Below are 56,427 nucleotides of genomic sequence, written 5' to 3'. Positions count from 1 at the left end.
CAGCAGGGTCAGGACGAGGACGACCACGCCCGCGAGCGCGCTGCCCGCGAATGCCCGGGTCCAGCCGATGCCGTGCAGCAGCCTGGCGAGTACGAGGGTGGAGAATAGGTTGCCCGCCATGCCGACCAGCCCCGCGAGCTGCGCGACCAGCGGCCCGCGCCGGGCCGGGAACCAGCGGGTGCCGAGCCGCAGCACGCTGATGAAGGTCATCGCGTCACCGCAGCCCAGCAGGGCCCGGGAGGCGAGCGCGGTGCCGTACGAGGGGGAGAAGGCGAAGCCCAGCTGCCCCGCGGTGAACAGCACCGCCCCGATGCTCAGCACCTTTCTGGTGCCGAGCCGGTCGACCAGCAGGCCGACGGGTATCTGCATACCCGCGTAGACCAGCAGCTGGAGGATGGAGAACGTCGACAGGGCGGAGGCGTTCACATGGAAGCGGGCGGCCGCGTCGAGTCCGGCCACGCCCAGCGACGTACGGAAGATGACGGCGACGAAGTAGACGGCCACGCCGACGGACCACACGGCGACGGCGCCCCGGCCGCCGGGCGGATCACCCGGAAGGGTGGCGCTGCGCACCGGACTGCTCATCGGACCTCCCCTCGCGCGAGGTGCGAGAACCAGCTCACGTGCCGGTGTACGACCCCGACGGCCGCCTCCGCGTCCCCGGCACGCAGCGCGTCGAGGATCTCCTCGTGCTCGGCGAGCGTCTTGGCGATCCGGTCGGGGTGCGAGTGCATGACGGCGACGCCCATCCGCAGCTGGCGGTCGCGCAGCTGGTCGTAGAGCCGGGAGAGGATCTCGTTGCCGCCGCTGCGCACGATCTCGGCGTGGAAGCAGCGGTCGGTGACGGCGGCGGCGGCCAGGTCACCGGCGGCGGCCTGCGCCTTCTGCCGCGCCAGCAGCTCCGTCAGCCGCTCCAGCAGGCCCGGCGGGGCGGGTACGGCCTTACGGGCCGCGTGCTCCTCGACCAGCAGCCGGGTCTCGACCACGTCGGCGATCTCCTGCGCGGAGACGGGCAGGACGAGCGCGCCCTTCTTGGGGTAGAGGCGGATCAGGCCCTCGGCCTCCAGCCGCAGCAGCGCCTCCCGGACGGGCGTGCGCGAGACCCCGACGGCCTCGGCCAGCTCGCCCTCGGTGAGCAGGGTGCCGCCCTCGTAGTGGCGGTCGAGCACACCCCGCTTCACATGGGCGTACACCCGGTCGGCAGCGGGCGGCGGCTTCAGGGACTGGGGGGCGGACTGCTCGACGGCCGTGTTCATGCCGACAGCATAGATACAACACGTACGCAAGCCGGGCGCCGTCCATCATGCGGACGTGACGAACGCCCCTCGCGGCGACCGCACAACCTTCTGTGCTACTTACGTGTCAGACACGTGCGGACCGTCCGTTGCCACCTCAACTCGGCCGTACACCAAGGGCATTCAAGACATTCGGGGTATATCACTTTGATTACCGGCATTCAGGGCACCCGCCTTCGCAGAGCCGCCGTCGTCGCCGTCAGCTCCGGCGCGTTGCTCGCCACCGGTGCCCTCACCGCAGCGCCCGCGCAGGCCGTCACGACGCCCTCCATCGTGGCGAAGGGCGGTTACGTGATGAACAACGTCACCGGCTCGACGCTGTACACCAAGGCGGCCGACGACAAGCGGTCCACCGGCTCCACCACCAAGATCATGACCGCCAAGGTCGTGCTCGCGCAGTCGAACCTCAACCTCGACTCCAAGATCACGATCAAGAAGATCTACAGCGATTACGTCGTCAAGAACAACGCCTCCCAGGCGCACCTGATCGTCGGCGACAAGGTCACCGTCCGCCAGCTGCTGTACGGCCTGATGCTGCCGTCCGGCTGCGACGCCGCCTACGCGCTCGCCGACAAGTACGGCTCGGGCTCCTCCACCGACGCGCGGGTGAAGTCGTTCATCGGCAAGATGAACACCGCTGCCAAGAACCTGGGCCTGAAGAACACCCACTTCGACTCCTTCGACGGCATCGGCAACGGCTCCAACTACTCGACGCCGCGCGACCTGACGAAGATCGCCAGCAGCGCGATGAAGAGCTCCACGTTCCGCACGATCGTCAAGACCAAGTCGTACACCGCGAAGACGATCACCAAGACGGGCAGCACGCGCACGATGAACGCGTGGAAGAACACCAACGGGCTGCTCAGCAGCTACAGCGGCACCATCGGTGTGAAGACCGGCTCCGGCCCGGAGGCCAAGTACTGCCTGGTCTTCGCCGCCACCCGGAACGGCAGGACGGTCATCGGCACCGTCCTCGCCTCCACGTCCATCACCCAGCGCGAGACGGACGCGAAGAAGCTCCTCTCCTACGGCTTCGCCAAGCTCGGCTGACGCCTGCCGGACCCAGCCACAGGCCCGTCGCGGAAAAGCGGCGGGCCCGTAGCGCTGTCCGGGACCTGCCGGCTGTTCCTAGGGAAGCCGGTCGTAGGTCTTGAAGGTGTACGAGGCGTCGTACGACATCAGGTTCCCGTCGGTCGCCGGCAGGCCGAGCCGTCGGTCGAGGGCCCTGGTGAGCGGTCCGCAGTGTTCGGCGGCCGGGGCGGTGAAGGTGTCGTCGTACGCCGAGAACTCGATCACCGGCGGGTCCTGCGAGACCCACCTGGAGGGACCCGAGCGCTTCAGCCGGAAGTCGAGGGGGGCGCTTGCGCCGATGGCGCAGCCGTGCGGCAGCAGCGGACCGACCAGCCGGAAGCGCAGGCTGAACTGCCCGGTGTAGAAGTCGGACCGGCCACCGTACTCCGGCTCCATCCCCAGCCCCAGAACCGGCGAGCGCTCGCCCATGGGCGTGCCGGTCAGCCCGCCCGGTACAGCGGTCGGCGCACTGTGCATCGCACCCCACTCCTGGCCGTCGCTGCCGTCCGGCAGGGGACCTTCGGCATGCGTCATGGTGATCGGCGCGAGTGTCACCGTCACCTTGCCGATCGTCAACCGAGGTGTCGCTGTATGGACCTCACATCTCCAGCGGGCCGGTTCGACGCCGTCGGGAAGCGACGGACAGTCACTGAAGTCGGTCGCTTCGGGGGTGGCGGCGACAGGAGCGGAGTACGCCGTGCCCTGTGCGCCCACTGTGGCGGCTGCGAGGACAGCGGCACCGGCAGCGGTGACCGCGGCACGTCGGAGGAGTGGGAAACCGGGGCGGTGAGCAGTGGCTTTCGGCATGCACCAAGAATGCCGCGAGCACCAGCAGCGTCACTATCGGTGATCGCCCTGGCCCTACCCCTACGTTGCCCTGATGTCTCGTCAGGGTCAGGCCGGCGATGCCGCCGCTGCGGCCGGCCTGCATCATCGTGTCCGCCGGCCGCCTCACCACACAACGCGGTTGCTGCGCAGCCGATTTGGACTCTTTACCACGCAATCGTGAATTACCAGCTTTTCCGCTGGCATATGTCATTTCCTTCGCCCTAGGTTCCGTCAGCGGAGGTGGTTCACATGAACGAACCCAAGAAGCAGTCCGAGTCCGATTCCGCGGCACGGCGTGAGGCGATCGACGTCAGCGACTTCGTGTACGCCGCGACCGGCGCCCGCGTCCGACGGCTGACCATGCCGGACGGAAGTCACTGGTTCCCGGCGGTCGACGTCTGCAAGGAGCTCGGGCACACCAACTCGAGGCAGGCGCTCTCCGACCATGTACCGGAGAGCCATCGAGAGACTCTCGAGACCGTAACTGGAGCTTACGGTCTCAGCATTCCCGCAGGTAGGGAGTGGCGCCGAGACCTGAACATCATCTCTCTGCAAGGTCTCATCCTCCTCGTCAGTGCCTGCACCAAGCCCGCCTGCGCCCCCTTCAAGCAGTGGGTCGCCGAGGTCGTCGAGACCGTGCAGCGGGAGGGTTCCTACACTCTCGAAGAGGCCGAGGTGCAGCCGGCCGAGCCGGGGGCGCCCATCGCGTACGCCATGCCCGACCAGGTCGCGGAGGCCATCGTCCGGCTCGAGGCGCACAACCTCCAGCTGGACGAGGAGCTCGCGAACGGGCAGCGCGAATCGATCGCGGTACAGAAGGAAATGCTGGCCGTCCAACGCGAGACCCGGGACGTTCAACGAGAGACGCTGGCCGTCCAACGAGAGACCCTGGCCGTCCAACGGGAGGCACTGGACATCCAGCGGGAGACGCTGGCGACGCAGAAGGCCACAGTCGCCGTGCATCAGGCCATGGTCCGGGCGATGGAGCGCATCGCGGACCGGCTCGACACCCTCGTCCTCACGCGGCCGACCCCGAGGGGCCGCCTCACGGCGCCGCCCACCACGGAGTCCGTACTGGCCGACTGGCGTCAGCGGCTGTCCGTGACGGAGGACGTGTGGACGGTCGCCGTGGTGATCGCCCCGATCCTGGTCGAGACGGGGGAGCTGCGCGAGCCGCTGGAATCGCTCGCGGCCCGTACGGGGCTGACGGTGCGCCACGTCAACGCGTGCCTGCGCCTGCTGCGCACGCACGCCTGCATCCGCTCACAGGGCGGTGCCGAGGACGGCGCACCGGTGTACGTGCTCAACCAGCCCTGAGAAGACGGGGGGCGGTCGCAAACCGAAGTTGCGGCCGCCCCCCGCAGGCGTGGAGGTTACCTGGAAAAGGCCCTCACGCCCAAGTGATCAGACGCTTCGGCTGCTCCAGGACGGCCGCGACGTCCGCCAGCACCTTCGAGCCCAGCTCCCCGTCCACCAGGCGGTGGTCGAAGCTCAGGGCCAGGGTGGTGACCTGGCGGGGCTTGACCTTGCCCTTGTGGACCCACGGCTGGAGCTTGATCGCGCCGACCGCGAGGATCGCCGACTCGCCCGGGTTGAGGATCGGTGTGCCGGTGTCGACGCCGAACACGCCGACGTTGGTGATGGTCACCGTGCCGCCCTGCATGGCGGCGGGCGAGGTCTTGCCCTCCCGGGCCGTCGTCACCAGCTCGCCCAGTGCCTCCGCGAGCTGCGGGAGCGTCTTTTCGTGCGCGTCCTTGATGTTCGGGACGATCAGGCCGCGGGGGGTGGCCGCCGCGATGCCCAGGTTGACGTAGTGCTTGCGCACGATCTCCTGGCCGGCCTCGTCCCAGGAGGCGTTGACGTCAGGGTTGCGCTTGATCGCGACCAGCAGGGCCTTGGCGATCAGCAGCAGCGGGTTGACCCGCAGGCCCTGCATCTCCTTGTCGTGCTTCAGCTCCTCGACCAGCTTCATCGTGCGCGTCACGTCCACCGTCACGAACTCGGTGACGTGCGGCGCCGTGAACGCCGAGCCCACCATCGCCTGCGCGGTCGCCTTGCGGACGCCCTTGACCGGGACGCGGGTCTCGCGCGCGGTGTCGTACGACGCCACGGGCGCCGGAGCCACCGCGGGAGCCGCCGCGACCGGTGCCGCCGGTTCGGCGGCGCGCGGGGTGGCCGCCGCGTGGACGTCCTCCCGCGTGATGACGCCGTCCGGGCCCGAGGGGGTGACGGTGGCGAGGTCGACACCGAGGTCCTTGGCGAGCTTGCGCACCGGGGGCTTGGCCAGCGGACGGGTCCTGTCCGCCCCCGCGCCATGACCGTTCAGCTCCGGCTGGACCGCCTGCGCCGCCGCCGGAACGGTGACCTCGGGGCCCTTGCGCGGGCGGCGCTTGGTGGAGGAGGTGGCCACGCCGTAACCGACCAGGACCGGCTGGCGGCCCTCCGGCTTCGGCTCCTGCTTCGGCTGCGCGGGCACCGCCTGGGCCGGTTCGGCCGGGGCCTCGGGGGCGGCACCGCCCGCCACGGCCACCGCGATGATGGACGTGCCCACGTCCACCGTGGTGCCCTCGGGGAAGTGCAGTGCGCGGACCACGCCGTCGTAGGGGATGGGGAGTTCCACCGCCGCCTTGGCGGTCTCGACCTCGCAGACCACCTGGCCGTCGGTGACCGTGTCGCCCGGCTGGACGTACCACTTGAGGATCTCGGCCTCGGTGAGTCCCTCACCCACGTCGGGCATCTTGAACTCGCGTACGGACGCTTCCGTCATCGTCGTCACGACCCTCTCCTCAGTACGCCAGCGAGCGGTCGACGGCGTCGAGCACGCGGTCCAGGTCGGGCAGGTACTCCTCCTCCAGGCGGGCCGGCGGGTACGGGGCGTGGTAGCCGCCGACCCGCAGGACGGGTGCCTCCAGGTGGTAGAAGCAGCGCTCGGTGATCCTCGCGGCGATCTCCGCGCCGGAACCGAAGAACACCGGTGCCTCGTGGACGACGACGAGGCGGCGGGTCTTCTCCACCGAGGCCTGGACGGCGTCGAAGTCGAGGGGGCTGACCGAGCGCAGGTCCAGGATCTCCAGGGACTTGCCCTCCTCGGCCGCCGCGTCCGCGGCCTCCTGGCACAGCTTCACCATCGGACCGTAGGCGGCCAGGGTGAGGTCCGTGCCCTCGCGGACCACGCGTGCCTTGTGCAGCGGGGCCGGGATCGCCTCGGGGTCGACCTCGGACTTGTCCCAGTAGCGCCGCTTGGGCTCGAAGTAGATGATCGGGTCGTCGCTCTGGATGGCCTGCTGCATCATCCAGTACGCGTCGGAGGAGTTGGACGGGCTGACGACCTTCAGGCCCGCCACGTGCGCGAACAGGGCCTCCGGCGACTCGGAGTGGTGCTCGACCGCGCCGATGCCGCCGCCGTAGGGGATGCGGACGACGACCGGCAGCTTGACCTTGCCCAGCGAGCGGGCGTGCATCTTGGCGAGCTGGGTGACGATCTGGTCGTAGGCCGGGAAGACGAAGCCGTCGAACTGGATCTCCACCACCGGGCGGTAGCCGCGCAGGGCGAGGCCGATCGCGGTGCCGACGATGCCGGACTCGGCGAGCGGGGTGTCGATGACCCGGCTCTCGCCGAAGTCCTTCTGCAGGCCGTCCGTCACGCGGAAGACACCGCCGAGCTTGCCGACGTCCTCACCCATGACGAGGACCTTGGGGTCGGCGTCCAGGGCGCGGCGCAGCGACTCGTTGATGGCCTTGGCCATCGCCATCTTCTCGGCCATCTCAGTGACCCCCTTCTTCCGCGAACGACGCCTGGTAGGCGGCGAACTGAGCGCGCTCCTCGTCGACGAGCGCGTGCCCGTCCGCATACGCGTTCTCGAAGATGGCGAAGTGGTCCGGGTCGGGCATGGCGCGGACCGCTTCGCGCACTCGTCTGCCCAACGCTTCGGACTCGGTCTCGAGTTCCGCGAAGAATCCCTCGTCCGTGTGGTTCGAGGCCTCCAGGTAGCGGCGCAGGCGCAGGATCGGGTCCTTGGCCTCCCAGGCCAGCCGCTCCTCGTCGCCCCGGTACCGGGTGGGGTCGTCGGAGGTGGTGTGGGCGCCCATGCGGTACGTGTACGCCTCGACCAGGGTCGGGCCCTCGCCGTTGCGGGCCCGCTCCAGCGCCCACTTGGTGACCGCGAGGCAGGCCAGCACGTCGTTGCCGTCGACGCGGACGCCGGGGAAGCCGTAGCCCTGGGCGCGCTGGTAGAGCGGGACGCGGGTCTGGCGCTCGGTCGGCTCGGAGATCGCCCACTGGTTGTTCTGGCAGAAGAACACCACGGGCGCGTTGTAGACCGCGGAGAAGGTGAACGACTCGGCCACGTCGCCCTGGCTGGAGGCACCGTCGCCGAAGTAGGCGATGACCGCCGAGTCCGCGCCGTCCTTGGCGATGCCCATCGCGTAGCCGGTGGCGTGCAGCGCCTGGGAACCGATGACGATCGTGTACAGGTGGAAGTTGTTGCTGTTCGGGTCCCAGCCGCCGTTGTTCACGCCGCGGAACATGCCGAGCAGGTTGGTCGGGTCGACACCGCGGCACCAGGCGACGCCGTGCTCGCGGTAGGTCGGGAAGACGTAGTCGTCCTCTCGGGTGGCCCGGCCGGAGCCGATCTGGGCGGCCTCCTGGCCCAGCAGGGAGGCCCACAGGCCCAGCTCGCCCTGGCGCTGCAAGGCCGTGGCCTCGGCGTCGAAGCGGCGGGTGAGCACCATGTCGCGGTACAGGCCGCGCAACTCGTCGGGGGTGATGCCGGCGACGTAGGCGTCGTACTCGGCGTTCTTGACCCGCTTGCCCTCGGGGGTCAGGAGCTGCACAAGTTCCGGGTCGGTGCCCTTCCCGGTGCTGCGGGTGGTGCGCTTGGTGCCGGTGGCTCCGGTCGTGTCGCCGGACGTGCCGGCCTTGCCTGCGGCGGTGCGTCGCGGCTTGCGCGCGGCACTGCTCTCCACGGTCACGTGTGCTCCTCCGTCGTTCCGGCCCCCGGGGTTGCCGGTAGGCCAGTGCGGCTCACCTGTTCCGACCACCGGGCACGGGGTGGGTGCCACTCGGCCGGGAACAGGCGTGACAGGTGCCCCGGCGAGCGCCCTGCGACCAACACGTTACCCAGTGCTCCACATTTCTGTGAAACCCCCTTTGACCTGCGATTTTGCTTGGATTTCCAAGTAAATCGAGGGGAGGTGAAAGCCTGCTGGTCACAGCCTTGCGGCAGTCCGGAGCACCCGCACGTTATCCCGCGCACCCAGGTCACGGGAAGAGCCGTTTGTGAGACTGACCTCGCACACGAAGAGGTAAAATTCGGCATATCTCCCGCGACCTCCCCGCCCTTGTCCGCCGCTGCGCACGACGGGCGGCCACCGGGCGCGGTCCCGGCCGCCCGTCGGCCGACGGAAAAGTCCCGCACGTGACCGAACGCGATCGTCGATGACTGCGTGTGACAACGCGCAGCTCACAGGGGATGCGCTTGCCCTACGATCTGCCGCGTGCCGCGCCCATGTGTACCACCCCTCATGCCCCACGCGCCCCCTCTGGGCGCCCTGCTGCGCCTGTACGGCGCGGGAACCGCCGTCACCTGTGAGCCGGTCGATCAGGGGCTGCTCAACCGCGGCTACCGGCTGTGCACCACGCGCGGCCGCTACTTCCTCAAGCACCACTTCGACCCGGACACCGCCGACCCGGCCGCCATCGAACGCCGGCACCGGGCCACCCAGCGCCTGGCCGACCTCGGCGTCCCGGTCGCCCCGCCGCTCGCCCACCGCGAGGGCCGCACGGTCGCCGTCGTCGGCGGCCACGCCTACGCGCTGCACCCCTGGATCGACGGCAGGCACCGTCACGGCGGCCAGCTCACGCGCGGGCAGAGCGCACGCCTGGGGGCGCTTCTGGGGGCCGTGCACGCCTGTCTGGAGCGCGTGATGCCACCCAAGGTGCACACCCGCCCGGCGACCGGCCCCCACCCCGTGCGGAGCGCCGACCCGGCCGACACCTTCGCCCTCATCGACGCCCTGCTCGGCCATGTACGCCGGCACCGCCCCGCCGACGCCTTCGACGAGCTGGCCCGGCACCGGCTGCTGGAACGCCGCGCCCTCCTGGAGCAGCACGCCGCCCGGCGCCCGCCGCGCGGCGGCTCGGTGGGCTGGGTGCACGGCGACTTCCACCCGTTCAACCTGCTCTACAAGGACGACACTCCGGCGGCCATCGTGGACTGGGACCGGCTCGGCGTGCAGCCGCGCGCGGAGGAGGCCGTGCGCGCCGCGGTGATCTTCTTCGTCCGTCCCGGCGGAACGCTGGACCTGCCGAAAGTGCGTGCCTACGCGCGCGCGTACCGGCGGGCGGCCGGTGCCCCCTCCGCGGAGCTGGCGGCGGCCGCGCACCGGGTGTGGTGGGAGCGGCTGAACGACTTCTGGATGCTGCGCTGGCACTACGAACGCGGCGACACGCGCGCGGACTGCCAGTTCCCGGCCGCGTCGGCGCTCGCGGTGTGGTGGACCCGCGAGTACGACGCCGTGTGCGACGCGTTCGTGCGGTGAGCCGGGCGGCGGGCCGGGGGCGGGGTCAGCCCTGGGGGATCGCCGTCCCGGTCGCCGTGGGTGTCCTTCAACCGGTGGTGTCGCCCGTGCCGCCGTCCGTCGTGGTGCCCTCGGTGGCTCCGCTGTCACCGGTGCCCGCGTCCGTGCCCCCCTCGGTGGTGCCGGCGTCCGTGCCCCCGACGGTGGTGCCGGCGTCCGTGCCGCCGTTCGTCGGGTCCGTGGGCGGGGACGGCGACGTCTGCGGGTCCGACGGCTCGTCACTCGGGGTGGAGCCGGTCGGCTGCGACGGGGTGTACGTCGGCGTGGAGGCCGGCGGCCAGCCGTTGCCGGTGCCGGTGCCGGTTCCCGTGTCCGAGCCGGTGTGCGTGGAGGGTTCCGAGGGCTGGGTGGTGTCCTCGTCGGACGGGCTCGCGGAGGGCTTCTCGTGCTGGGTGCTCTTGGAGTGCGTGCTCGACGGCTTGGTGTCGGTGCCCTTGCCGCCGTCGCCGCCGCCGGCGCCCTTCAGCGCCAGCGCCACACCCGCCGCGATCGCGACGACCGCGAGGACGGCGACGATCCACATCTTGCCGCGTCCGCTGCCCTTGTTGCCGTGCCCCTCGAAGCCGCCGTCGTCGCCGCTGCCGTAGCCCGTCGGCAGAATCGGCTGCGGGATCTGCGCGGTGCCCGAGGCGTCCGTCGGGTGCGGCATCACGGTCGTGCCGGCGAAGCCGCCCACCGGGGTGTGCCGGCCGTCGTGCGCCGCCACCGCGCCGGTGTTCCAGGTGCCGGTGTGGCCGCCCTGCTCGTACAGCATCTGCAGGCCGTACTGGATCAGGCCGCGCATCTCCTCGGCCGTCTGGAACCGGTCGTCGGGATCCTTGGCCAGGGAGCGCATGACCAGGCCGTCCAGCTCCGGCGGGCAGGTCCCGTCCGCGACCTGCGACGGCGGCACCGGGATGTCCTGGACGTGCTGGTAGACCACCGACAGCGGGGTCTCGCCGGTGAACGGGGGCCTGAGCGAGAGCAGTTCGTACAGCAGGCAGCCGGTGGCGTACAGGTCGGAGCGGTGGTCGACGGCCTTGCCGAGCGCCTGCTCCGGGGAGAGGTACTGCGGGGTGCCCATGACCATGCCGGTCTGCGTCATCGTCGTCGACGCGCCGTGCAGGGCACGGGCGATGCCGAAGTCCATCACCTTGACGGCACCGCTGTGGGTGATGATGACATTCGCCGGCTTGATGTCACGGTGCACGATGCCATGCTGGTGCGAGTAGGCGAGCGCCTCCAGCACCCCGGAGACGATGATCAGGGCCTGCTCGGGGCCCGGCGCCTCGGCGTTCAGCAGCAGGTCGCGGATGGTTCGGCCCTCGACCAGCTCCATGACGATGTACGGCACGGACTGGCCGCCCACGTTGTCCTCGCCGGAGTCGTACACGGCGACGATCGCATGGTGGTTGAGGCCGGCGACCGACTGGGCCTCACGGGTGAAGCGGGCCTTGGAGACCGGGTCCTCGGCCAGGTCCGCGCGGAGCAGCTTGACCGCGACGGTACGGCCCAGCCGGACGTCCTCCGCCGCGAACACCTCGGCCATGCCGCCCCGGCCCAGCCGGTGCGTGAGCCGGTACCGGCCGTCGCCGACGAGCCCTCCGTTGCCCCACATCTCCGGCGCGTCCGACATGCCGCCGCCAGTCGCCTCGGGGTCGGACGGGCCCTGAGAGCGCTGCTGCTGTGCCATCAGTCCTCGCCGTCGTTTCTGCCCGCGGTGCGCGCGGTGTTGTCACGGTCTCCGTCGGCCACGCTACAGCCTCCGCGGGGGCCACCGGCCCGGAACCGCAACCGGGACCGGTCCGCGACGGACCGGTCATGAAACCTCTAGCACGCGCTGTCGTGCAAATCCCGTGTGCCTGCCGTACGACACCGGTAACGCTTGCGCGACGCTTCTTGCGCGTACGGTCACGGAACGGGCACCGAGCTTGACGTGTCCGTGCCCTGGGGCAGACTTGGCCGGGAATGACACATTCGATCAAGGCCTGTTCGCCGTCGACGGCGCCGGGGGCCGGTGGGGGACGCGGAGAGATGAGCCAGGACGGCGCACACGGCCGGTACGCGGGGCAGGCGCTGGCCGGGGGCCGCTACCAGCTGCGCGACCTGCTGGGTGAGGGCGGCATGGCCTCGGTGCACCTCGCGTACGACGCCGTGCTGGACCGCCAGGTGGCCATCAAGACGCTGCACACCGAACTCGGCCGGGAACAGGCCTTCCGCGAGCGGTTCCGCCGCGAGGCCCAGGCCGTGGCCAAGCTCACCCACACCAACATCGTCTCCGTCTTCGACACGGGCGAGGACGAGCTGAACGGCATGGCGACGCCGTACATCGTCATGGAGTACGTCGAGGGCCGTCCGCTGGGCTCGGTCCTGGCCGAGGACATCCGGCAGTACGGCGCCATGCCCGCCGACAAGGCACTGAAGCTCACCTCCGACGTGCTCGCCGCACTGGAGATCAGCCACGAGAAGGGGCTGGTCCACCGCGACATCAAGCCGGGCAACGTGATGATGACCGGGCGCGGCGTCGTCAAGGTCATGGACTTCGGCATCGCCCGCGCCATGCAGTCCGGCGTCACCTCGATGACCCAGACCGGCATGGTCGTCGGCACCCCGCAGTACCTCTCCCCCGAACAGGCCCTCGGCCGCGGTGTGGACGCCCGCTCCGACCTGTACTCGGTCGGCATCATGCTGTTCCAGCTGGTGACCGGGCGGCTGCCGTTCGACGCGGACTCGCCGCTGGCGATCGCGTACGCGCATGTGCAGGAGGAGCCGGTGCCGCCCTCCTCGGTCAACCGCGCGCTGCCGCCGGCCGTGGACGCGCTGGTCGCCCGCGCGCTGAAGAAGAACCCGAACGAGCGTTTCCCGACCGCCGAGTCCATGCGCGACGAGTGCCTGCGCGTCGCCGCGTCCCTCCAGGCGGCCCCGCCGAGCATCGTGCCGGGCGCCGCGCCGGCACAGAGCGGCGCGGGCGTGGCCTCCGCGGTGTTCCCGCCGGTCGACAATGCGGCCCCGGCGCCGCACGGGCCGGTGCAGACGCCGTACCCGCACAATCCCGTCCCGGCCCAGAACCCGTACGGCCGGCCGACGCCCGCCGCCTACGGCTACCCGCAGCAGGGCGGCTACCAGACACCCCCGATGGGCTACGGCCCGCAGACCGCCCCTACCCCGCCGCCGTACACGGTCACGCCGCAGACCGCCCCGCACCCCTCCGGTGCCGGGCGCAGGCGCCGCAGGACGCTGGTGATCGGCTCGGTGACGGTGGCGGCCGTCGCGGTCGCCGGGCTGATCGTCGCCCTCACGCTGAAGAACGCCGGCGACGACATCAAGGGCGTGACCGGCGGCTCGAGCGCCTCGGCGTCCGCCTCGCACCGGGCCGGTTACCGCGGGGCGGACCCCACGCGGCAGATCGACAAGTCGGAGTGCACCGAGCCGCAGGAGTCGTACACCGACCCGAACAAAGCCCAGATGCCCGACTTCCGCTACAAGGACATCGGCTCCGTGAAGAAGTGCCTCCAGGCCGCGGGCTGGAAGTGGAGCATCGACCAGGAGGACGACGCCACCTGGGGCGACGGGACCGTGCTGAAGCAGTTCCCCGACCATGGCACCGATGTCGACCCCGACAACGTGGGCACGATCGACCTGAGCGTGTCGACGGGCAACCCGCCGCAGTGACGCCGAACCGGGCGCGGTGAGTCCGTACCCGGCACAGTGAGGGCCCGGCGGGTGTCCGCCGGGCCCTTCGGATGTCGTGACCCCGTGACCTCGTGGCCGGGTCGGTTCACTGCCTACAGGTACGGTCCGCCCGTGTGGGCGCCACCGCGGTGGTCGTCACCCAGCCCGTCGGGGCCGGACACGCCCGGCGGGAGGGCGCGGCGCATCTGCTCCAGCTGGGCCCGCGCGGCCATCTGCTGGGCGAACAGCGTCGTCTGGATCCCGTGGAAGAGGCCCTCCAGCCAGCCCACCAGCTGCGCCTGCGCGATCCGCAGTTCCGCGTCGCTCGGCGTCCCCTCGTCGGTGAACGGCAGGGAGAGCCGTTCCAGCTCCTCGACCAGCTCGGGGGCCAGGCCGTCCTCCAGCTCCTTCACCGAGCTGGCGTGGATCTCCTTCAGGCGCACCCGGCTGGCCTCGTCGAGGGGAGCCGCGCGCACCTCCTCCAGGAGCTGCTTGATCATGCTGCCGATCCGCATGACCTTGGCCGGCTGTTCCACCATCTCCGTCACCGGGGTCTCGCGGGAGTCCTCGTCCCCGGCGCCACCGAGCGCCATCCCGTCCTGCCCCACCACGAGGATCTGGGGATTCTCCGGCGACCGTTCGTTCCTCGGCATCTCCATGCCGTCATTCTCTCGCACACCACCACCTCATCACCGTGGTGCCCCCCCGTGTGGCTGATCCACCGTTTAGACCTGTCGGCGCAATACGAAATGCCGCATCGATTGCCTGATGTGAGGCTTGTCCGCGTCGGGTTTCCATCGGTCACGGCACCTGGGCTCCGAAAGGTCACCGACGTGACTCCATGCCTGCGACTCGCGTTCCGCTGCGTCCGGCTGCTGCTCCTCCTCACGGCGGCGGCTCTGCCGGCGTACGGCGTCTCCGTCGCCGTCGCGTACGGCGCCACGCCCGCCCACACCACCGAGCGGGACCCCGTCCGCCCGTCCGCTCCGGGACACCCGGGGCACAGGGGGCCGGCGACGCCGAACGGCGCGGCACCGGGCCTCGGGCGGCCGGGCCGGGACGAGCCCGGCAGCGCCGGCCCGGAACACGACCGGCCGGGTCACGGCCTACCCGGCTCCGCCGCCGCCTCCGCCCTCGGTCCCGCACGCGGCGTGCGCGACCCGGACCGGCCCACCGACGATCCACCGGCCGCCACCGTCCCCGTGCCGTCCGACTCGGCGTCGGCGTCGGTCCGCCCCTCGGTCTCCGCCCGCCTCGCCGCCGAGCCGTCCCGGGCGGGCAGCCGGGCCGGTGAGGGGCGGATACGTCCGGGACGGCCGGACGGGCCGGCCGCCGAGGTCGAGGGCGACGACGACCCCGGCACCGAGGCCGCGCAGGCGGAGGAGCCGGAGACGGCGGACGTCCCGGACGGGACGCCGACGGCCTCGCCGCCGCCCGAGGAAGCCGGACTCGACCCCGCCAGGCCTCCGCTGCGGCCCGCGGCCCGGCAGGCGGTCCAGCAGGGCGAGGGCCCCACGGAGCCGGTCCTGCGGATCCTCCCGCTGGGCACGGGCCTGGTCCTCATCGGACTGGGCCTGGCCCTGGCCCTGCTGGGCCTGAGGCTCCGCAGAACCTGACCCCCAGGGCCCCGGGCGTTTCCCCGGCACCGGTCGGATCCCGCACGGTCCGTCCGCCGGCCGCTTCCGCTACGGCGCCACCAGGAGCACCTTGCCGATGTGGCCGCTCGCCTCCACCAGGTGGTGCGCCTCGGCAGCCCGCGGCATCGGTACCTCGCGGTCGACGACCGGGCGGACATGGCCGTCGGCGAGCAGCGGCCACACGTGTTCGCGTACGGCGGCGACGATGGTCGCCTTCTCGTCCAGCGGGCGGGCGCGCAGCGAGGTGGCGCTGACCGCGGCACGCTTGGCGAGGAGCGCGCCGATGTTCAGCTCGCCCTTGGCGCCCCCCTGCATACCGATGATGGCGAGGCGTCCGTTGACGGCGAGGGCCTGGACGTTGCGGTCCAGGTACTTGGCACCCATGTTGTCGAGGATGACGTCGGCACCCGCGCCGTCGGTGGCTTCCTTGATCTCGGCGACGAAGTCCTGCTCGCGGTAGTTGATCAGCACGTCGGCGCCCAGCTCGGCGCAGAAGTCCAGCTTCTCCTTCGTGCCGGCGGTCACCGCGACCCTGGCGCCGAGGGCCCTGGCGAGCTGGATCGCCATGGTGCCGATACCGCTGGAACCGCCGTGCACCAGCAGCGTCTCGTCGGGGCGCAGATGGGCGACCATGAACACGTTGGACCAGACCGTGCAGGTCACCTCGGGCAGCGCCGCGGCCTGCCGGAGGTCGACGCCCTCGGGGACGGGCAGCAGCTGTCCGGCCGGCACGGCGACCTTCTCGGCGTAGCCGCCACCGGCGAGCAGCGCGCAGACCTCGTCGCCGACGGACCAGCCGGACACCCCGGGGCCGAGCGCGGCGATCCGGCCGGAGCACTCCAGGCCGGGATAGGCGGACGAGCCGGGCGGTGGGTCGTAGAAGCCCTGCCGTTGCAGGATGTCGGCACGGTTGACGGCGCTGGCCACCACCTCGACCAGCACCTCGCCCTCGCCGGGCACCGGATCGGGGACCTCGTCCCACACCAGAGCCTCAGGACCACCAGGTTCGGGAATCGTGATCGCATGCATGCGGGTGACGCTACTCCCCGGGCGTCGCGTCACTCGTGTGGGAGGGGGCGGGTGTCCGGGGTGATCTGGGCGCCGGGCGTGGCGCGGACGATGGTGATGAGCCGGTCCGTCAGCTGGAGGGTGCCCAGGGAGGGATCGTCGTAGCCGAGCACGCGGTGTCCGCGGACGACGCTGACCACGAGATCGTCCGTCTCCCGCGGCTTCCTGCCCACCTCGCCGCGGACGACCGGCCGTTCCACGATGTCCAGCCCGCTGCCCTGCTGGATCAGGTCCTCCATCACCATGCCGGCGGCGGGACTGAGCACGGAGAGCCCCAGCAGCCGGCCGGCCGCGCTGGCGCTGGTGATGACCGCGTCCGCTCCGGACTGCTTGAGCAGCGGGGCGTTCTCCTCCTCGCGCACCGCGGCCACGATCTTGGCGCCCCGGTTGAGCTGGCGGGCGGTCAGCGTGACGAGGACGGAGGTGTCGTCGCGCTGCGGGGCGATGATGATCTGCCGGGCCCGGTGCACCTCGGCCCGTCGGAGCACGTCACTGCGGGTGGCGTCGCCCATGACGCCGGCGTAGCCCTCGGCGGTGGCCGCCTCGATCGCCTTGGCGCTGGGGTCGACGACGACCACCTGCTCCTTCCTCAGTCCGGTCGCGCAGACGGTCTGGACGGCCGACCGTCCCTTCGTACCGAAGCCGACGACGACGGTGTGGTCGCGCAAGGTGGACCTCCAGCGGTTCAGGCGCCATTCCTCACGGGTGCGTTCGGTGAGGACCTCCAGCGTGGTGCCGACCAGGATGATCAGGAACAACACGCGCAGGGGTGTGATCACGAAGATGTTGGTGAGCCGGGCGCCGTCGCTGACCGGGGTGATGTCCCCGTAGCCGGTGGTGGAGAGAGTGACGGTCGCGTAGTAGAACGCGTCGAGCAGATCCACCGAGCCGTCGGAGTTGTCGTGGTAGCCGTCGTGGTCGGCGTAGACGACGAACGCGGTGACGACCAGTACCAGCAGGGCCATGAACAGCCGCTCGACGACCTGGCGGATGGGCCGCTCCACCACTTTCCTCGGGAGTTTCACCCGTTGGGTCGTCAGATGTTCGCCCGCCTGGCGGGCGATGGCGTCATGGCCCGGAAGTTTCACGTGAAACACACCCCGATCCCGGCGGTGGCCCACGGCAGGTCCAGCAGCTCCGTCTCCTCACCCTGACGGGCCCCGCCCGGCGGTACGACGGCCAGCGCGTCGGCCGCGGCGATGCCACGGAGCATGGCCGGGCCGTTGTAGTGCAGCGGCACGGCATGGTCACCGCGCAGCACCACGGGGACGAGCCGGGTGTCGTACGGATGCCCCTGCACCGCCTCCCGGAGCGGCAGCGTGTACGGCTCGGGGGCGGGACGGGCGGCGAGGGTCCGCAGCAGCGGCTCGGCGAGCGTGAGCAGGCCGGAGACGGCCGCGAGCGGGTTGCCGGGCAGCCCGACGAGGTGCTGGTTCTCCTTGGTGCGCGCCAGCAGCATGGGGTGGCCGGGACGCACCTTGACGCCGTCGACGAGGAGTTCGGCGCCGATGCGTTCCAGGACCGGGTGGACGTGGTCGACGGGTCCCGCCGCGGTACCGCCCGTGGTGACGATGAGGTCGGCGCCGGAACCGGTGACCGCCTTGCGGAGAGCCCGGGCATCGTCACCGAGCCGGCGTACGGCGACGACCTCGGCGCCGAGCGCCCGCAGCCAGGGCGGCAGCATGGGGCCGAGCGCGTCCCGGATCAGCCCGTCGTGGGGGAGTCCCCCGGTCAGCAGCTCGTCACCGAGGACGAGGACCTCGGCCCGGGGACGGGGTACGGCGGTGACCGTGTCGTACCCGGCCGCCGCGGCCAGGCCCAGGACGGCCGGGGTGACCAGGGTGCCGACGGGCAGCAGCTGGTCGCCGCTGCGGCACTCCTGGCCGCGGGGGCGGATGTCCTGGCCGTGGAGCATTTCCCGGGTGGCGTGCAGGCGGCCCTGGGCGTCGGTACGGCCGTGTTCGGCGCGCAGGACGGCGGTCGTGTCGGTGGGTACACGGGCGCCGGTGGCGATGCGGACCGCCTCGCCGTCGGTCAGCGGGCCGGGCTGCGCGTGCCCGGCGAGCACGCCCTCGGCCCGTACCTGCCAGGGGCCGGGTCCGGCGACCGCCCAGCCGTCCATCGCCGAGGTGTCGAAGGAGGGCAGGTCGGTGAGCGCGTCGAGGGGAGCGGCCAGGACCAGTCCGAGGGCGTCACCGAGCGGGACGGAGACGGGGGTGCGGCGGGCACCGGCGGGGGCGGCTGCCGTGCCGTTCGGGGCGCAGGGGCGCGGGGCGCGGGCGGCGATCTCGCGGGCCCGGGGCCAGGCCGTGGCCCGGTGCCGCTCGGCGGGCCGTGCGCCGGACGGCTGCGGGGCCGGGGCGGGCGCGTGGCCCGCGCTGTCGTCCCCGGCTTCCCGGGGGGCTTCCCTCACGAGGGCCAGGGCCTCCTCGACGTCGAGGTCGTCGCTCTCCTCGGCGGATGCCTGCGCCCGGGTGCCGGGGGCGGTCATCCGGCGTCCGGGGCGCTCGGGCCCCCGCCGTTCTCTTCCTTGCCCCCGTCGCTCTCCTCTGCCCATCGCAGGGCCAGCGCGGCGGCCTTGCGGGCGGCCTCCGCTACGGCCTCGGGGCCGCCCCGGCCCTGGGCCGCGGCGTAACCGACGAGGAACGTGGTCAGCGGGGCGGCGGGCCGGGCCACGCCGTGCGCGGCGTCACGGGCCAGGTCGAGCAGGGCGCCGGTGTCGACGTCCAGGTCGATGCCCAGCTCGTCCTTGACTGCGGAGATCCATTCATCCAACACGTGCCCATGCTCCCTGATGCGTGCCCTGGCGTGGGCGATGTCGTCCCAGGTGTCGCAGTCGAAGGACGCCTGCGTGTCCGGGACGCGGGTGAGGCGGAGAGCGGCCGTCAGGCGGCGCAGGGGCAACCCGCAGAGGCCGTCGGGCGCGGCGGCGAGGGCGGTCAGCTCGCGGCGGAGCGTGGCGGTGCGGTAGGCGGCGACGAGCGGCTGCTCACGGCCGCCGGCGTCGGTGAGCAGCGCGCCGTCGGCGTCGGTGTCCTGAAGCGCAGTCAGCAGCCGCTGGACGGTGCCCTCTCGAAGGAACGGCAGGTCGGCGGAGAGGACGACGGTGTGCGCGGCGGCGGTGAGCCGGAGGCCGGCCTCCAGCGCGGCGACCGGTCCCCCGCCGGACGGCTCCTCGCGCGCCCAGCGCACCGGCCGGGCGGTGGGCCGGGGCGCGGCCACCACCACGGTCGTCCGGGCACCCGCGCAGGCCGCGAGCACCCGGTCGAGGAGCGTACGGCCACCGACTCGGAGTCCGGGCTTGTCGGCCCCGCCGAGCCGCCGGGCGGCACCGCCGGCCAGCACGACGGCGTCGTACGGCGTGGGCGTCCCGGGGACGGCGGGGGCGGTGTCGGTCACCCTCCGAGTATGTCCTGCCGGCCTCTCCTTCCGGTGTTGGCGTACGTCACAGCGTGCGCGTGCACCTCGCGCAGGGTGCGTTCACGTCTCTCGCGGGGTGTGCTTCCGAGGCGCGCTCACAGGGTGCGCAGCAGTACCGCCGGCTGTTCCACGCAGTCCGCCACGTACCGCAGGAAACCGCCCGCCGTACCGCCGTCGCACACCCGGTGGTCGAAGGTGAGCGAGAGCTGCACGACCTGGCGGACGGCCAGCTCGCCGTCGTGCACCCACGGCTTGGCGACGATGCGGCCGACGCCGAGCATGGCCGCCTCGGGGTGGTTGATGATCGGGGTGGATCCGTCGACGCCGAACACCCCGTAGTTGTTCAGCGTGAAGGTGCCGCCGGTGAGTTCCCCGGGTGTGAGCTTCCCCGCGCGGGCCGCTTCGGTGAGCCGGGCGAACTCGGCGGTCAGCGATTCGGCGTCACGCGCGTGGGCGTCCCGGACGACCGGTACGACCAGTCCGCGTTCGGTCTGGGCGGCGAACCCGAGGTGGACCCGGTCGAGCCGGACGACCTCGCGGGCGTCGGTGTCGACGAAGGAGTTCAGCTCGGGGAACCGGGCCAGGGCCGCCGTACTGATGCGGGCGAGCAGCGCGAGGAGGGAGATCTTCGGACCCCCGGCCGCGTTGACCACCGCGCGGGCGCGCAGCAACTCGGTCGCGTCGGCGTCGACCCAGCAGGTCGCGTCCGGGATCTCCCGGCGGCTGCGGGAGAGCTTGTCCGCGACGGCACCGCGCACTCCCTTGAGCGGGACGCGGACCTGGCCCTCGGCCGGGGCCGCGACGGGCGCCCGCACGGCCGTCTCCTCGGCCGCCGGTGCCTGCGCGGCCTTGGCCCGCAGCACGTCCTCGACGTCCGCGCGCAGGATGAGCCCGTCCGGCCCCGAGCCGGCCAGCTGCCGCAGGTCCACACCGTTGTCACGGGCGAGCCGGCGCACGAGGGGCGAGATCACGGGGACCGGTCCGTCGGCGGACGCGGGGGACGGGGCGGGTGGCGGTGCGAGGGCCTGTGCCGGTGCCGGCGGGGAGGCCGGTACCGGTGCCGTCGCGTTCACGAGCGCGTGGGCGCCCGGCGCGGCGTTCCCGTGCACTGCCGCCGACCTGTTGCGGGCCCCCTGCCCAGGACCGGCGCCCTGGCCTGGGCCTGCGCCCTGGCCGTTTCCGGTCGCCGTACCGGCCGTCGCCTCGCCGGGTGCCACCGTCCCGGTCGTCGCCGTCCCGGTGGTCGCCGTCCTGACCCGGCGCCTCCGGGCAGCCGGTGCCTGGGTGCCGTAGCCGACCAGGACGTTTCCGGAGCCCTCGGGCTCCGCCGTCGGTTCGCCCACGGCCACCGTCAGCAGCGGGGCGCCGACGGGCAGTTCGGTGCCCTCCTCACCGAAGCGGGCGGTGACCACGCCACCGTAGGGGCAGGGCACCTCGACCATCGCCTTGGCCGTCTCGACCTCGACCACGGGCTGGTCGACGACGACCACGTCACCGACCTGGACCAGCCAGCGGACGACCTCCGCCTCGGTGAGCCCCTCACCGAGGTCCGGCAGTCTGAATTCCAGCACCTGAGCCATCAGCCCTCGGCCTCCCACTGCAGCCGGGCCACGGCGTCCAGAATGCGGTCGACGCCGGGCAGGTGGTGCCGCTCGAGCATGGGCGGCGGATACGGGATGTCGAACCCGGCCACGCGCAGCACCGGCGCCTCCAGGTGGTGGAAGCAGCGCTCGGTGATCCGGGCCGCGATCTCGCCGCCCGGCCCGCCGAACCCGGTGGCCTCGTGCACGACGACCGCGCGTCCGGTGCGCCGGACGGCCGCGCAGACCGTCTCGTCGTCGAACGGCACCAGGGAACGCAGGTCGACGACCTCCAGGTCCCAGCCCTCGGCCCGGGCGGCCTCGGCCGCCTCCAGGCAGACCGGGAGCGAGGGGCCGTAGGTGATGAGCGTGGCGGTGCGGCCGGACCTCCGGACCACGGCCCGGCCGATGGGTTCGACGTCCGTGGGCTGCTCGGGATTCCAGGCGTCCTTCGACCAGTACAGCCGCTTGGGCTCCAGGAAGACGACCGGGTCGTCGGAGGCGATGGACCGGCGCAGCAGTCCGTAGGCGTCGGCGACGGTCGCGGGCGTGACGACGTGCAGGCCCGGGGTCGCCATGTAGTAGGCCTCGGAGGAGTCGCTGTGATGCTCGACGCCGCCGATGCCGCCGCCGTACGGGACGCGGACGGTGATCGGCAGGGGCATCCTGCCCCGGGTGCGGTTGCGCATCCGGGAGACATGGCTGATCAGCTGCTCGAACGCCGGGTAGGCGAAGGCGTCGAACTGCATCTCCACCACGGGCCGCAGGCCGTACATGGCCATGCCCACGGCGGTGCCGAGGATGCCGGCCTCGGCGAGCGGGGTGTCGGTGCAGCGGTCCTCGCCGAACTCCTTGGCGAGCCCGTCGGTGACCCGGAACACTCCGCCGAGGGTGCCGACGTCCTCGCCCATGACGTGCACGGCCGGGTCGGCCGCCATCGCGTCGCGCATCGCGCGCGTGAGGGCCTGCGCCATGGTGGCGGGCTTGACGGCGACGGTGGTCATCGGGCGCCGCCTTCCCGCGCGTCGTGCTCGCCGTGCTGCTCCTGCTCGGCCTCCAGCTCGGCCCGCAACTGGGCGCGCTGCTCCCGCAGCTGTGCGGTGCTCTCGGCGTGGACGTGGTCGAAGAGGTCCATGGGCTGGAGCTCGGGGTCCCGGTTCATGCGCTCTCGCAGATCGGCGGCCATCGTCTCGGCGTCCTGCCGGGCGGCCTCGATCCCGGCCTCGTCGAGCAGCCCGCGTGTGGTCAGCTCACGCTCCAGCAGCTGGAGCGGATCGTGCGCCCGCCAGGCCTCGACCTCGGCGTCGCCGCGGTAGCGGGTGGCGTCGTCGGCGTTGGTGTGGGCGTCGATGCGGTACGTCACCGCTTCCACCAGGGTCGGACCACCGCCCGCGCGCGCGTGCCGTACGGCGTCGCTGAGGACCTCGTGCACGGCCGCGGCGTCGTTGCCGTCGACCAGCCGGCCCGGCATGCCGTACCCGACGGCCTTGTGGGCCAGGGAGGGCGCGGCGGTCTGCTTGGCGAGCGGGACGGAGATGGCGAAGCCGTTGTTCTGCACCAGGAAGACGACCGGTGCCTGCCAGACGGCGGCGAAGTTCATCGCCTCGTGGAAGTCGCCCTCGCTGGTGCCGCCGTCGCCGACCATGGCGAGCGCGACCACGTCGTCGCCCTTGAGCCGGGCGGCGTGGGCCAGGCCGACGGCGTGCGGCAGCTGGGTGGCGAGCGGGGTGCTGAGCGGGGCCACCCGGTGGGTCCGGGGGTCGTAGCCGTTGTGCCAGTCGCCGCGCAGCAGGGTGAGCACCTCCACGGGGTCCACGCCGCGGGCGACGACGGCGAGCGTGTCGCGGTAGCTCGGGAAGAGCCAGTCGCGCTCCTCCAGCGCCAGCGCGGCGGCGATCTCGCAGGCCTCCTGACCGGTGGTGGACGGGTAGACGGCGAGCCGGCCCTGTTTGGTCAGCGCGGTGGCCTGCGTGTTGTAACGCCGCCCGCGCACCAGCTGGGCGTACAGCCGGCGCAGCAGGTCCGGGTCGGCCTTTCCGGCCGCCTCGGTGCCGAGGACGCGGTAGGGCTCGGCGTCGGGCAGCAGCGGCGCGGGGTCCATACGGGGCTGCCAGGCGGGCGGCGGCGAAGGCCGGTACGCGCCCCGCTGCTCCAGAACCGTCATGACGGCACCTCCTCGTGGGAGCGGCTACGGGAGGCGTGTCGGATGTGACCCGCCTCACCAACCGATTGTTCGGTCGTCGACGCATTTTGGCTACAGGCGCCGCCAGGCTGTGGACAAACGGTTCTGCACAGCCTGCAATGAACGCAGGACGTCCACGGTGACCGAGCGGGGGGACATGGGACCTGAACAAATGGCCGACGGGCCGCAGGACGGTGCCCTGCTGCCGCCCCGCCCGCTGGACGCCATCGACCAGGACATCCTGAAGATCCTGCAGGCCGACGGCCGGGCCTCGATACGGTCCGTCGCCGAACGCGTCCACGTCTCCCGCGCCAACGCGTACGCGCGCATCAACCGGCTCGTCGAGGACGGGGTCATCCGGGGCTTCAGCGCGCGCGTGGACCACGAGCGCGCGGGCCACGGCACGTCGGCGTACATCACCCTGAAGATCGTCCAGAACTCCTGGCGCACGGTCCGCGAGCAGCTCAGGCTGCTGCCCGGCGCCTCCCACATCGCGCTGGTGGGCGGTGACTTCGATGTGCTGCTGCTGGTGCACACGCCCGACAACAAGGCGCTGCGTGAGCTGGTGCTCACCCGGCTCCAGGCGATCCCCGAGGTGCTCAGCACCCGCACGTTGCTGGTCTTCGAGGAGGAGGACCTGGAGCCGGACGGCTGAGGTCAGCTCCGGCGCAGTCCCGAGAACACCAGACGGACGACGGCGTCGGACACGTCGCGGGCGCTCGCGCCCCGCGGGTCCGGCCGGTACCACTCCACGATCGAGTTGATCATCCCGAAGACCAGCCGGGTGGCCAGGCGGACCTCCACGTCGCCGCCCACGTCCCCCTCGGCGGCGGCCGCCTTGAGCAGCTCGGCGACCCGGTGGTCGAAGTCGCGGCGGCGCTCCAGCGCCCACCGCTCGGTGGCGGTGTTGCCGCGCACGCGCAGCAGCAGCGTCACGTAGGGCAGCTCGGCTATGAGCACCTCGACCATGCGGCGTACGACGTGTTCCAGCCGGTCGGCGGGGCGCCCCACGCGCGCGTGCTCCTCGTCCAGGATGGCGAACAGGCCGTCCAGGGCGCGGCTGACGGCGCGGCGCAACAGTTCCTCCTTGCCGCTGACGTGGTGGTAGATCGACGACTTGGAGATACCGGCCGCCTTGGAGAGGTGCTCCATGGAGGTGCCGTCGTAGCCGCGCTCGTTGAAGATGCGGACGGCGACGGCGAGCAGCGTCTCGGGAGTGTAGGTGTCGCGCCTGGCCGTGGTCATGAGGTGCCCTCCCGCTTGTCGATGGCATACGCGTGGCGGTACAGCGCCAGGGAGGGCGCATAGCGTCCGGAGGGGTCGCGGTCGTGCATCTCGTACAGGATGCCGAAGGCGAAGCGGGAGCCTAGCCTGCGGTCCCACTCGAAGGGGCCGAGCGGGTAGTTGACGCCCAGGCGCATCGCGGTGTCGACGTCCTCCTCGGTTGCCACCCCCTTGGCGACGGCGTCGTGGGCGAGGTCGATGATCCGGGCGACCGTGCGGGCGACGATCAGGCCGGGCACGTCGCCGATGACGCTGACCTCCTTGCCGAGTGCCTGGAACAGGCCGGTGGCCTCGGCGAGGGCCTGCGGCGAGGTGTCCTGGGAGGCGGAGAGGGCGATGCGGGTGGCCGTGCGGTAGTCCAGGGCGAGGTCGAAGTGGACGACGTCGCGGGACTCCACGGAGGTCCGGCCGTCGGCGAGGACCAGCCGGCCGCCGCCGGGGAGCACCAGGCGGGTGCCGTCGTAGGCGTCCTCCGCCCGGACCTCGATGCCCGCCTCGCGGATCAGCGGGATGAGCCCGCCCGCCGGGCCCAGGCCGCCCTCGACGACGACGTGGGCGGGCGGCTGCTCCCTGTCCGCGGTGTGCGGCCGGGGCCGCTCGGCGCCCTCGGTGTGGTCGTACCAGCCGTGCCCGCTCTTGCGGCCGAGCCGACCGGACTCCACCAGCCGGCGCTGGGCCAGGGAGGGGGTGAAGCGCACGTCCTGGAAGAAGGACTGCCACACCGAGTGCGTGACGGATTCGTTGACGTCCTGGCCGATGAGGTCGGTCAGTTCGAACGCGCCCATCCGGAACCCGCCGCACTCGCGCAGGACCGCGTCGATGGTCGCGGGGTCGGCGGCCCGGGCCTCGTGGACCGCGAACGCCTCGGCGTAGAACGGCCGGGCGATGCGGTTGACGATGAAGCCCGGGGTGTCCGCGCAGGCCACCGGGGTCTTGCCCCAGGCGCGGGCGGTCTCGTACGCGCGCGTGGCCGACGTGACGCCGGTGGCGGCCCCGGAGACCACCTCGACCAGTGGCAGCAGCGGTGCCGGGTTGAAGAAGTGCAGGCCGACGAAGCGCCCGGGGTGGCGCAGGGCGCCGCCGACGGCCGTCACCGACAGCGAGGAGGTGTTGGTGGCGAGCAGGCAGTCTTCGGTGACGATGTCCTCCAGCTCGCCGAAGAGCCGCTGTTTGACGTCGAGCCGCTCCAGGACGGCCTCCACGACGAGCGCGCAGTCGGCCAGCTCCGTGAGGCTGTCCGCGGGCCGGAGGCGGGCACGGGCCGCGTCCCGGCCGGCGTCGGTGAGCCGCCCCTTGGCCACCAGCCGGTCGAGGCGTGCGCCGATCGCGTCGGCCGCGTCCCGGGCGCGTCCGGGGACGGCGTCGTACAGCCGCACGGGGTGGCCGGCGACCAGCGCGACCTGGGCGATTCCCTGGCCCATGGTGCCGGTGCCGACGACGGCCACGGGGCTGCTGAGGTCGATTGCTGTCATGTGCGCGATCCTCCCGCACGGGGTTTTCCACAGATGCGGCGGACCCCCTTGTCCCGACCGATCGTTCGGTTACTCTAGCTCTGACTGCCCCATCCCGCTGCTCTTTCTGCCAGGTCGTGAACTCGACGAAGAGTTCTCCAGACGAGGAGTTGGTCCCGCATGGCCGCCGAACTGACCGCGCACGAGTTGACCGCGAAGCACCGGCCCACTCTCGACCAGGCCCTGGAAACGATCCGCACGCGCGCGTACTGGTCCCCGCACCCCGAGCACCCCAAGGCCTACGGCGAGCACGGCAGCCTGGACGCGGCGGCGGGCAAGGCCGCCTTCGACGCCCTGCTGGGCACCCGCCTGGACCTCGGCCAGCCCGGTACGGACGACTGGGTGGGCGGTGAGGTCTCGCCGTACGGCGTCGAGCTGGGTGTGACCTACCCGCACGCGGACATCGACGTGCTGCTGCCCGCCATGCGGGCCGGACAGCGGGCGTGGCGGGACGCGGGCCCGGAGGTGCGGGCTGTGGTCTGCCTGGAGATCCTCAAGCGGATCAGCGACCGGACGCACGAGTTCGCGCACGCGGTGATGCACACCAGCGGTCAGGCGTTCATGATGGCGTTCCAGGCGGGCGGCCCGCACGCCCAGGACCGCGGTCTGGAGGCGGTGGCGTACGCCTTCGCGGAGCAGGTCCGCACGCCCGGCACGGCGGAGTGGAGCAAGCCGCAGGGCAAGCGGGACCCGCTGACCCTCACCAAGCGGTTCACCCCGGTCCCGCGCGGCATCGGCCTGGTCATCGGCTGCAACACCTTCCCCACCTGGAACGGCTACCCGGGCCTGTTCGCGTCCCTGGCCACCGGCAACGCGGTCCTGGTCAAGCCGCACCCGCGCGCGGTGCTGCCGCTCGCGCTGACCGTGCAGGTCGCCCGGGACGTGCTGGCCGGGGCCGGCTTCGACCCGAACCTGGTCGCGCTGGCCGCCGAGCGCCCCGGCGAGGGCATCGCCAAGACCCTCGCCACCCGTCCCGAGATCAGGATCATCGACTACACCGGGTCGACCTCCTTCGGCGACTGGCTGGAGACCAACGCCCACCAGGCGCAGGTCTACACGGAGAAGGCCGGCGTCAACACGGTGATCGTGCACTCCACGGACGACTACAAGGGCATGCTGTCCAACCTGGCGTTCTCGCTGTCGCTCTACAGCGGCCAGATGTGCACCACCCCGCAGAACCTGCTGATCCCCCGGGACGGCATCACCACCGACCAGGGCCCCAGGACCTTCGACGAGGTCACCGCCGACCTCGCGCGGGCCATCGACGGCCTGCTCGGTGACGACGCCCGCGCGAACGCCCTGCTCGGCGCGATCGTCAACCCCGATGTCAAGGCCCGTCTCGAGGCAGCGGCCGGTCTCGGCGAGGTCGCCCTGGCCTCCCGCGAGATCACCAACCCGGAGTTCCCGGGCGCCGTGGTCCGCACCCCGGTCGTCGTGAAGCTCGACGGCGCCAAGCCGGACGACGAGGCGGCCTACATGAGCGAGTGCTTCGGCCCCGTCTCCTTCGCCGTCGCCGTCGACTCGGTGACGGACGCGGTCCAGTTGCTGCGCCGCACGGTCCGGGAGAAGGGCGCGATGACGGTCGGCGCCTACACCACCGACGCCGCTACCGAGCGCGCCGTCGAGGAGGTCTGCCTGGAGGAGGCGGCCCAGCTCTCCCTGAACCTGACCGGCGGGGTCTACGTCAACCAGACGGCCGCGTTCTCCGACTTCCACGGCTCGGGCGGCAACCCGGCGGCGAACGCGGCCCTGTGCGACGGCGCCTTCGTGGCCGGCCGCTTCCGGGTGGTGGAGGTCCGCCGGGAGGCGTAGGCACTCCTCCTCACCGGCCGGGTGCCGAGGGCCGTCGCAGCGGACGGGCGGCCCCGGGGGCGCCGCTCGCGCTCCAGTGGTACAGCGTCATCGCCACGCTGGTGGCCAGGTTGTAGCTGGAGACCTGGGGGCGCATCGGGAGGCGCAGGAGGTGGTCGGCGCGGGCCCGCAGCTCCGCGGAGAGACCGGTGCGTTCCGAGCCGAAGGCCAGGACGGCGTCGTCGGGCAGCCGGGTGCCGCGGATGTCCTCACCCTCCGGGTCGAGGGCGAACAACGGTCCGGCGGGCAGGTCGCCGACGTCGAGGTGTTCCACGGTGGTCGCGAAGTGCAGGCCCGCACCGCCGCGCACCACGGCCGGATGCCACGGGTCGAGCGTGCCCGTGGTGACGACACCGGTGGCCCCGAAGCCGGCGGCCAGCCGGATCACGGCACCGGCGTTGCCGAGGTTGCGGGGATTGTCCAGGACCACGACGGGCGCGGTGCGGGGCGTGCGGGCGAGTGCGGCCAGACCGGCCGCACGCGACGGCCGCACGGCCAGCGCGGCCACGCCGGTCGGATGCGGGCGCGGGACGAGGGCGGCGTACGCAGGCCCGGACACCTCCGTCAGCAGGCCGGCCAGCGTGTCCCGTACGTCCACGGCCAGTTCCTCGGCGAGGGCGAGTGCGGCCTCCCGGTCGGTGGTGACCGCGACCGGCACCTCGGCACCGAAGCGCAGCGCGTGCTTCAGGGCGTGGAAGCCGTCGAGCAGCACGGCGTCCTCCGCGTGCGCGCGCCAGCGGTCCAGGGGGCCGGTCATGCGGTGAACCCTACGCGGCCCGGCGTGGCCTCCTCCGGGGAGCGTGGCGGGGGGACCGTACGGCCGCCGCGCCGCACGAGCCGTCCACACGCGCGTCCCGCCACTCCGCCCAGTCGGCGCAGGAAGCCCGTCGGCAGGAACACCGCGTCCGCCGCGATCATCGCCAGCGAGAAGAACGGCAGCCCGAGGACGACCGCGATCACCGCGTGCTCGGTCATCATCAGCACCAGCAGGACGTTCTTGACCCGCCGGTTGAAGAGGGTGAACGGGAAGGCGACCTGCACCATGACGGTCCCGTAGGCCACGACCATCATGATCGTCCCGCTGGAGGACATCAGGTCGGCGAGTCCGGGCCAGGGCGAGAAGTAGTCCAGGTGGAGCGGGTAGTAGACGGCGGTGCCGTCCTGCCAGCGCGAGCCCTGGATCTTGTACCAGCCGGCCGTGGCGTAGATCAGACAGGCCTCCGCCATGATCACGGCCAGGGCTCCGTTGTGCAGGACGTTGCTGATGACGTCCAGCAGGATCCGGGGCTGGTCCCAGGCCTGTCGGCGGCCGGCGGCCCACCACAGGCCGAGCGCCGCCCAGGCTGTCCACAGCAGCGCGGGGATCAGCCAGCCGTTGTCGAAACGGCCGGTCAGCGTGACCGTGCCGAGCGCCGAGCCGAGCACCGCCCACAGCACCGGTCCCACCCGGTCGGCGGGCACGTCCTCGCCACGCGCGCGTGCCGCCTCGGCGCGGGCCGCGCGCCGCGCGTCGAGGGACCACACCTGGCCGCAGCGCGTGAACACCAGGTAGAAGGACATCAGGTGCAGCACGTTGTCACCGCCGTCGCCGACGAAGACGCTGCGGTTCTGGAGCGACAGCACGCCCACCATGAACAGCAGGGAGGCGGTCCGGGCGCGCCAGCCGAGCAGCAGGGCGGCGCTCGCGAGGATCGCCAGCGTGTAGCAGCACTCGAACCAGAGCCGGCCGTCGGACCACAGCAGTGCCGTGAACGCGTGGTTGTCCTCCGTCAGCCGCTTGGCGAGGTTCCAGCCCCACGGGCCGGTGGGGCCGTACAGCTCCTGGCGGTGGGGGAACTCGCGCAACAGGAAGAGCAGCCAGGTCAGCGAGAAGCCGATCCGGATCACGGCGCTCTGATAGGGGCCGAGGGCCGCCCCGGTGACCCGGGCGACACCACGTGACAGTGCCAGGGACAACTCGTTCACCGCACGCCTCCCGCCGCCTCGTCGGCCGTCAGGGACCACCAGGGCATCAGGCGGTGGACGGGCTTGTCGGAGACCCGCTCACGGCTCCACGCCGGCGGCTGGACATTGGTGGTGGTGGAACGGACCTGCACGCGCTGGATCACACCTTCCCGGCTGGTCGGATCGCTCCGGTACAGGCGCATCACCACGATCCGCCGCAAGTACTGCTCGGAGAGGGCGCCGCGCAGGCCCACGGGACGGTTGTCGGCGCCGTGCGTGGCCGCGAAGTAGTCCCAGGCCCGGCGCAGCTCGTTCTGCTGGGTGTGGCTGGGCACCAGGTTGCCGTCGATGGCGGCGCCGTCCTGGGCGGAGAGGTCGGTCCAGCCGGTGGTCCGCACGCCGCCGCCGTGCAGGCGCACCTGGGCACGCACCTGGACGGCGATGTTCTGCTGGAGCGGGTTCGGCGCGAACAGCTTCCAGTTCTGCTCGAACTCCGGATAGAGCCACTCCTCTATCGCCTTGCCGTGCTGCTTGGTCACCGTGTTGGCGGGCGCCAGGCTGAGGAACACCATCAGCACGTGCACGCAGGCGGCGACGGCGACCACCGCGAGCGCCAGCGCGGCGCCGACCTGGTAGCGGGGGGAGAGCGCGGCGACTCCGGTGCGGGGCGGGGGCGGCGGGTGCTGTGGCGGATCTTCCGGGAGACGCGTCCCGGCCGACCCGTCCGGGCCCTGCGGGCCCCGCGGGTCCTCGTCGTACGCGTCCATGTGGTCCCGTCCCCCGTCTCGGCTCATGCGGTCGGCTCGGTCGTCCCGCTCGGTCGGTTCGTCCGCTCGGTCATGCGTCCCGCTCGGTCGTACGCCCCGGTCGCCCGGCCCAGCGGTGCGCTGAGCGGGACGGCCCGGTGGCGTCGCGCCCGGCACAGGCGCCGCATGCCTCACGAGCGCCACGTCTCGGCGCTCGACGGAACGGTACTCAGCCCCGGGCACCGGGCGCAGCCCCGGGTACGGGCCCGGCACGGATGGTGCTCGCCACGCGGGGCGCGTCCGGCCCCGCCCAGCTCCGCCGCACGATGGGTTCCTGGCCCCGCCCAGGCCGGTCTCCGGCCTGCTCGTGGGTGTTGTCCACAGGCGGCCCGCCGAGTTTTCCACAGCGGTTGACACTCCGTGGCGGCCCGGCACACCATGGTTGCGCATGAACCGAACGATCGGTCGGGACAGGGTGGCGGCCCGATCGGGACAGTGCTCACCGCAGAGCCCGAGGTCAGGGGGACCACATGGCCACAGCAGCCGCGCAGCGCACGGTTCGTACGGAGGCGGACGGCGCCCGCACCGTCGACACGACGGCCTACCAGAGCGCTTTCGACGCGGCCGTGGCCGCCGACGAACGCATCGAACCGCGTGACTGGATGCCCGACGCCTACCGGGCGACGCTGGTCCGGCAGATCGCCCAGCACGCGCACTCCGAGATCATCGGCATGCAGCCGGAGGCCAACTGGATCACCCGCGCGCCCTCCCTGCGCCGCAAGGCGATCCTCATGGCCAAGGTCCAGGACGAGGCCGGCCACGGCCTGTATCTGTACAGCGCGGCCGAGACCCTCGGCACCAGCCGCGACGAGCTGCTCGGCAAACTGCACTCCGGCCGCCAGAAGTACTCCTCGATCTTCAACTACCCGACGCTGACCTGGGCCGACGTCGGCGCGATCGGCTGGCTGGTGGACGGCGCCGCCATCACCAACCAGGTCCCCCTGTGCCGCTGCTCCTACGGTCCGTACGCCCGCGCGATGGTGCGGATCTGCAAGGAGGAGTCCTTCCACCAGCGCCAGGGCTACGAGCTGCTCATGGCCCTGAGCAAGGGCACCCCCGAGCAGCACGCGATGGCGCAGGACGCGGTGGACCGCTGGTGGTGGCCGTCGCTGATGATGTTCGGCCCGCCCGACGACGAGTCCCAGCACTCCGCGCAGTCGATGGAGTGGAAGATCAAGCGTCACTCCAACGACGAGTTGCGCCAGCGCTTCGTCGACATCTGCGTTCCGCAGGCCGAGTCGCTGGGCCTCACCCTCCCCGACCCGGACCTGCGATGGAACGAGGAGCGGGGTCAGCACGACTTCGGCGCGATCGACTGGACCGAGTTCTGGGACGTCCTCAAGGGCAACGGCCCGTGCAACGACCAGCGGATCACCCAGCGCAGGCGCGCCCACGACGAGGGCGCATGGGTAAGGGAAGCGGCCGCGGCCTACGCGGCCAAGCACACCGGCAGCACCGGTGAGACAGGAGCGACGCGAGCATGAGCACCACCGACTGGCCCCTGTGGGAGGTCTTCGTGCGCTCCCGGCGCGGCCTCTCCCACACCCACGCCGGCAGCCTGCACGCCCCCGACGCCGAGCTGGCCCTGCGCAACGCCCGTGACCTGTACACCCGGCGTGGCGAGGGTGTCTCGATCTGGGTGGTGCCGGCCGCCGCGATCACCGCGTCGTCACCGGACGAGAAGGACCCGTTCTTCGAGCCGGCCGCCGACAAGCCCTACCGGCATCCGACCTTCTACGAGATCCCGGAAGGGGTGAAGCACCTGTGACCGCCACCGGACCCACCACCGTCCCGGTATCCCCCACCGGCCCGGCCGGCTTCCCGGTGACCGCCGCGCTCGCCCTAGGCGACGACGCCCTGGTGCTCTCCCACCGCCTCGGGGAGTGGGCCGGGCACGCCCCGGTCCTGGAGGAGGAGGTCGCCCTCGCCAACATCGCCCTGGATCTGCTCGGCCAGGCGCGGGTGCTGCTGTCACTCGCCGGCGACGAGGACGACCTGGCCTACCTCCGTGAGGAGCGCGCCTTCCGCAACCTCCAGCTGGTCGAGCAGCCGAACGGCGACTTCGCGCACACCATCGCCCGCCAGCTGTACTTCTCCGTCTACCAGCAGCTGCTCTACGGCGAACTGGCGACCGGTGACGGCCCCTTCGCACCGCTCGCCGCCAAGGCGGTCAAGGAGGTCGCCTACCACCGCGACCACGCCGAGCAGTGGACGCTGCGGCTCGGCGACGGCACGCAGACCAGCCACGAGCGGATGCAGCGGGCCTGCGACGCGCTGTGGCGGTTCACCGGGGAGTTGTTCCAGCCGGTGGAGGGCCTGGACACCGACTGGCCGGCGCTGGAGGCCCGCTGGCTCGAGTACGTCGGTGACGTGCTCGGCCGGGCCACCCTCACCGTCCCTCAGGGACCGCGCACCGGGGCCTGGGCGGCGGGCGCCGGCCGGCAGGGCCTGCACACCGAACCGTTCGGGCGGATGCTCGCCGAGATGCAGCACCTGCACCGCAGCCATCCGGGGGCGTCGTGGTGACCGCGACCGCCCTGGAGGCGGAGCTGCTGGAGCTGGCCGGCGCGGTGCCCGACCCGGAACTGCCCGTGCTCACCCTGCGCGAGCTGGGGGTGCTGCGCGCGGTGCGCGTGCACGGCGCGGACGCGGTGGACGTCGACCTGACCCCGACCTACACCGGCTGCCCGGCCGTCGAGGCGATGAGCCTCGACATCGAACGGGCCCTGCGCGCCCACGGCATGCGCGAGGTGACCGTCCGCACCGTGCTCACCCCCGCCTGGTCGACCGACGACATCACCCCCGAAGGTCGGCGCAAGCTCCGGGAGTTCGGCATCGCGCCCCCGCGCGTGCACGCCGCCTCCGGCCCGGTCCCGCTGGCGCTCGGCCCGACCCGCACGCACGGCACGGAGAGCACGACGGAGCCCGTCCGCTGCCCGCACTGTGCTTCGGCCGACACCGAGCTGCTGAGCCGGTTCTCCTCCACCGCCTGCAAGGCGCTGCGGCGCTGTCTGGCCTGCCGCGAACCGTTCGACCACTTCAAGGAGTTGTGATGGCACGCTTCCACCCGCTCCCGGTGGCCGCGGTCGACCCGCTCACCGACGACTCCGTCGCCCTCACCCTCAGCATCCCGCCCGGACTGCGCGAGGAGTACCGGCACCGGCCCGGCCAGCACCTCGCGCTGCGCCGCCGGGTCGACGGCACGGAGATCCGGCGCACCTACTCGATCTGCTCCCCCGCCCCCGACCCGGCCGGCGGTGGGCCGGACACCCTGCGGGTGGGGGTGCGGCTGGTCGAGGGCGGTGCCTTCTCCTCGTACGCCCTGAAGGAGATCGCCGTCGGTGACGAACTGGAGGTGATGACCCCGGCGGGCCGCTTCACCCTGGACCCGGCGCCGGGGCTGTACGCGGCGGTGGTCGGCGGCAGCGGCATCACCCCGGTGCTGTCCATCGTCACCACGCTGCTGGCACGCGAGCCGGCTGCCCGGTTCTGCCTGATACGCAGCGACCGCACGGCCGCCTCGACGATGTTCCTGGAAGAGGTCGCCGACCTGAAGGACCGCTACCCCGAACGGTTCCAGCTGGTGACCGTGCTCTCCCGGGAGGAGCAGCAGGCGGGTCTGCCCTCGGGCCGGCTCGACCGGGAGCGGCTGGCCGGGCTGCTGCCCGCGCTGCTGCCGGCGGAGCGGGTGGCGGGCTGGTTCCTGTGCGGGCCGTACGGGCTGGTGGAGGGCGCGGAGCGGGCACTGCGCGAGCTGGGCGTGGACCGGTCGCGGATCCACCAGGAGATCTTCCACGTGGACGCGGGGGCCGCCTCGGTGGTCACCGCGTCGGCGCCCGCGCACAGCACCGTCACCGCGCGGCTGGACGGACGCGGTGGCACCTGGCCGGTGCGGGAGGGCGAGTCGCTGCTGGAGACGGTGCTGCGCAACCGGTCCGACGCGCCCTACGCCTGCAAGGGCGGGGTGTGCGGGACGTGCCGGGCCTTCCTGGTCTCGGGCGAGGTCCGCATGGACCGAAACTTCGCGCTGGAGAAGGAGGAGACGGAGGCAGGGTACGTGCTGGCCTGTCAGTCGCATCCGCTGACGGAGAAGGTGGAGCTGGACTTCGACCGCTGACCGGCGCCCCACCACGACCGGACGACCCGTCGCACCGGAGCGAGGGCCGACCGCCCTCCGCACCGGAGCCCGGCCGACCAGCGCCGGTCCGCGGCCACCGCTGACGGGCCACCGCACCGCGCCCACGCCGGGCGGGCACCTGGAGCCTGCGCTGGCTCGTCCCGGCGGCGGCGTACGGGAGGACGGAGCAGGACCGGGCGGACCGGGCCCGGCCGGTTACAGGACGAAGCCCGGCTTGCCGTCGTCGGTGACCACCGGGCGCCCGGCGGCGTGCCAGTGCTGCATGCCGCCGTCGACGTTCACCGCGTCGATGCCCTGCTGGACCAGGTACATGGTCACCTGGGCCGAGCGGCCGCCCGAGCGGCAGATGACGTGGACGCGGCCGTCCTGCGGGGCGGCCTCGGTCAGCTCGCCGTACCGGGCCACGAACTCACTGATGGGGATGTGCAGCGCTCCCTGGGCGTGACCCGCCTGCCACTCGTCGTCCTCCCGGACGTCCAGCAGGAAGTCGCCGTCCTTGAGGTCGGTGACCGGGACCGTGGGCACACCAGCTCCGATATTCATGGCTCCGACGCTACCCGAAGGACTGCGTGGCCAGGGACGGTGCGACCCAGGAACGGTGCGGTCCGGAAGCCGCGGCGCCCAGGACGGCAGGGCTCACGCCTGCCCCAGCAGGTCCGCCAGCTTCGTCTCCCGCTCGGCGATGTCGGCGCGCAGCCGGCCCGCGATCTCGTCGAGCAGCCCGTCCGGGTCGTCCGGGGCGAGACGGAGCATGCCGGCGATCGCGCCCTCCTCCAGCTCGCGGGCGACGAGGGTGAGCAGTTCCTTGCGCTGGGCCAGCCACTCCAGGCGTGCGTACAGCTCCTCGGCGGGGCTCGGCCGCCGCTCGGGCGGCACCGGGCCGGCCGCCCACTCCGCGGCCAGCTCCCTGAGCAGCGTCGCGTCGCCGCGGGCGTAGGCGGCGTTGACCCGGGAGAGGAACTCCTCGCGCCGCTTGCGCTCCTCGTCCTCCTGCGCCAGGTCGGGGTGGGCCTTGCGGGCCAGCTCGCGGTAGAGCTTGCGGGCCTCCTCGCTGGGCCGTACACGCTGCGGGGGCCGCACCGCCTGGTCGGTGAGCATGGCGGCGGCCTCCGGGAACAGGCCGTCACCGTCCATCCAGCCGTGCAGCAGTTCCTCCACGCCCGGGATCGGCAGGACGTGGGCGCGGGCCTCCGCGGCCCGCCGGATGTCCTCGGGGTCCTGGGTGCGGGCGGCCTTCGCCTCGGCGATCTCCGCGTCGAGTTCCTCGATACGCAGATAGAGCGGGCCGAGGCGCTGCTCGTGCAGGCGGGAGAAGTTCTCGACCTCGACGCGGTAGGTCTCCACGGCGATCTCGAACTCGATCAACGCCTGCTCGGCGGCCCGTACGGCCTGTTCCAGCCGTTCCTCGGGACGCGGCGCCTGGGACTGATCGGCTTCCGGGGTCGTCACCCGCCCAGCGTAGCCGCTGCGCCCGGCGCGGACCGGCACGCACCGGGGGGCCGGGCCGGTCGGACCGCAACAGGGAACCACGCAGGTGCCCTTCCCCGCGGGAAGACAGCAGCCCACGGGAAGCCGCGGTGCCGCTGCCGCGGCGGTGCCGGCCCGCTCCCCTCACACCCCCGACTCGGCCGCGATCCGTCCCGCCCGGATGCCCGCGACCAGGTCGGCGTGGTCCGCCTCGGTGCGGTCGGCGTAGGCGACGGCGAAGCCGGCCACCGCCTCCTCCAGTTCCTCGTTCTTCCCGCAGTACCCGGCGATCAGCCGCGGGTCGGCGCTGTGGGAGTGGGCGCGGGCCAGCAGGGCGCCGGTCATACGGCCGTAGTCGTCGACCTGGTCGGCGGCGAGCGCGGCCGGGTCGACGCTGCCCTTGCGGTTGCGGAACTGCCGCACCTGGTACGGCCGCCCCGCCACGGTCGTCCAGCCCAGCAGAATGTCGCTGACCACCTGCATCCGCTTCTGTCCGAGGACCACCCGACGCCCCTCGTGCGCCACCGGTGGCGCCTCGAAACCGGCCGTGGCCAGGTGCGGTACGAGCGCGGACGGACGGGCCTCCTTGACCTGGAGCACCAGCGGCTCCCCGCGGTGGTCGAGGAGCAGCACGACGTACGACCGGGTACCGACGCTGCCGGTACCGACCACCCGGAAGGCCACGTCGTGGACCGCGTGCCGGGCGAGCAGCGGCTGCCGGTCCTCACCGAGGGTGCCGGCGTACGACTCCAGGGACGCGGCGACGGCTGCCGCTTCGGCGTCCGGGATCTCACGCAGGACCGGCGGCGCTTTCACGAACCGGCGTCCGCCGTCCGCCAGCGCCTCGGTCGACTTCGCCGCGAACCGGCCGCTGGTGTTGGCCCGCGCCTTCTCCGAGACCCGCTCCAGCGTGCCGAGCAGGTCGTGGGCGTCCGTGTGCGAGACCAGTTCCTCGTCGGCGATGGCGTTCCACGCGTCCAGGACGGGCAGGGCGGCCAGCAGCCGCATGGTGCGCCGGTAGGCGCCGGCGGCGTCCCGTGCCGCCGCGCGGCAGGTGTCCTCGTCGGCACCGGCCTCGCGCCCGGCGAGCACCAGGGAGGCCGCGAGCCGCTTCAGGTCCCACTCCCAGGGGCCGTGCACGGTCTCGTCGAAGTCGTTGAGGTCGATCACCAGGCCGCCGCGGGCGTCGCCGTACAGGCCGAAGTTGGCCGCGTGCGCGTCGCCGCAGATCTGGGTGCCGATCCCGGTCACCGGGGTGCGGGCCAGGTCGTACGCCATGAGTCCGGCCGAGCCGCGTAGGAAGGCGAACGGGGTGGCCGCCATCCGGCCCACCCGTATCGGGGTCAGCTCGGGCAGCCGCCCGGCGTTGGACTCGACCACCGCGCTCACCGCGTCGGGGCGGGCGGGGTCCGGGTCGAGGGTGCGGTGCGCGTCGCGCGGCACGCTCGCCCGCAGGGCCTTGCCCTCCTTCTTCGGCGAACCCTGCGGCGGCCACTGGGCGAACCCGCGCACCCGGGGCAGCCGGCGCGTGCCCCGGTCAGACCCGTCGGCTCCGTCCCCCACGACCACCACACCGGTTCCGGTCACCACGACCGCCTCCCCCGCACTCCCCGCACGCCCGCCGAACAGGCGTCGGTACGAACACCGACCCGGGGGAGACCGTACAACCGGTGACCGGAACGCGTCGGACGTACGCGAACGCACGATCCGGCCGGGGTGCGGGAAGGACGAGCGGCCGGTCTCCCGGGTTCCGCGACACCGAGGTGCCGTCTCCCCGCCACCGACGGGGCGGGCAGGCCCACGACCGACGCCTTCACGGTGACCCGGCACGGGGCGACCTGGCACCTCGGCGCCCCGCCCCGCCTCGCCTCGCAGGACGCCGGAACCTCGGCCACCGTGCCGACAGCCGCACCGGCCGCCTCCCTGAGCGGCCCGTGAGATAGCTCACCGGAGGGACCGGAACGATCGCGGTCCGTTCCCTGGCTGTGCGACGCCTCACACGCCACGGCACGACGATAAACGGGCCCCCACCGTGACGTCCGTCACCGGTGGAGACCCGTTTCATCGGTTCTCGTTGTGCGCGAGGGGGGAGTTGAACCCCCACGCCCTTGCGGGCACTGGAACCTGAATCCAGCGCGTCTGCCTATTCCGCCACCCGCGCATTGGGTGTGTCTTCCGTTTCCGGCCCTTGCGGGCTGGCCCCTTCCGACACGCAGAACATTAGCACGTGGGACGGGGTGGATTCACATCCCTTCCGGCCGCCCCCTGCCGCCGCTCCCGGGGGTCCGGTGCGGCGCGTCCGCGGCCGTCGCGCGGTGGCGCGCGTATCGAGGAGACGCTGTTCACGTATCAACCTCGTACCGGTCCCGGCCATCTCACCAGGAGACGGACCGGGTCCACAGCCGGGTGCGGGACACTGGTCTTCGCCCGCCTCTACGATCCATGCCAGCAGGACACGCGCCAGGAGTTCGAAGGGGAGCCGCTGGGGGAACCGGCTGATTGGCGGGCGCGTAGATACGATCAGTGAGCAGTACCGGCAGTACCCGGCAAGGCAGCGGCACAGAGCAGGGCAAGACAACGGCAGGGACGGAGGAGGTGCCCCATGGGAGTCCTGAAGAAGTTCGAGCAGCGTCTCGAAGGTCTGGTGAACGGCACCTTCGCCAAGGTCTTCAAGTCCGAGGTCCAGCCCGTGGAGATCGCCGGAGCGCTCCAGCGGGAGTGCGACAACAACGCCACCATCTGGAACCGTGACCGGACCGTCGTACCCAACGACTTCATCGTGGAGCTGAGCGCGCCCGACCACGAGCGCCTCAGCCCCTACTCCGGGCAGCTCGGCGACGAGCTGGCCGGGATGGTGCGCGACTACGCCAAGCAGCAGCGCTACACCTTCATGGGGCCGATCAAGGTCAACCTGGAGAAGGCCGAGGACCTGGACACCGGCCTGTACCGGGTGCGCTCGCGCACCCTCGCCTCCTCCAGCAACCAGCAGGGCCAGGCTCCCGCCGCACCGGCCGGGCGGCCCGGCCCCGCGGGCGCCGGCGTCCCGGGCGGCTACGGCCCCGCGCCCGCCGGACCGCCCCCGATGCCGGCCGCACCGCCGCCCGGCGCCCGCCCCGGCGGCTACGGCTACCCGCAGCCCGCCACCCAGCGACCCGCCGCCGCCCCGATGAGCGGCGCACGCACCCGCTACTGGATCGAGATCAACGGCACCCGCCACCAGATCTCCCGCCCGACGCTCGTCATGGGCCGCAGCACCGACGCCGACGTGCGGATCGACGACCCCGGCGTCTCACGCCGGCACTGCGAGATCCGGACCGGAACGCCCTCGACGATCCAGGATCTCGGCTCCACCAACGGCATCGTGGTGGACGGGCAGCACACCACCCGCGCTACGCTCCGCGACGGCTCGCGGATCGTCGTGGGCAGCACCACCGTTATCTATAGGCAAGCCGAAGGGTGAAGCGGGGGCAATGTCAGAGCTGACCCTCACGGTCATGCGGCTGGGTTTCCTGGCCGTACTGTGGCTGTTCGTGATCGTGGCCGTGCAGGTCATCCGGAGCGACCTGTTCGGTACGCGCGTCACTCAGCGCGGATCGCGTAGGGAGGCCGGGCGCCCGCAGCAGGCGGCCCCCCGGCCGCAGACCCGGCAGCAGGCCGCCGCGCCCCCGCCCCAGCGCGGGCAGCAGGGCGGCGGCAGGCGTGGGCGCAACGCCCCCTCCAAGCTGGTCGTGACCGAGGGCACCCTGACGGGTACCACCGTCGCTCTGCAGGGCCAGACCATCAGCCTGGGCCGGGCGCACGACTCCACCATCGTGCTGGACGACGACTACGCCTCCAGCCGCCATGCCAGGATCTACCCGGACCAGAACGGCCAGTGGATCATCGAGGATCTCGGCTCCACCAACGGCACGTATCTGGACCGGTCCCGGCTGACGACCCCCACACCGATCCCGCTGGGCGCGCCGATCCGCATCGGCAAGACCGCAATCGAGCTGCGGAAGTAGTGCTACGTCATGAGTAAGCGCGAGCGGAGCGAGCACGCAGCGGCAGGCCGCCACCCGGTCTCCGGCGCGCTCCCGACCGGAGGGTGGGCAGTGTGGCTCGACACGACCGGCTGTACCCGGAGCCGACGGGCGAGGTGCGCATGAGTCTGTCACTGCGCTTTGCCGCCGGATCGCACAAGGGCATGATCCGCGAGGGCAACGAGGACTCCGGTTACGCCGGTCCGCGCCTGCTCGCCATCGCCGACGGCATGGGCGGCCAGGCGGCGGGCGAGGTCGCCTCCTCCGAGGTGATCTCCACCCTGGTCACCCTCGACGACGACGTGCCCGGCTCCGACATCCTGACCTCCCTCGGTGTGGCCGTGCAGCGCGCCAACGACCAGCTGCGCTCCATGGTCGAGGAGGACCCCCAGCTGGAGGGCATGGGGACGACCCTCACCGCCCTGCTGTGGACCGGGCAGCGGCTCGGCCTGGTGCACGTCGGCGACTCGCGCGCGTATCTGCTCCGCGACGGCGTGCTCACGCAGATCACGCAGGACCACACCTGGGTGCAGCGCCTCGTCGACGAGGGCCGGATCACCGAGGAAGAGGCCACCACCCACCCGCAGCGCTCCCTGCTGATGCGCGCGCTCGGCAGCGGCGAACACGTCGAACCCGACCTGTCGGTGCGCGAGGTGCGGGCCGGCGACCGTTATCTGATCTGCTCCGACGGGCTGTCCGGGGTCGTCTCCCACCAGACGATGGAGGAGACCCTCGCCAGCTACCAGGGCCCCCAGGAGACCGTGCAGGAGCTGATCCAGCTCGCGCTGCGCGGCGGCGGCCCCGACAACATCACGGTCATCGTCGCCGACGTCCTCGACCTGGACACCGGTGACACCCTCGCCGGGCAGCTGTCCGACCAGCCGGTCGTGGTGGGCGCCGTCGCCGAGAACCAGCACCACCTGCACGACAACGGCATCATGCAGACGCCGGCCGGCCGCGCCTCCCACCTGGGCCGCCAGAACCAGCGGCACGGTGGCGGCGAGTTCGGCCCGCCCCGCTCCGGCGACACCGCCGGCTACGCCCCGGACGACAGCTTCGACGACTACGCCGACGACGACTTCACCAAGCCGCGCGGGAAGCGCAGGTGGCTGAAGAGATCCCTGTACGGCGCCCTCGCGCTCGCCGTCGTCGGCGGCGGCCTGTACGGCGGCTACCGCTGGACGCAGACGCAGTACTACGTCGGCGCCAAGGACGAGCACGTCGCGCTGTACCGCGGGATCAGCCAGGACCTGGCCTGGGTGTCGCTGTCCAAGGTGGAGCGGGACCACCCCGAGATCGAACTCAAGTACCTGCCGCCGTACCAGCAGAAGCAGGTGAAGGCCACGATCACGGAGGGCGGTCTCACGGACGCCCGGACGAAGGTCCAGGAGCTGGCCGTGCAGGCGTCCGCGTGCCGCAAGCAGGCCGAGCGCAAGGCCGCCGCGTCGGCGCCGAGCACCACGAACGGCACCGGCAAGGCAGGCGGCAGCACGGGTACCGTCACGCACGCCGCCTTCACCAGGGCCTCCCCGTCACCGACCACGACCCCGAACCCGTCGGCCTCGAAGCCGTCCCCGACGTCCCCTTCGAAGCCTCCGTCCACGTCCCCGTCCGCGACCCCCAGCCCCGGCCCCACTCTCTCGGAGGACGAGCAGAAGGTCGTCTCGCTGTGCGGTAAGCAGTAGGCAAGCCGTGAGAGGCCCTGTCACACGATGAGCGGTACCAATACTTCGCAACCGTCGACGCACCACACGTCCACGATCGGCGCGATCGGCGCCCCGAGCCGGCGCAACACCGAGCTGGCCCTGCTGGTGTTCGCCGTGGTCATCCCGGTGTTCGCCTACGCCAACGTGGGCCTGGCCATCGACGACCAGGTCCCCGCGGGTCTGCTGAGCTACGGGCTCGGGCTGGGCCTGCTGGCCGCCGTCGCCCATATCGCCGTACGGAAGTTCGCGCCGTACGCCGATCCGCTGCTGCTGCCGCTGGCCACCCTGCTCAACGGGCTGGGACTGGTGTGCATCTGGCGGCTGGACCAGTCGAAGCTGCTGCAGTCGCTGCCCGACTATTTCCAGGCCGCGCCCCGCCAGCTGCTGTACACCGCGCTGGGCATCGCGTTCTTCGTCGTCGTACTGATCTTCCTCAAGGACCACCGTGTCCTGCAGCGGTACACGTACATCTCCATGTTCGGTGCCCTGGTCCTGCTCATCCTGCCGCTCGTGCCGGGCCTCGGCGCCAACATCTACGGCGCCAAGATCTGGATCAACATTCCCGGTCTCGGCTCCCTGCAGCCTGGTGAGTTCGCGAAGATCGTCCTCGCGATCTTCTTCGCCGGCTACCTGATGGTGAAACGGGACGCGCTCGCCCTCGCCAGCCGTCGCTTCATGGGCCTCTACCTGCCGCGCGGCCGCGACCTCGGCCCGATTCTGGTGGTCTGGGCGATCTCGATCCTCATCCTGGTCTTCGAGACCGACCTCGGTACCTCGCTGCTGTTCTTCGGCATGTTCGTGATCATGCTGTACGTCGCCACGGAGCGGACCAGCTGGATCGTGTTCGGTCTGCTGATGTCCGCCGCCGGCGCGGTCGGTGTGGCGAACATCGAGCCCCACGTGAAGAGCCGCGTCCAGTCCTGGCTCGACCCGATGAGGGAGTACACCCTCAGCCGCCAGGGCGTCGGCGGACACTCCGAGCAGCTGCAGCAGGCGCTGTGGGCGTTCGGCTCGGGTGGCACCCTCGGCAGCGGCTGGGGCCAGGGCCACTCGGACCTGATCCGGTTCGCCGCGAACTCCGACTTCATCCTGGCCACTTTCGGCGAGGAACTGGGACTGGCCGGCATCATGGCGATCCTGCTGATCTACGGCCTGATCGTGGAGCGGGGCGTACGCACCGCCCTCGCCGCCCGCGACCCGTTCGGCAAGCTGCTCGCCATCGGCCTCTCCGGCGCCTTCGCGCTCCAGGTGTTCGTCGTGGCCGGTGGTGTCATGGGCCTCATCCCGCTGACCGGTATGACCATGCCGTTCATGGCGTACGGCGGTTCCTCCGTGCTGGCGAACTGGGCGCTGATCGGCATCCTGATCCGTATCAGCGACACCGCCCGCCGCCCGGCGCCCGCCCCCGCCGCCAACCCCGACGCCGAGATGACCCAGGTGGTCCGCCCGTCATGAACAAGCCCCTGCGCCGGATCGCGCTCTTCTGCGGCCTCCTCGTCCTGACCCTGCTGCTACGGGACAACTGGCTGCAGTACGTCCGGGCCGACAGCCTCAAGGACGACCCACAGAACCGCCGCGTCACCATCGCCCGTTACGCCACCCCGCGGGGCGACATCATCGTGGACGGCAGCCCCATCACCGGGTCCAGCGGTGGCGCCAAGACCGGCCTGAACGACCTGAAGTACAAGCGGACCTACAAGAACGGCGCCATGTGGGCACCGGTCACCGGGTACGCCTCGCAGGCCTTCGGCGCCACCCAGCTGGAGTCCATCGAAGACGGCATCCTCACCGGCGACGACGACCGCCTGTTCTTCCGCAAGACGCTGGACATGGTCACCGGCAAGGAGCAGCAGGGCGGCAACGTCGTCACCACGCTCAACGCCGCCGCGCAGAAGGCCGCGTTCGACGGCCTGCGCAGGCAGGGCGGCAAGGGCGCGGTCGTCGCCCTGGAGCCCTCCACCGGCAAGATACTGGCGCTGGCCTCCTACCCGTCGTACGACCCCTCGTCCTTCGCGGGCAACACCAACGACGACGCGGCGGCCTGGAAGAAGCTCCAGAAGAAGTACAACCCCGCCGACCCGATGCTGAACCGGGCGCTGCGCGAGACCTATCCGCCGGGCTCCACCTTCAAGGTGGTCACGGCCGCGGCGGCGCTGGAGAACGGCAAGTACACCTCGGCCGACCAGAAGACCGAATCGCCGCTGCCGTGGATCATGCCGGGCACCACCACGCAGCTGAAGAACGAGGGCAGCATCCCGTGCGAGAACGCGACCATGCGGGTCGCGCTCCAGTACTCCTGCAACACCGTCTTCGGCAAGATCGGCGCCGACCTCGGCAACGAAAAGATGCTCGCGGAGGCGAAGAAGTTCGGCTTCGACTCCCAGCAGTACACCCCGGTGCGGTCCAGCGCCTCGGTGTTCTCCGACGACATGAACGCGTCGCAGACGGCGCTGTCCTCCATCGGCCAGTACAACACCGCGACCACCCCGCTCCAGATGGCCATGGTCGCCTCGGCGGTCGCCAACGACGGCAAGCTGATGAAGCCGTACATGGTCGACTCGTTGCAGTCCCCCAACCTTGACCCGGTCGCCAAGACCCAGCCGGAGGAGCTGAGCCGGCCGCTGTCGCCCGGGAACGCGCAGATCCTCCAGTCGATGATGGAGACGGTCGTCGACAAGGGCACCGGTACCCGCGCGAAGATCGACGGGGTGATCGTCGGCGGCAAGACCGGTACCGCCCAGCACGGTGTGGAGAACAGCGAGAACCCGTACGCCTGGTTCATCTCCTACGCCAAGCTGAGCGACCACAGCAGCCCGGTCGCCGTGGCCGTGGTCATCGAGGACGAGAGCGCCAACCGCGACGACATCTCCGGCGGTGGCCTGGCCGCGCCGATCGCGAGGAACGTGATGAAGGCGGTCATCGACTCCAAGAAGTGACCGCACCCGATCGCCGCCAAGTGACGCCGCTCACACCGCCCTCACATCGCCGCACGTTGCGGTACCGGTCCTGTATCGGGTTACGGGCTTGGCCAGGTCACACAGAGCGAGCCGGGTACGGTAGGCCCGGACGGCAGCCTCCGGCCGCACACAGAGGTGCGCGGCCGGGACCGACGGAGAGGGCTGGTAGGTAGCTATGGAAGAGCCGCGTCGCCTCGGCGGCCGGTACGAGCTGGGCCAGGTGCTCGGCCGCGGTGGCATGGCGGAGGTCTACCTCGCGCATGACACCCGCCTCGGCCGCACCGTGGCGGTGAAGACGCTGCGCGCGGACCTCGCGCGTGATCCGTCCTTCCAGGCCCGGTTCCGCCGGGAGGCCCAGTCGGCCGCCTCGCTCAACCATCCCGCGATCGTCGCGGTCTACGACACGGGCGAGGACTACATCGACGGGGTCTCCATCCCGTACATCGTGATGGAGTACGTCGACGGTTCCACGCTCCGTGAGCTGCTGCACTCCGGCCGCAAGCTGCTGCCCGAGCGCGCGATGGAGATGACCATCGGCATCCTCCAGGGCCTGGAGTACGCGCACCGCAGCGGCATCGTCCACCGGGACATCAAGCCGGCCAACGTCATGCTGACCCGCAACGGCCAGGTCAAGGTGATGGACTTCGGAATCGCCCGCGCCATGGGCGACTCCGGGATGACCATGACCCAGACGGCCGCCGTGATCGGCACGGCCCAGTACCTCTCGCCCGAGCAGGCCAAGGGAGAGCAGGTCGACGCCCGGTCCGACCTCTATTCGACCGGCTGTCTCCTCTACGAGCTGTTGACGGTACGGCCGCCGTTCGTGGGTGACTCCCCCGTCGCCGTCGCCTACCAGCACGTGCGTGAGGAACCCCAGGCCCCCTCGGTCTTCGACCCCGAGATCACCCCCGAGATGGACGCCATCGTCCTGAAGGCGCTGGTCAAGGACCCCAACTACCGCTACCAGTCGGCCGACGAGATGCGCGCCGACATCGAGGCGTGCCTGGACGGCCAGCCGGTCGCGGCCACGGCCGCGATGGGCGCGGTCGGCTACGGCGGCTACCCCGACGACCAGGCGACGACGGCCCTGCGTTCGGACGCGGGCGCGGGCGCGACCAGCATGCTCCCGCCCATGAACCCCGACGACGGTGGCGCCTACGGCTACGACGACCGCCCGGACCGCCGCCGCCAGCAGAAGAAGTCGCACACCTCCACGATCCTGCTGGTGGTGGCGGGCCTGCTGGTGCTGGTCGGCGCCATCCTGATCAGCAAGTGGGCCTTCAGCGGCGACAACCCGGGCGACGGCAAGGTGACCGTACCGACGTTCGTGGGCCAACCGGAGAAGAGGGCCCGGAAGCTGGCCGACAACGCCGGACTCCAGGTCTCGGTCACCGAGAAGTCCTGCGCCGACCAGGCCACGGGCAACATCTGCACCCAGAACCCCGATCCGGGCGCGAAGGTCGACAAGGACACCACGGTCACCCTGGTGGTCTCCACGGGCGCGCCGAGAGTGACCGTGCCGGACGTGCGCGGCGCCCAGTACGACCAGGCGGAGGCCGAACTCAAGGCCAAGGGCTTCGACGTCGAGAAGAAGACCCAGGTGTCGACCCGCACGCCCGGTGTCGTCATCACCCAGGACCCGGCGGCCGGCGCCAGCAAGGAGAAGGGCACCACGATCACCCTCACGGTCGCCAGGGCCGAGGAGAAGATCACGGTGCCCGACGTCACGGGCAAGTCCTGTGACGAGGCGAAGGCCGAACTCCAGGCCAAGGGTCTCGCGCCGACCTGCAACGACACCGCGGTCACCGACCCCGCCCAGAACGGCAAGGTGCAGAACACCAACCCGGCGGCGGGCCAGCAGGTCGTCAAGAACACCAACGTGGTGATCAACGTCGGCAAGGCGCAGGAACAGCAGAAGACGCCGGTCCCGGACGTCCGGGGCCGCACGGTCGCCGTGGCCAGGCAGCTGTTGAACGCCGCGGGCTTCACGAACATCCAGTTCGCGAACGGCAGCGACGGCAGTGACACCGCGATCGTCGCGGCCCAGGACCCGAAGCAGAACGACCAGGTCGACGACCCGGGGAGCACCACCGTCACCCTGACGACCCTGGGCTTCGGGAACAACAACGGCGGCGGGAACGGCAACGGCGGCGACAACGGCGGCACGAACTTCTTCGGCGGCACCACCGGCTGACGCCCCGCGCTCGCCCGTGGGCCCCTGCCGGGAGATCCCGGCAGGGGCCCGCGTCGTTCCGGGCGTGTCCGAAAAGGCGCGTCAGCGCAGTTCCGCCGGCGGGGTCCGCCGGGCGTCGACCTTCTGCACGCGGACCAGCTCGCCCCAGACGACGTACCGGTAGCGAGAGGTGTAGACGGGGGTGCAGGTCGTCAGGGTGATGTAGTGGCCGGGCTTCTTCCGGCCGGACTCCCTGGGGACGGACGACAGGACCCTGACGTTGTACTTCGAGGTCTCGGGCAGGATCGAGTAGACCTTGTAGACGTACCAGTCGTCCCGGGTCTCGAAGACGACCGGGTCGCCCTCGCGCAGCTTGTCGATGTTGTGGAACTTCGCGCCGTGGCCGTCGCGGTGGGCGGCGAGGGCGAAGTTGCCCGCCTTGCCGGTGGTGGGCAGCGAGGACCTGACCGGGTCCGTGTAGTAGCCGGCGACGCCGTCGTTGAGGACGTCCGTGCCCGTGCCCTTCTCGACCAGCACCTCACCGTTCTTCATCGCCGGCACGTGCAGGAAGCCGATGCCGTCCTTGGTGTCGAGCGCGCCGGGGCCGGTCGCCTGCTGCTGCGCCCAGTGCTCGCGGACCCGGTCGGCCTCCCGGTCCGCCTTGCGGTCCGCTATGACGTTGGTCCACCACAGCGAGTAGACGACGAAGAGGCCGAGCAGCACGCCCGCCGTGATGAGGAGTTCACCGAAGACGCTGACCGCCGTCGCGATCCGCCCGGGGCGCCGGCCGCGCGAGGCCGGATCCGGGTCCGGTTCGGACGCGTCCGTGGTGTCTTCGGTCTCGTCGGTGGTCGCTGCCACAGTTCGTCTGCCCTTACTCGGTGAGCCCTACTCGATGAGCGCGTCCGGCTTGCCCTTGCTGCGCGGGCGTTCCTCGACCATCTTGCCCCAGACGATCAGCCGGTACTTGCTGGTGAACTCCGGCGTGCAGGTGGTGAGGGTGATGTAGCGGCCGGGCCCGGTGAAGCCCGAGCCCGGCGGGACGGGGTCCAGCACGCTCGTGTTGGACGGGGGCGTCACCGGAAGCGTCGAGGCCACCTTGTACACGAAGTACGTGTCCTGTGTCTCCACCACGACCGCGTCGCCGGACTTGAGCCGGTTGATGTACCGGAACGGCTCACCGTGGGTGTTGCGGTGCGCGGCGAGACCGAAGTTGCCGGTCCGGGCGTCGGGCATCGCCGTCCGGAGCGCGCTCTGTCCGCCGTAGTGCCCGACCATGCCCTTGTCGAGCACCTTCTTGTTGCTGACGCCCTCCGCGATGGGCGCCACCACGTCGAGGGCGGGGATGTGCAGGATGGCGAAGCCCTGGCCGGGCTCGAAGGCGCCCGGCTTGCGCTTGCCGCTGGCCCAGTCGTCCTGGAGCTGGTGCGTCTCGCTGCCGGCCTGCGCGTGCGCGCGGACGTTGGTCCACCACAGCTGGTAGGTGACGAACAGCAGCATCAGCACTCCGGTGGTGATGAACACCTCGCCGACGGCCCGGCTCACGAGGACGGCCGGACCCGGCCTGCGCGCTTTCGCCTGCCGCCGGGCCTCCACCCGGGACCGCGGGCTCCCCGGATCACGCTCCGCCGGGGGAGCCGCCGCCCCGCGGGCGCCGCCGTGGCGCCCGCGGCGGCGCTTGGCGGCCTTTCTGCGGGCCGCCCGGCCGCCCGGTGCGACTCCGGTGGCGGAAGGGGCCGGGGAGGCCGCAGGCGGGCGCGGGGGCGCGTGGTACGGGCCGGTGTCCGCCGGCACCGGGATCCGCAGCGCCATCGTCTCGTCGTCGGCGGAAGGCGACGGCGCGATGAGGTTCTCGCCCCGCGGCGGCCCCGCTTCCGTCAGCCGGGGCATCGGGGCCGTCGGCGGATCCTTGCGGCGTCCCGTGTGCGGCCGCGCACCGCCGGAGGACTCGTACGGCCTGCCGCCGCCGTACAGGTCCTCACGCTCGGGGCGCAGCGCGGTCACGCCGTGGCCCTGCCCACCACCGGGGCGAGCCCCGCCGATCTGGCCACGGCACCCTGGTCGCCGCACTGAGCGAGCCAGTTGGCCAGCATCCGGTGGCCGTGCTCGGTCAGCACCGACTCGGGATGGAACTGCACGCCCTCCACCGAAAGTTCGCGGTGGCGCAGGCCCATGATGATGCCGTCGTGCGTGCGGGCCGTCACCTCCAGCTCGGCCGGGACGGTCGCCGGCTCGGCGGCCAGGGAGTGGTAGCGGGTCGCCGTGAAGGGGGAGGGCAGGCCCGCGAAGACGCCCTTGCCCTCGTGCTCGACCGGCGAGGTCTTGCCGTGCAGCAGCTCGGGCGCCCGGTCGACCACGCCGCCGTACGCCACCTGCATGGACTGCATGCCGAGGCAGACGCCGAAGACCGGTACGCCGGCCGAGGCGCAGTGGCGGACCATGTCCACGCACACGCCGGCCTCCTGGGGCGTCCCGGGCCCGGGCGAGAGCAGCACGCCGTCGAAGCCGTCCTGGGCGTGCGCGGTCGACACCTCGTCGTTGCGCAGCACCTCGCACTCGGCGCCCAGCTGGTACAAGTACTGGACGAGGTTGAAGACGAAGCTGTCGTAGTTGTCGACGACGAGAATCCGCGCACTCACTGGTTGTCCACCGTCACATCATTGAAGGGCAGCAGCGGCTCGGCCCACGGGAAGACGTACTGGAACAGGACGTAGACCACGGCCAGGACCAGTACGAGCGAGACGAACGCCCTCACCCACGCGTTGCCCGGCAGATGCCGCCAGATCCAGCCGTACATGCCGTCCCCTGCCGTCCCTTCCGTGTTCCCTACGGCACCAGACCCACGCCGTACGTCACCAGACTAGCGGCGCGGCGCCCCCGGTTCGGCTGGCTCCGCGGACCCGGTGGGGTCCGGGACGCGCCCGCCGGGCCCCGGCGCGGGCCGGTCACCGCACGGGCTCGGCGTAGTGCAGGTCCACCGTGCCGGAGTAGCCGGGAAGGGTCACCGTGCCGTCGTCGGCGACTTTCCAGCCGAGGCCGTAGACGTTGACGTACACCATGTAGGTCTGGATGGCCTTGCTCGCCGCGAGCGCCTGCTTGAGCCGCCCCGGGTCCCCGACCGCCGTGATCCGGTACGGCGGTGAGTAGACGCGGCCCTGGAGGATCAGGGTGTTGCCGACGCAGCGCACCGCGCTGGTGGAGATCAGCCGCTGGTCCATGACCTTGATGCCCCGGGCGCCGCCCTGCCACAGCGCGTTGACCACGGCCTGGAGGTCCTGCTGGTGGATGACCAGGTAGTCGGGCTGGGGCTCGGGATAGCCGGGGAGCTTGGCGGTGGCGTCGGGCGGGGCGTCGTTGAGGGTGACGGTGACCGCCTTGCCGGTGAGACCGCGGGTGCCCGCGTCGTTCTCCAGGGCACCGAGCTTCTCGTCCTCGGCCCTGGTGCTGCCGTCGTCGCTCTCGGCCAGCGACTCCACACTGCCGCGCAGGGCCGCGTTGGACTCGTCCAGCCCCTTGTTCTTGCGGCTGCGCTGCTGGATCAGGTCGGACAGCTTCAGCAGGGAGCCGTCCTGCCGGATGTCGGTGCCCCTGGCGGTGTCGAAGCTGGTGAAGAAGATGAGCCCGGCTAGGGCGAAGACGGCCGCCGTGAGGATCCGCACGGGCCGCGGGCGCGGCCGGCGGGCCGGGGTGGTGCCCGTTGGTCCCGTCCCGGGAAAGTCGGCAGAATTGCTCAACGTACCCTTATCTCCTTCGGCGCCGCGGAAGCACTACGCTAACGGACGCCCGGGGGAGCACACAGAGTCGTCATGTTGGCCCCTTGTACGCTGCCCCGAGCCCGACCCAGTTCCCTGCGCGGCCACGCAGCGCATCGACAGGAGAGACCCTCGTGCCGAAGTCACGTATCCGCAAGAAGGCCGACTACACGCCGCCCACGGCGAAGCAGGCGCAGGCCATCAAGCTCACCAACAGTGCCTGGGTCGCACCGGTCATGCTGGCCATGTTCCTGATCGGTCTGGCCTGGATCGTCGTCTTCTACGTCACCGACGGATCGCTGCCGATCGACAGCCTGGACAACTGGAACATCGTGGTCGGTTTCGGCTTCATCGCCGCCGGCTTCGGTGTCTCCACGCAGTGGAAGTAGCGGCCGGCCGCCCCTGGTCGGAACAGCTCTCCCCAGGGCTGTCCACCGAGTTATCCACAGCCGTTTTCCACAGTGGGGAAAAAGAACGACGATCTGTGGATAACCCATCGCGTGTTGACGCCGGTGTGACCGGTGGTCGACCCATCAGACATGCGTTCGCCCCCTGCCCCACCTGCGGAAACACATTCGAGCGGCAGGGGGCACAGCTGTGCTCGCACAGCGTGCACAGCTTTCGCCACCCTCTGTGGACAACGGTTCGGTAGCCGGGTGTTCGCACGCCCGGTCAGGTCAGCTGAGCGGTCCTGACCAGCGCCAGCGCCACCGCCACCGCGAGAACGGCGGCACAGGTGCCGTACTGCACCAGCGACCGCTTCTCCCGTGGGGCGTGCACCATGGCGAAACCCGTCACGACACCGGCGACCAGGCCGCCGATGTGCGCCTCCCAGGCGATGTTGCTGAACCGGAACGTGAAGAACAGGTTGATCACCAGCATCGCGATGACCGGACGCATGTCGTAGTTCAGCCGGCGCATCAGCACGGCGGTGGCGCCGAAGAGACCGAAGATCGCCCCGGAGGCGCCCAGCGAGGCGGTGGTCGGGGAGGCGATCAGGTAGGTGAGCGCGCCACCGGCCAGACCCGAGACGAAGTACACCGCCAGATAGCGGGTGCGGCCGAGGGCCGCCTCGAGCGGACCGCCGACCCACCACAGGCTCAGCATGTTGAAGCCGATGTGCCAGTACTCCTCGTGCGCGAACATCGACGTCACGAAGCGGTACCACTCGCCGTCGGCGGCCCCCATGGTCGGCGCGAACGGCCTGGGGGGCCACTGGCCGATGAGGACCAGGTGCTCCACGAGCGACCGGTCCGCCTGGACGGCGATGAACACCGCGAGGTTGATCCCGATGAGGATCTTGGTGACCAGCCGGGGGTCGGACGTGACCGTGCCGCCGGCGAGCGTCCGCGGCCGGGACACCTGCGGCGCGTGCCCCGTACCCGAACCGTCGCGCACGCAGTCCGGGCACTGGAAGCCGACCGAGGCGCTGACCATGCACTCGGGGCAGATGGGGCGTTCGCAACGGGTGCAGCGCACGCCGGTCTCGCGGTCCGGGTGCCGGTAGCACACGGGCACGCTCCCGGCGTCCTGTGCGCTGCCTGCGGCCTGCTCCATCGGGTCCCCTTGGTCGTCGTTTCCCTGCCTGACGGCACTATCCTGCCCCGTTCATCCTTACGGACGGGCGGCGCGGTTGGTTCCCCGCGGGGATTTTCCGGGTAGGCGGGGTTTCTCCGGGGAGCCGGGGACCGTGCAGGGAGGGGGTCCGGGGAGTGAAGGGGTCCGAGGAGCCGGGATCAGCCCTCGCGCGTCTCGATGACCACCGTCTCGAGGACGACGTCCTCCAGCGGACGGTCGTTGCGTCCGGTCGGCACGCTCGCGATGGCGTCGACGACCTTCTGCGCCGCCGGGTCGGTGACCTCGCCGAAGATGGTGCGCTTGCCGTTCAGCCAGGTGCTCGGGGTGACCGTGATGAAGAACTGCGAGCCGTTGGTGCCCGGACCCGCGTTGGCCATGGCCATCAGGTACGGGACACCGAAGGTCAGGTCGGGATGGCACTCGTCCTCGAACCCGTAGCCGGGACCGCCGATGCCGTTTCCCAGGGGATCACCGCCCTGGATCATGAATCCGCTGATGACGGAGTGGAAGACCGTGCCGTCGTAGAGCGGGTTCCGGCTCTTCTCACCGGTTCCGGGGTGCGTCCACTCGCGTTCGCCCCGGGCCAGTTCGACGAAGTTCCGCACCGTGACGGGAGCGTGGTGCGGGAAGAGCCGCACCCCGATGTCGCCGAGGGTGGTCTTCAGGGTGGCATACAGCTGCTCAGCCACGAGGTGCCTTCCGTCGTCGTGCGCTGCGACGACTCGATCCTTGCACGGTCCCGCCCGCGCGTCGTCGCACGGCCGCGACTTCCGCCGGGAGAGGGTTGTGGGCACCCGTATGCGCGTCCGCGCATGCTGCGGTCGCCGTTGACAGGCATGATCCGTAAAAGGGTGGAAAGTCGAAATACCGTACGCCACCGAGGAGGAGGAACCCGTGACCCGCATCGAGAGCGTGCGCGCCGCGACCGGTTCGGCGAAGGACAGCGTGCTGCACGCCGCGGAAGTGGTGGCGCCTTACGCCGACACGGCCAAGGAGCGTGCCTCGCATTATGCGCAGGAGGCACGTGTACGGCTGGCGCCCGTGGTGTCGCAGGCCGCCGGACAGGCCCGCGTGCAGTACGACGCCCGGCTCGCCCCACGCGTGGAGCAGGCGCTGACGCACGTACCGCCGAAGGTCGACCAGGCCGCGCACGAAGCCGCCGCACTCACCCGCAAGGCCGCCCGGCAGGCCGCCGAGTACTCGCTCCCCCGGATCGAACAGGCCGTGGCCGCCACCGCTCCGGTACGCGACGAGGCCGCCGCACGTGGCGCCGCCGCCCTGGCCGCGCTGCGCGGTCAGGTCACGGCCCAGCAGATCCAGAAGCTGGCCCGGCGCAACGAACGGCGCTCCCGGACCGGCCGCACCGTGAAGGCGCTGCTCGTGGCCGGCGCCCTGGCGGGCGGCGCGTTCGCCGCGTGGAAGTGGTGGGACAGGCAGGCCAACCCCGACTGGCTGGTCGAACCGTCCGCGGCGACGGAGGTCCCCGACGCGGGCCGCCTCAGTTCCGTGGACGGCACGGGCGCCGCGCCACTGGACCCGGAGGTCGAGGCGAAGCAGACGCAGGACGAGCAGACGGACCGCGACGACCAGGCCTGACCCGCGCGGTCCCGCCGCACCTGACAGAGGACCCCTCCGGCCCGCGAGTGAGCGGGCCGGAGGGGTCTCGTCATGACCACCGGCGGGCTCCGGCACCCGCCGAGCCGGACAAAAAAGACCCCTCCGACCGCGTTTCCGCAGGTCGGAGGGGTCTTTTCGCGTGGAGCCTAGGGGAGTCGAACCCCTGACATCCGCCATGCAAAGACGGCGCTCTACCAACTGAGCTAAGGCCCCGGGAAGCAGCGACCGGCCGGAGGAACCTCGTTCCGGCTGGTGCCGCAGACCAGAGTACCGGGTCACCCCCCGTATCCCGCAAAAAGATTGGGGGTCCCCGCGGATGACCACTCTCCGTAGGATGCTCGGCGTGGTTCGCTACAGCGAACCGCGGTTTTCAGGGGAAGCGATGGGGAGACGCAATGGACGCCGCACAGCAGGAAGCCACCACCAGAGCGCGGGAGCTCCAGCGGAACTGGTACGGGGAGCCGTTGGGGGCGCTCTTCCGTAAGCTCATCGACGATCTCGGGCTGAACCAGGCCCGTCTCGCGGCGGTCCTGGGTCTGTCCGCTCCGATGCTTTCGCAGTTGATGAGCGGCCAGCGCGCGAAGATCGGCAACCCCGCGGTGGTGCAGCGGGTGCAGCTGCTCCAGGAACTGGCGGCCCAGGTGGCGGACGGCAGTGTCAGCGCCGCCGAGGCGACCGAGCGCATGGACGAGATCAGGAAGTCGCAGGGAGGCTCCGTGCTCAGCAACACCACGCACACCACGGGCAGTTCCGGCGCCCCCACGGTCAAGCGGGTCGTCCGCGAGATCCAGTCGCTGCTCCGCTCGGTGGCCGCCGCGGGCGACATCATCGACGCCGCGGACACCCTCGCCCCGAGCCACCCCGAACTGGCGGAGTTCCTCCGCGTCTACGGTGCCGGCCGCACCTCCGACGCCGTCGCGCACTACCAGTCCCACCAGAACTGACGGCACGGTCCGCGCCACCGGCGGGGCGTCCGGGACGGGAGGTCCGGGGCACAGGCGCCGGGGCCGAGGCGCGTATCCGCCGTCACATGGGTAGGGAAGGGGGGCGAGGGGCACGGGGGCCTCGCAGGGCCAGGGGGAGGAGCGGCGGCTGTCATGGGTGAGGTCTTCGCCGGCCGGTACGAGCTGGCCGACCCGATCGGGCGCGGTGGCGTGGGCGCCGTGTGGCGGGCCTGGGACCACCGCCGGCGGCGGTACGTGGCCGCCAAGGTCCTCCAGCAGCGCGACGCCCACTCCCTGCTCCGCTTCGTCCGCGAGCAGGCCCTGCGCATCGACCACCCGCACGTCCTCGCCCCGGCCAGCTGGGCCGCCGACGACGACAAGGTGCTGTTCACCATGGAGCTGGTCGGTGGCGGCTCCCTGGTCCACCTGGTGGGCGACTACGGCCCCCTCCCGCCCGCGTTCGTGTGCACCCTGCTCGACCAGTTGCTGTCCGGGCTCGCCGCCGTGCACGCCGAGGACGTCGTTCACCGGGACATCAAGCCCGCCAACGTGCTCCTGGAAGCCACCGGTACCGGCCGGCCGCGGCTGCGGCTGTCCGACTTCGGCATCGCCATGCGGCTGGGGGAGCCCCGGCTGACGGAAACCAACCTCGTGGTGGGTACGCCCGGTTACCTCGCCCCCGAGCAGTTGCTGGGCGCCGATCCCGGCTTCCCCGCCGACCTGTTCGCCGTCGGCCTGGTCGCCCTGTACCTCCTGGAGGGCGCCAGACCCGACGCCAAGGCGCTCGTGCAGTACTTCCTGGAGCACGGGACGCCCGGTCCGCCCCAGGGCGTCCCGGAACCGCTCTGGCAGGTCGTCGCCATGCTCCTCCAGCCCGACCCGGCGGACCGTTTCCGCACCGCCACGGGGGCACGCAAGGCGCTCGTCGCCGCCGCGGAGCTCCTGCCGGAGCCCGGCCCCGACGACGAGCTCATCGAGATCTTCGACCAACTCGGTCCGCTGCCCCCGGGTTTCGGCCCCGAGGGCCCTCTGGTTCAGGCCTCCGGTGTGGTCCTGGAGACGGTCTCGGGGGCGGGCGCGCGGACAGTCCCCGAGGCGGCTCACCCGGCGGCCTCCTCGGGCGGCACCGGTCCCGGCGCCCGGCACGCGAGCACACCGGCGGGCACCGGCTCGACGGGCACCGGCTCCCTCTCCGACACCGGCAGCTTCCGCCTGCCCCCTCCCCGGCAGCCCCCGGCACCGGATCCACGTGCCGGCTCCGGCACCGCCGCGTACACCGCCCGCAATTCCCGGACTCCGCCTCGGACACCTCCGCCGGTCCCGGCAGCGGCGGCGCCCTCCGCCCGGCGGCACCGCGGCCGGCGCG

At 71.8% G+C, this 56,427-nt stretch carries 52 protein-coding genes and 2 tRNA genes (2 of these 54 cut by a window edge); 22 read left to right on the top strand and 32 right to left on the bottom strand.

Features of this window, described 5'->3' with window-relative positions; all coding sequences use genetic code 11:
- Positions 1-585, bottom strand: the 5' end (the start) of a protein-coding gene (locus tag ACF1BE_RS05355) for a nitrate/nitrite transporter (protein ID WP_392197627.1). The gene continues 726 nt to the left of window position 1, outside the view; only the first 585 of its 1,311 coding nucleotides appear in the window; it begins with the start codon at positions 583-585; its stop codon lies off the left edge, out of view.
- Positions 582-1,256, bottom strand: coding sequence for a GntR family transcriptional regulator (locus ACF1BE_RS05350; protein ID WP_392197626.1), 675 nt, complete (start codon positions 1,254-1,256; stop codon positions 582-584). The genes ACF1BE_RS05355 and ACF1BE_RS05350 overlap by 4 nt, the downstream gene beginning before the upstream one ends.
- Before the next feature lie 186 nt (positions 1,257-1,442).
- Between ACF1BE_RS05350 and ACF1BE_RS05345 the strand changes: the two genes are divergently transcribed.
- The gene (locus tag ACF1BE_RS05345) at positions 1,443-2,345 is read left to right on the top strand and encodes a D-alanyl-D-alanine carboxypeptidase family protein (protein WP_392197625.1); all 903 of its coding nucleotides are present in this window, start codon (positions 1,443-1,445) and stop codon (positions 2,343-2,345) included.
- 78 nt (positions 2,346-2,423) lie between these two features.
- On the opposite strand, the gene ACF1BE_RS05340 is transcribed toward ACF1BE_RS05345, so the two are convergent.
- Positions 2,424-2,927 (bottom strand): hypothetical protein, encoded by a 504-nt coding sequence (locus ACF1BE_RS05340; RefSeq protein ID WP_392197624.1) that lies wholly within the window; start codon positions 2,925-2,927, stop codon positions 2,424-2,426.
- Between the two features lie 516 nt (positions 2,928-3,443).
- Here ACF1BE_RS05340 and ACF1BE_RS05335 point away from each other — a divergent pair.
- Positions 3,444-4,511 carry a Bro-N domain-containing protein gene (locus ACF1BE_RS05335; RefSeq protein ID WP_392197623.1) on the top strand — a complete coding sequence of 356 codons (1,068 nt, stop codon included), beginning with the start codon at positions 3,444-3,446 and terminating at the stop codon, positions 4,509-4,511.
- A 73-nt stretch (positions 4,512-4,584) separates the two neighbouring features.
- Here ACF1BE_RS05335 and ACF1BE_RS05330 read toward each other — a convergent pair whose 3' ends face one another.
- From ACF1BE_RS05330 to pdhA (ACF1BE_RS05320), 3 genes are read right to left on the bottom strand one after another with little or no spacing between them, the layout of a single operon-like run.
- Positions 4,585-5,970 (bottom strand): dihydrolipoamide acetyltransferase family protein, encoded by a 1,386-nt coding sequence (locus ACF1BE_RS05330; protein ID WP_392197622.1) that lies wholly within the window; start codon positions 5,968-5,970, stop codon positions 4,585-4,587.
- Positions 5,971-5,980: 10 nt separating this feature from the next.
- Positions 5,981-6,958: an alpha-ketoacid dehydrogenase subunit beta gene (locus ACF1BE_RS05325; RefSeq protein WP_392197621.1), complete on the bottom strand. Its 978-nt coding sequence runs from the start codon at positions 6,956-6,958 to the stop codon at positions 5,981-5,983.
- Position 6,959: 1 nt separating this feature from the next.
- Complete coding sequence (gene pdhA, locus ACF1BE_RS05320; RefSeq protein ID WP_392197620.1) at positions 6,960-8,165, bottom strand: pyruvate dehydrogenase (acetyl-transferring) E1 component subunit alpha; 1,206 nt, start codon at positions 8,163-8,165, stop codon at positions 6,960-6,962.
- 552 nt (positions 8,166-8,717) lie between these two features.
- On the opposite strand from pdhA (ACF1BE_RS05320), the gene ACF1BE_RS05315 reads away from it, so the two are divergent.
- Complete coding sequence (locus tag ACF1BE_RS05315) at positions 8,718-9,734, top strand: phosphotransferase (protein ID WP_392197619.1); 1,017 nt, start codon at positions 8,718-8,720, stop codon at positions 9,732-9,734.
- Positions 9,735-9,801: 67 nt separating this feature from the next.
- Here the strand turns inward: ACF1BE_RS05315 and ACF1BE_RS05310 are convergent, their stop codons facing one another.
- Complete coding sequence (locus tag ACF1BE_RS05310) at positions 9,802-11,445, bottom strand: protein kinase (RefSeq protein ID WP_392197618.1); 1,644 nt, start codon at positions 11,443-11,445, stop codon at positions 9,802-9,804.
- A 341-nt stretch (positions 11,446-11,786) separates the two neighbouring features.
- Between ACF1BE_RS05310 and ACF1BE_RS05305 the strand changes: the two genes are divergently transcribed.
- Positions 11,787-13,424, top strand: a complete 1,638-nt coding sequence (locus ACF1BE_RS05305) for a protein kinase (protein ID WP_392197617.1) — start codon at positions 11,787-11,789, stop codon at positions 13,422-13,424.
- A 113-nt stretch (positions 13,425-13,537) separates the two neighbouring features.
- On the opposite strand, the gene ACF1BE_RS05300 is transcribed toward ACF1BE_RS05305, so the two are convergent.
- Entirely contained in the window at positions 13,538-14,083 is a 546-nt protein-coding gene (locus ACF1BE_RS05300) for a bacterial proteasome activator family protein (RefSeq protein WP_392197616.1), read from the bottom strand.
- 174 nt (positions 14,084-14,257) lie between these two features.
- Between ACF1BE_RS05300 and ACF1BE_RS05295 the strand changes: the two genes are divergently transcribed.
- Positions 14,258-15,040, top strand: coding sequence for a hypothetical protein (locus ACF1BE_RS05295; RefSeq protein WP_392197615.1), 783 nt, complete (start codon positions 14,258-14,260; stop codon positions 15,038-15,040).
- Positions 15,041-15,109: 69 nt separating this feature from the next.
- Here ACF1BE_RS05295 and ACF1BE_RS05290 read toward each other — a convergent pair whose 3' ends face one another.
- From ACF1BE_RS05290 to pdhA (ACF1BE_RS05260), 7 genes are all read right to left on the bottom strand, one after another.
- The gene (locus ACF1BE_RS05290) at positions 15,110-16,090 is read right to left on the bottom strand and encodes an NAD(P)H-quinone oxidoreductase (RefSeq protein ID WP_392197614.1); all 981 of its coding nucleotides are present in this window, start codon (positions 16,088-16,090) and stop codon (positions 15,110-15,112) included.
- Positions 16,091-16,119: 29 nt separating this feature from the next.
- A complete protein-coding gene (locus ACF1BE_RS05285; protein WP_392197613.1) occupies positions 16,120-17,217 on the bottom strand; it encodes a potassium channel family protein in 1,098 nt (365 codons plus the stop codon).
- Positions 17,214-18,620: a molybdopterin-binding protein gene (locus tag ACF1BE_RS05280; protein WP_392197612.1), complete on the bottom strand. Its 1,407-nt coding sequence runs from the start codon at positions 18,618-18,620 to the stop codon at positions 17,214-17,216. Before ACF1BE_RS05280 ends, ACF1BE_RS05285 begins: the two co-directional genes overlap by 4 nt.
- The gene (locus ACF1BE_RS05275; RefSeq protein ID WP_392197611.1) at positions 18,617-19,528 is read right to left on the bottom strand and encodes an NTP transferase domain-containing protein; all 912 of its coding nucleotides are present in this window, start codon (positions 19,526-19,528) and stop codon (positions 18,617-18,619) included. The genes ACF1BE_RS05280 and ACF1BE_RS05275 overlap by 4 nt, the downstream gene beginning before the upstream one ends.
- 116 nt (positions 19,529-19,644) lie before the next feature.
- Positions 19,645-21,129 (bottom strand): dihydrolipoamide acetyltransferase family protein, encoded by a 1,485-nt coding sequence (locus ACF1BE_RS05270; RefSeq protein WP_392197610.1) that lies wholly within the window; start codon positions 21,127-21,129, stop codon positions 19,645-19,647.
- Positions 21,129-22,133, bottom strand: coding sequence for an alpha-ketoacid dehydrogenase subunit beta (locus ACF1BE_RS05265; protein ID WP_392197609.1), 1,005 nt, complete (start codon positions 22,131-22,133; stop codon positions 21,129-21,131). Before ACF1BE_RS05265 ends, ACF1BE_RS05270 begins: the two co-directional genes overlap by 1 nt.
- Entirely contained in the window at positions 22,130-23,293 is a 1,164-nt protein-coding gene (gene pdhA, locus ACF1BE_RS05260) for a pyruvate dehydrogenase (acetyl-transferring) E1 component subunit alpha (protein ID WP_392197608.1), read from the bottom strand. The genes ACF1BE_RS05265 and pdhA (ACF1BE_RS05260) overlap by 4 nt, the downstream gene beginning before the upstream one ends.
- A 175-nt stretch (positions 23,294-23,468) precedes the next feature.
- Between pdhA (ACF1BE_RS05260) and ACF1BE_RS05255 the strand changes: the two genes are divergently transcribed.
- Positions 23,469-23,966, top strand: coding sequence for an Lrp/AsnC family transcriptional regulator (locus ACF1BE_RS05255; RefSeq protein WP_392197607.1), 498 nt, complete (start codon positions 23,469-23,471; stop codon positions 23,964-23,966).
- Between the two features lie 2 nt (positions 23,967-23,968).
- On the opposite strand, the gene ACF1BE_RS05250 is transcribed toward ACF1BE_RS05255, so the two are convergent.
- On the bottom strand, positions 23,969-24,556 hold the full coding sequence (locus tag ACF1BE_RS05250) for a TetR/AcrR family transcriptional regulator (RefSeq protein WP_392197606.1): 588 nt from the start codon (positions 24,554-24,556) through the stop codon (positions 23,969-23,971).
- On the bottom strand, positions 24,553-26,067 hold the full coding sequence (locus tag ACF1BE_RS05245) for a 3-hydroxyacyl-CoA dehydrogenase (protein WP_392197605.1): 1,515 nt from the start codon (positions 26,065-26,067) through the stop codon (positions 24,553-24,555). Before ACF1BE_RS05245 ends, ACF1BE_RS05250 begins: the two co-directional genes overlap by 4 nt.
- A gap of 159 nt (positions 26,068-26,226) precedes the next feature.
- On the opposite strand from ACF1BE_RS05245, the gene paaN reads away from it, so the two are divergent.
- Positions 26,227-27,918, top strand: coding sequence for a phenylacetic acid degradation protein PaaN (paaN, locus tag ACF1BE_RS05240; protein ID WP_392197604.1), 1,692 nt, complete (start codon positions 26,227-26,229; stop codon positions 27,916-27,918).
- Between the two features lie 10 nt (positions 27,919-27,928).
- On the opposite strand, the gene ACF1BE_RS05235 is transcribed toward paaN, so the two are convergent.
- Genes ACF1BE_RS05235 through ACF1BE_RS05225 form a run of 3 tightly spaced genes read right to left on the bottom strand, consistent with a single transcriptional unit; the run spans position 27,929 to position 30,668 of the window.
- On the bottom strand, positions 27,929-28,714 hold the full coding sequence (locus ACF1BE_RS05235; RefSeq protein ID WP_392197603.1) for a TrmH family RNA methyltransferase: 786 nt from the start codon (positions 28,712-28,714) through the stop codon (positions 27,929-27,931).
- On the bottom strand, positions 28,711-29,922 hold the full coding sequence (locus ACF1BE_RS05230) for an HTTM domain-containing protein (protein ID WP_392197602.1): 1,212 nt from the start codon (positions 29,920-29,922) through the stop codon (positions 28,711-28,713). Before ACF1BE_RS05230 ends, ACF1BE_RS05235 begins: the two co-directional genes overlap by 4 nt.
- Positions 29,919-30,668 (bottom strand): DUF5819 family protein, encoded by a 750-nt coding sequence (locus ACF1BE_RS05225; protein ID WP_392197836.1) that lies wholly within the window; start codon positions 30,666-30,668, stop codon positions 29,919-29,921. The genes ACF1BE_RS05230 and ACF1BE_RS05225 overlap by 4 nt, the downstream gene beginning before the upstream one ends.
- 509 nt (positions 30,669-31,177) lie before the next feature.
- Here ACF1BE_RS05225 and paaA point away from each other — a divergent pair.
- Genes paaA through ACF1BE_RS05200 form a run of 5 tightly spaced genes read left to right on the top strand, consistent with a single transcriptional unit; the run spans position 31,178 to position 34,824 of the window.
- Complete coding sequence (gene paaA, locus ACF1BE_RS05220; RefSeq protein WP_392197601.1) at positions 31,178-32,191, top strand: 1,2-phenylacetyl-CoA epoxidase subunit PaaA; 1,014 nt, start codon at positions 31,178-31,180, stop codon at positions 32,189-32,191.
- Complete coding sequence (paaB, locus tag ACF1BE_RS05215) at positions 32,188-32,475, top strand: 1,2-phenylacetyl-CoA epoxidase subunit PaaB (protein ID WP_014673816.1); 288 nt, start codon at positions 32,188-32,190, stop codon at positions 32,473-32,475. The genes paaA and paaB overlap by 4 nt, the downstream gene beginning before the upstream one ends.
- Before the next feature lie 56 nt (positions 32,476-32,531).
- Positions 32,532-33,233: a 1,2-phenylacetyl-CoA epoxidase subunit PaaC gene (gene paaC / locus ACF1BE_RS05210; protein WP_392197835.1), complete on the top strand. Its 702-nt coding sequence runs from the start codon at positions 32,532-32,534 to the stop codon at positions 33,231-33,233.
- Positions 33,227-33,760, top strand: coding sequence for a 1,2-phenylacetyl-CoA epoxidase subunit PaaD (gene paaD / locus ACF1BE_RS05205; protein WP_392197600.1), 534 nt, complete (start codon positions 33,227-33,229; stop codon positions 33,758-33,760). The genes paaC and paaD overlap by 7 nt, the downstream gene beginning before the upstream one ends.
- Positions 33,760-34,824, top strand: coding sequence for a 2Fe-2S iron-sulfur cluster-binding protein (locus ACF1BE_RS05200; protein WP_392197599.1), 1,065 nt, complete (start codon positions 33,760-33,762; stop codon positions 34,822-34,824). Before paaD ends, ACF1BE_RS05200 begins: the two co-directional genes overlap by 1 nt.
- 216 nt (positions 34,825-35,040) lie before the next feature.
- On the opposite strand, the gene ACF1BE_RS05195 is transcribed toward ACF1BE_RS05200, so the two are convergent.
- The 4 genes from ACF1BE_RS05195 to ACF1BE_RS05180 all read right to left on the bottom strand — a co-directional run bounded on the left by ACF1BE_RS05195 (position 35,041) and on the right by ACF1BE_RS05180 (position 38,473).
- The gene (locus ACF1BE_RS05195) at positions 35,041-35,370 is read right to left on the bottom strand and encodes a rhodanese-like domain-containing protein (protein WP_392197834.1); all 330 of its coding nucleotides are present in this window, start codon (positions 35,368-35,370) and stop codon (positions 35,041-35,043) included.
- 111 nt (positions 35,371-35,481) lie between these two features.
- Positions 35,482-36,294, bottom strand: a complete 813-nt coding sequence (locus ACF1BE_RS05190; RefSeq protein ID WP_392197598.1) for a hypothetical protein — start codon at positions 36,292-36,294, stop codon at positions 35,482-35,484.
- 162 nt (positions 36,295-36,456) lie between these two features.
- Positions 36,457-37,899, bottom strand: a complete 1,443-nt coding sequence (locus ACF1BE_RS05185) for a DUF2252 domain-containing protein (protein ID WP_392197833.1) — start codon at positions 37,897-37,899, stop codon at positions 36,457-36,459.
- A gap of 490 nt (positions 37,900-38,389) precedes the next feature.
- Positions 38,390-38,473, bottom strand: a tRNA-Leu gene (locus tag ACF1BE_RS05180).
- Between the two features lie 441 nt (positions 38,474-38,914).
- Between ACF1BE_RS05180 and ACF1BE_RS05175 the strand changes: the two genes are divergently transcribed.
- The 6 genes from ACF1BE_RS05175 (at position 38,915) to pknB (ending at position 47,191) form a co-directional block, all read left to right on the top strand.
- Entirely contained in the window at positions 38,915-39,772 is an 858-nt protein-coding gene (locus tag ACF1BE_RS05175; protein WP_392197597.1) for an FhaA domain-containing protein, read from the top strand.
- Between the two features lie 10 nt (positions 39,773-39,782).
- On the top strand, positions 39,783-40,316 hold the full coding sequence (locus tag ACF1BE_RS05170) for an FHA domain-containing protein (RefSeq protein WP_392197596.1): 534 nt from the start codon (positions 39,783-39,785) through the stop codon (positions 40,314-40,316).
- A gap of 140 nt (positions 40,317-40,456) precedes the next feature.
- Positions 40,457-42,019, top strand: a complete 1,563-nt coding sequence (locus ACF1BE_RS05165) for a Stp1/IreP family PP2C-type Ser/Thr phosphatase (protein WP_392197832.1) — start codon at positions 40,457-40,459, stop codon at positions 42,017-42,019.
- Between the two features lie 27 nt (positions 42,020-42,046).
- On the top strand, positions 42,047-43,495 hold the full coding sequence (locus ACF1BE_RS05160; protein ID WP_392197595.1) for an FtsW/RodA/SpoVE family cell cycle protein: 1,449 nt from the start codon (positions 42,047-42,049) through the stop codon (positions 43,493-43,495).
- On the top strand, positions 43,492-44,976 hold the full coding sequence (locus tag ACF1BE_RS05155) for a peptidoglycan D,D-transpeptidase FtsI family protein (protein ID WP_392197594.1): 1,485 nt from the start codon (positions 43,492-43,494) through the stop codon (positions 44,974-44,976). Before ACF1BE_RS05160 ends, ACF1BE_RS05155 begins: the two co-directional genes overlap by 4 nt.
- Positions 44,977-45,172: 196 nt before the next feature.
- On the top strand, positions 45,173-47,191 hold the full coding sequence (pknB, locus tag ACF1BE_RS05150) for a Stk1 family PASTA domain-containing Ser/Thr kinase (protein WP_392197593.1): 2,019 nt from the start codon (positions 45,173-45,175) through the stop codon (positions 47,189-47,191).
- Between the two features lie 81 nt (positions 47,192-47,272).
- On the opposite strand, the gene ACF1BE_RS05145 is transcribed toward pknB, so the two are convergent.
- The 5 genes from ACF1BE_RS05145 to ACF1BE_RS05125 all read right to left on the bottom strand — a co-directional run bounded on the left by ACF1BE_RS05145 (position 47,273) and on the right by ACF1BE_RS05125 (position 50,904).
- On the bottom strand, positions 47,273-48,031 hold the full coding sequence (locus ACF1BE_RS05145; RefSeq protein WP_392197592.1) for a class E sortase: 759 nt from the start codon (positions 48,029-48,031) through the stop codon (positions 47,273-47,275).
- Positions 48,032-48,058: 27 nt separating this feature from the next.
- On the bottom strand, positions 48,059-49,174 hold the full coding sequence (locus ACF1BE_RS05140; protein ID WP_392197591.1) for a class E sortase: 1,116 nt from the start codon (positions 49,172-49,174) through the stop codon (positions 48,059-48,061).
- Complete coding sequence (locus ACF1BE_RS05135) at positions 49,171-49,809, bottom strand: aminodeoxychorismate/anthranilate synthase component II (protein ID WP_392197590.1); 639 nt, start codon at positions 49,807-49,809, stop codon at positions 49,171-49,173. The genes ACF1BE_RS05140 and ACF1BE_RS05135 overlap by 4 nt, the downstream gene beginning before the upstream one ends.
- Positions 49,806-49,967 carry a hypothetical protein gene (locus ACF1BE_RS05130; RefSeq protein WP_121787865.1) on the bottom strand — a complete coding sequence of 54 codons (162 nt, stop codon included), beginning with the start codon at positions 49,965-49,967 and terminating at the stop codon, positions 49,806-49,808. The genes ACF1BE_RS05135 and ACF1BE_RS05130 overlap by 4 nt, the downstream gene beginning before the upstream one ends.
- Positions 49,968-50,115: 148 nt before the next feature.
- Positions 50,116-50,904 (bottom strand): DUF881 domain-containing protein, encoded by a 789-nt coding sequence (locus tag ACF1BE_RS05125; RefSeq protein ID WP_392197589.1) that lies wholly within the window; start codon positions 50,902-50,904, stop codon positions 50,116-50,118.
- Positions 50,905-51,056: 152 nt separating this feature from the next.
- Here ACF1BE_RS05125 and crgA point away from each other — a divergent pair, with 152 nt between their 5' ends.
- The gene (crgA, locus tag ACF1BE_RS05120; RefSeq protein WP_392197588.1) at positions 51,057-51,311 is read left to right on the top strand and encodes a cell division protein CrgA; all 255 of its coding nucleotides are present in this window, start codon (positions 51,057-51,059) and stop codon (positions 51,309-51,311) included.
- A gap of 283 nt (positions 51,312-51,594) precedes the next feature.
- Here crgA and ACF1BE_RS05115 read toward each other — a convergent pair whose 3' ends face one another.
- Together ACF1BE_RS05115 and ACF1BE_RS05110 are read right to left on the bottom strand one after the other, a co-directional pair.
- The gene (locus ACF1BE_RS05115; protein WP_392197587.1) at positions 51,595-52,479 is read right to left on the bottom strand and encodes a rhomboid family intramembrane serine protease; all 885 of its coding nucleotides are present in this window, start codon (positions 52,477-52,479) and stop codon (positions 51,595-51,597) included.
- A 179-nt stretch (positions 52,480-52,658) separates the two neighbouring features.
- Positions 52,659-53,189, bottom strand: a complete 531-nt coding sequence (locus ACF1BE_RS05110; RefSeq protein ID WP_392197586.1) for a peptidylprolyl isomerase — start codon at positions 53,187-53,189, stop codon at positions 52,659-52,661.
- A 205-nt stretch (positions 53,190-53,394) separates the two neighbouring features.
- On the opposite strand from ACF1BE_RS05110, the gene ACF1BE_RS05105 reads away from it, so the two are divergent.
- Positions 53,395-54,096: a DUF5324 family protein gene (locus tag ACF1BE_RS05105; RefSeq protein ID WP_392197585.1), complete on the top strand. Its 702-nt coding sequence runs from the start codon at positions 53,395-53,397 to the stop codon at positions 54,094-54,096.
- 161 nt (positions 54,097-54,257) lie between these two features.
- Here ACF1BE_RS05105 and ACF1BE_RS05100 read toward each other — a convergent pair.
- A tRNA-Ala gene (locus tag ACF1BE_RS05100) sits at positions 54,258-54,330 on the bottom strand.
- Positions 54,331-54,512: 182 nt separating this feature from the next.
- On the opposite strand from ACF1BE_RS05100, the gene ACF1BE_RS05095 reads away from it, so the two are divergent.
- Both ACF1BE_RS05095 and ACF1BE_RS05090 read left to right on the top strand, forming a co-directional pair.
- Positions 54,513-55,061: a helix-turn-helix domain-containing protein gene (locus ACF1BE_RS05095; protein ID WP_392197584.1), complete on the top strand. Its 549-nt coding sequence runs from the start codon at positions 54,513-54,515 to the stop codon at positions 55,059-55,061.
- Positions 55,062-55,214: 153 nt separating this feature from the next.
- Positions 55,215-56,427, top strand: the 5' portion of a protein-coding gene (locus ACF1BE_RS05090; protein ID WP_392197583.1) for a serine/threonine-protein kinase. Its footprint extends 101 nt past the window's final position; 1,213 of the gene's 1,314 nt are visible here — the first part of the coding sequence; it begins with the start codon at positions 55,215-55,217; its stop codon lies off the right edge, out of view.

Origin of the sequence: Streptomyces sp. NPDC014991, from assembly GCF_043080665.1 — a bacterium.
In the GTDB taxonomy this organism is placed as follows: Bacteria; Actinomycetota; Actinomycetes; order Streptomycetales; family Streptomycetaceae; genus Streptomyces.
Note: the sequence above shows the minus strand (reverse complement) of the source record. Positions and strands in the feature narration are given on the sequence as shown.

Coding starts and splice junctions, on each gene's coding strand:
- paaA (WP_392197601.1), top strand. CDS start 31,178: ATGGCCACAGCAGCCGCGCAGCGCACGGTTCGTACGGAGGCGGACGGC.
- ACF1BE_RS05290 (WP_392197614.1), bottom strand. CDS start 16,090: ATGCATGCGATCACGATTCCCGAACCTGGTGGTCCTGAGGCTCTGGTG.
- ACF1BE_RS05250 (WP_392197606.1), bottom strand. CDS start 24,556: ATGACCACGGCCAGGCGCGACACCTACACTCCCGAGACGCTGCTCGCC.
- ACF1BE_RS05165 (WP_392197832.1), top strand. CDS start 40,457: ATGAGTCTGTCACTGCGCTTTGCCGCCGGATCGCACAAGGGCATGATC.
- ACF1BE_RS05270 (WP_392197610.1), bottom strand. CDS start 21,129: ATGGCTCAGGTGCTGGAATTCAGACTGCCGGACCTCGGTGAGGGGCTC.
- pknB (WP_392197593.1), top strand. CDS start 45,173: ATGGAAGAGCCGCGTCGCCTCGGCGGCCGGTACGAGCTGGGCCAGGTG.
- ACF1BE_RS05160 (WP_392197595.1), top strand. CDS start 42,047: ATGAGCGGTACCAATACTTCGCAACCGTCGACGCACCACACGTCCACG.
- ACF1BE_RS05305 (WP_392197617.1), top strand. CDS start 11,787: ATGAGCCAGGACGGCGCACACGGCCGGTACGCGGGGCAGGCGCTGGCC.
- ACF1BE_RS05315 (WP_392197619.1), top strand. CDS start 8,718: ATGCCCCACGCGCCCCCTCTGGGCGCCCTGCTGCGCCTGTACGGCGCG.
- ACF1BE_RS05265 (WP_392197609.1), bottom strand. CDS start 22,133: ATGACCACCGTCGCCGTCAAGCCCGCCACCATGGCGCAGGCCCTCACG.
- ACF1BE_RS05225 (WP_392197836.1), bottom strand. CDS start 30,668: ATGGACGCGTACGACGAGGACCCGCGGGGCCCGCAGGGCCCGGACGGG.
- ACF1BE_RS05200 (WP_392197599.1), top strand. CDS start 33,760: ATGGCACGCTTCCACCCGCTCCCGGTGGCCGCGGTCGACCCGCTCACC.
- ACF1BE_RS05155 (WP_392197594.1), top strand. CDS start 43,492: ATGAACAAGCCCCTGCGCCGGATCGCGCTCTTCTGCGGCCTCCTCGTC.
- ACF1BE_RS05245 (WP_392197605.1), bottom strand. CDS start 26,067: ATGACAGCAATCGACCTCAGCAGCCCCGTGGCCGTCGTCGGCACCGGC.
- ACF1BE_RS05325 (WP_392197621.1), bottom strand. CDS start 6,958: ATGGCCGAGAAGATGGCGATGGCCAAGGCCATCAACGAGTCGCTGCGC.
- ACF1BE_RS05350 (WP_392197626.1), bottom strand. CDS start 1,256: ATGAACACGGCCGTCGAGCAGTCCGCCCCCCAGTCCCTGAAGCCGCCG.
- ACF1BE_RS05170 (WP_392197596.1), top strand. CDS start 39,783: ATGTCAGAGCTGACCCTCACGGTCATGCGGCTGGGTTTCCTGGCCGTA.
- pdhA (WP_392197608.1), bottom strand. CDS start 23,293: ATGACGGTTCTGGAGCAGCGGGGCGCGTACCGGCCTTCGCCGCCGCCC.
- ACF1BE_RS05255 (WP_392197607.1), top strand. CDS start 23,469: ATGGGACCTGAACAAATGGCCGACGGGCCGCAGGACGGTGCCCTGCTG.
- ACF1BE_RS05115 (WP_392197587.1), bottom strand. CDS start 52,479: ATGGAGCAGGCCGCAGGCAGCGCACAGGACGCCGGGAGCGTGCCCGTG.
- ACF1BE_RS05175 (WP_392197597.1), top strand. CDS start 38,915: ATGGGAGTCCTGAAGAAGTTCGAGCAGCGTCTCGAAGGTCTGGTGAAC.
- paaN (WP_392197604.1), top strand. CDS start 26,227: ATGGCCGCCGAACTGACCGCGCACGAGTTGACCGCGAAGCACCGGCCC.
- ACF1BE_RS05095 (WP_392197584.1), top strand. CDS start 54,513: ATGGACGCCGCACAGCAGGAAGCCACCACCAGAGCGCGGGAGCTCCAG.
- paaB (WP_014673816.1), top strand. CDS start 32,188: ATGAGCACCACCGACTGGCCCCTGTGGGAGGTCTTCGTGCGCTCCCGG.
- ACF1BE_RS05300 (WP_392197616.1), bottom strand. CDS start 14,083: ATGGAGATGCCGAGGAACGAACGGTCGCCGGAGAATCCCCAGATCCTC.
- ACF1BE_RS05130 (WP_121787865.1), bottom strand. CDS start 49,967: ATGTACGGCTGGATCTGGCGGCATCTGCCGGGCAACGCGTGGGTGAGG.
- ACF1BE_RS05335 (WP_392197623.1), top strand. CDS start 3,444: ATGAACGAACCCAAGAAGCAGTCCGAGTCCGATTCCGCGGCACGGCGT.
- ACF1BE_RS05310 (WP_392197618.1), bottom strand. CDS start 11,445: ATGGCACAGCAGCAGCGCTCTCAGGGCCCGTCCGACCCCGAGGCGACT.
- ACF1BE_RS05235 (WP_392197603.1), bottom strand. CDS start 28,714: ATGACCGGCCCCCTGGACCGCTGGCGCGCGCACGCGGAGGACGCCGTG.
- ACF1BE_RS05280 (WP_392197612.1), bottom strand. CDS start 18,620: ATGACCGCCCCCGGCACCCGGGCGCAGGCATCCGCCGAGGAGAGCGAC.